This window comes from Kocuria arenosa (assembly GCF_042879215.1).
GTDB lineage: Bacteria > Actinomycetota > Actinomycetes > Actinomycetales > Micrococcaceae > Kocuria > Kocuria arenosa.
This window is the reverse complement of record NZ_JBHZTA010000012.1, coordinates 1-56230: the sequence shown is the minus strand read 5'-3', so window position 1 is coordinate 56230 and position 56230 is coordinate 1. Positions and strand designations below refer to the sequence as shown.

Sequence of the window (56230 nt, the reverse complement as noted above, 5' to 3'; positions counted from 1 at the left end):
CCGGGCCTCCGTCCGCGCCGGGCAGATGATCGTCCTGCTCGCCGCGGCGGTGATCGTCGTCTACGCCCTCATCCGGCTCAAGCTCCTCGTCATCCCGCTGATGATCGCCCTCATCCTGGCGGCGGCGCTCCACCCGGTCGTCCGGCACCTGCAGCGGCACGGCGTGCGCGGTTCGCTGGCCACCTGGATCACCTTCCTCGCGGCGGTGCTCGTGCTCGGCGGTGTGGTCACCGGCATCGTCTTCGCCGTCCGCAGCGAGTGGGACGAGCTGGTGACGGCAGGGGTGGCCGGGCTGGAACGGCTGCGGGCCTTCCTGGTGTCGGGGCCGGTCCCGCTCGGCCAGCAGGCCCTCGACGACGGCATCACCTCCATGGTGGCGTTCGCCTCCGGCAGCCAGTTCCGCGTCGGGGCGCTGCTGGGGATCTCGGCCGCCGCAGAGGTCTTCGCGGGGGTCCTGCTCGTGGCGGTCGTCCTCTTCTACTTCCTCAAGGACGGCGGGAGGATGTGGGAGTTCTTCCTGCGCCCCTTCCGGGGGGAGCACCGGGAGAAGTTGGTGCGCTCGGGGACCACCACGCTGCAGGTCCTCGGCAACTACGTCCGCGGGACCGCGGTGGTCGCCCTCCTCGAAGCGGTCGTCATCGGGGTGACGCTGCTGATCCTGCGGGTGCCGCTGGCCCTGCCGCTGGCGGTCCTCATCTTCCTGGGCGGGTTCGTGCCGATCGTGGGCGCCGCGCTGATCGGCGTGCTGGCGGCCCTGGTGGCACTGGTCGCCAACGGACCCGTGGTGGCGCTGGTCGTGGTCGCGGTCGTGGTGGCCATCAACCAGCTCGACGGCAGGGTGCTCCAGCCGATCGTGATGGGCAAGGCCCTGAGCCTGCACCCGCTGGTGGTGCTCCTGGCCCTCGCCGGCGGGGGCATTCTTGCCGGGATCGTCGGAGCCGTCCTGGCGGTGCCGCTGACGGCCGTTGCGTGGTCCGTCCTGCTGATCTGGTACGAGCGGCCCGCCGAGCCCGCCCTGCCCGCTCCGGGCGACGTCCCGTCGCAGCAGGTCGCCCCGCCGGACCCCGCAGGTCACGGGCCCGGTGTTACGAATGAGTAACCGATACCCACGGTTTCTGTTTTCTCTGGCGTGTCCGGTCGCGAGGCACGTCCGGACAACATACGTTTCATCCTGGGTGCGGCGGACGGTGATCTCCGTCACGTCGGGCCCGGAGCCTCGTGCTCCACGACGTGCGAGCCCCGTGCTCGCCCCGGCGCGGCCCCGTCCCCCACGGACTGCAGACCCAGCACTCCTGGCGGGCCCGTATCGACCCATGGAGGAAACGATGAGAACGAAGCGGATCGCGGGCACGTCAGTGGTGCTCACCGGAGCGTTGCTGCTCACCGCGTGCGGCGGGGGCGGCGGAGAAGGCGGCGGAGACGCCACGGCCGACGGCGGCGGCACCTTCAGCGTGTACATCGGCGAGCCCGAGAACCCGCTGCTCCCCGGCAACACCGGCGAGACCGAGGGCGGCCAGGTCGTCGACGCGCTGTGGACCGGCCTGGTCGAGTACGACCGGGAGTCCAACGAGGCCGTCTACACCGGCGTCGCGGAGTCGATCGAGTCCGACGACCAGACGACGTGGACGGTCAACCTCAAGGACGGCTGGACCTTCCACGACGGGTCCCCGGTGACCGCGCAGAGCTACGTGGACTCGTGGAACTACGTGGCCAACAGCGAGAACGCGCAGGGCAACTCCTACTTCTTCTCCAACGTCGAGGGCTACGACGACCTCCAGGGCAAGGACGGTGCGAGCCCCACCGCCACGGAGATGTCCGGTCTGCGCGTCGTCGACGAGCAGACCTTCGAGGTCACCCTGAGCGAGCCCTACGCGCAGTGGCCGACCACCGTCGGCTACACCGCGTTCTTCCCGATGCCGGAGGCGTTCTTCGAGGACCCCGAGGGCTTCGGCCAGCAGCCGGTCGGCAACGGCCCGTTCAAGGCGGACGAGGCCTTCCAGGAGGGCCAGGGCATCACGCTCACCCGCTACGAGGAGTTCGGCGGCGACGAGCCGGCCAAGGCCGCGGGCGTGGAGTTCCGGGTCTACACCGAGATCAACACCGCCTACAACGACCTCCAGGCCGGTTCGCTCGACGTGGTCGACCAGATCCCGCCGGACGCCATCGGCTCCGCCGAGGACCAGTTCGGCGAGCGGTTCAAGACCACCCCGCGCGGCGACATCACCGCGCTCGGCTTCCCGACCTACGACGAGCGCTTCGCCGACCCGGAGGTCCGGCGGGCCTTCTCCATGGCGATCGACCGGCAGGCCATCACCGACGCGATCTTCCAGGGCGCCCGCACCCCGGCCGCGTCCTTCGTCTCGCCCGTGATCGACGGCCACCGCGAGGACGCCTGTGACGTGTGCGAGCCGAACGTGGAAGAGGCCGAGCGGATGCTCGACGAAGCCGGCTTCGACAAGTCCGAGCCCGTGGACCTGTGGTTCAACGCCGGCGCCGGCCACGAGGAGTGGATGCAGGCCGTCGGCAACCAGCTCCGCGAGAACCTGGGCGTCGAGTACCAGCTGCGCGGCGACCTCCAGTTCGCCGAGTACCTGCCCCTGCAGGACGAGAAGGGCATGACCGGACCGTTCCGCTCCGGCTGGATCATGGACTACCCCGTCATGGAGAACATGCTCGGCCCGACCTACTCCACGGCGGCCCTGCCGCCGGCCGGGTCGAACGTGACGTTCTACTCGAACGAGGAGTTCGACGCCAAGCTGAAGGAGGGCAACGCCGCCGACTCGATCGACGCCGCGATCCAGGCCTACCAGGAGGCCGAGGACATCCTCGTGGCCGACATGCCGGCCGCGCCGCTGTTCTTCGGGCTGGTGCAGTACGCCCACTCGGAGAAGGTGGACGAGGTCTACGTCAACAGCTTCGGCCGCGTCGAGGTCGAGGACGTCGTGGTCACCTCGGAGTGACCCGACCCTGACCCGGGGCGCCCCGCACGGGGCGCCCCGGGTGCCACTGTCCGCGCAACACCTCCGCACACACAAGGAGTCCCATGGGGCGGTACGTCCTCCGCCGTCTGCTGCTGACCGTTCCGGTGCTGCTGGGCGCGTCCCTGCTCATCTTCTCGATGGTCTACGCGCTGCCCGGCGATCCCATCCGGGCGCTGGCCGGTGACCGGCCGCTGTCCGAGGCCGTGCAGGCGCAGCTGCGCGCCGAGTACAACCTCGACGACCCGCTGCTGATCCAGTACGCCAAGTACCTCGGCGGCCTGGTGCAGGGCGACTTCGGCACCGACTTCTCGGGCCGTCCCGTCCTCGACACGATCGTGGACCGGCTGCCGGTGACGGCCCGGCTGGCCCTGGTGGCCGTGGGCTTCGAGATCCTCATCGGCATCCTCGCCGGCGTGCTGGCGGGCCTGCGGCGCGGCTCCTTCTTCGACAACTTCGTGCTGGTCTCGACCACGGTGGTCGTGTCCATCCCGGTGTTCGTGCTCGGCTTCCTCGCCCAGTACGTCTTCGGCGTGCGGCTCGGCTGGTTCCCCATCGCCGGGATCTCGGACGGCTGGTACAGCTACGTCCTCCCCGGCTTCGTGCTCGCGGCGCTCTCGCTCGCCTACGTGGCGCGGCTGACCCGCACGAGCCTCGCGGAGAACCTGCAGAGCGACTACGTGCGGACGGCGCGCGCCAAGGGCCTCAGCGAGGTGTCCGTGGTCGGCAAGCACACCCTGCGCAACAGCCTCATCCCCGTGGTCACCTTCATCGGCGCCGACCTCGGCGCGCTCATGGGCGGGGCCATCGTGACCGAGTCGGTGTTCAACGTCCCCGGCCTGGGCCGGGCGGTCTACGACGCGGTGCTGCGGCAGGAGGGCGCCGTCGTCGTCGGGATCGTCACCCTGTTCGTCTTCTTCTACATCTTCTTCAACCTGGTGGTCGACGTTCTCTACGCCGCCCTCGACCCGAGGATCCGCTATGAATGAGCCGCGTCCGGACACCGTCCGCGAGGAGCGGGGCGTCCACCACGAGTCCTTCTCCGACCGCGTGGACGACCGCGCCGACGAGATCGCCTCCGCGGCGGCCGCCGGGGACATCGAGCAGGTCAGCCTGTGGCGGGACGCCGGGCGTGGCCTGCTCCGCAACCCCTTCTTCCTGGCGGGGGCCCTGCTCTTCGTCGTGTTCGCGGTGATGGCCCTCGCCCCGCAGGTGTTCACCTCGGTGGACCCGCGGGCCTGCAGCCTTGACCGCTCCGGCAACGGTCCGCAGGCCGGGGCGCCCTTCGGCTACGACGTCCAGGGCTGCGACTACTACTCGAACGTGGTGCACGGCGCCCGCATCTCCCTGGCCATCGGCTTCCTCGCCGTCCTGGGCACCCTGGCCATCGGCGTGGTGGTGGGCGCGCTCGCCGGCTACTACGGCGGCTGGCTCGACTCGCTGCTCGCCCGGGTCACCGACATCTTCTACGGCCTGCCGCTCATCCTGGGCGCCATCATCCTGCTCTCCGTGCTGCCCGAGCGCGGAGTGCTCGAGGTCTCCCTCGCGCTGATCGCGTTCGGCTGGATGACGGCCATGCGCCTGGTCCGCTCCAACGTGATCGGGGTCAAGGAGGCCGACTACGTCCAGGCGGCGCGGGCGCTGGGCGCCCGGACCGGCCGGATCCTCACCAGGCACATCCTGCCCAACGCGGTGGCGCCCGTCCTGGTCTACTCCACCATCGCGGTGGGCACGATCATCGCCTCCGAGGCGACGCTCACCTTCCTGGGCGTGGGCCTCCAGCTGCCCGAGATCTCCTGGGGCCTGCAGATCAACGCGGCGCAGAACAGGCTGCGCGACGCCCCGCACCTGATCCTCTTCCCGTCGCTGTTCCTGTCCCTGACCGTGCTCTCGTTCATCCTCATGGGCGACGCGCTGCGCGACGCCCTCGACCCGAAGTTGCGCCGATGACCCCCTCCTCCGTCCCCGCTCCCACCCCCGTGCCCGCGCCGCCGGACAGCGCGGCGGCGCCCGTGCTCGAGGTCGACGACCTCGCGGTCGAGTTCCGCTCCCGCCGGCGCACCGTCCGGGCCGTCAACGGGATCAGCTACTCCGTCCGGGCCGGCGAGACCCTCGCGATCGTCGGGGAGTCGGGCTCCGGCAAGAGCGTCAGCGCCCAGGCCGTCATGGGCATCCTCGACACCCCGCCCGCCCGCATCACGCAGGGAGAGATCCGCTTCCACGGCCGGGACCTGCTGGGCATGAGCCGCAGGGACCAGCGGGCGGTGCGGGGACCGGGCATCGCCATGGTCTTCCAGGACGCCCTCTCCGCGCTGAACCCGGTCTTCACCGTGGGGGACCAGATCGGCGAGCCGTTCCGCGCCCACCGGGGCGCCTCCCGGCAGGAGGCGAGGGCCCGGGCGATCGAGCTCATGGAGCGCGTGGGGATCCCCGCGGCCCGGGAGCGCGTGGGCGACTTCCCGCACCAGTTCTCCGGCGGGATGCGCCAGCGCGTGATGATCGCGATGGCCATCGCCCTGGACCCGGACATCCTCATCGCGGACGAGCCGACCACCGCGCTCGACGTCACCGTCCAGGCCCAGATCATGGACCTGCTCACCGAGCTCCGCACGGAGACCGGGATGGGCGTCATCCTCATCACCCACGACCTGGGGGTGGTCAACGAGGTGGCCGACCGGGTCGCGGTGATGTACGCGGGGAGCATCGTCGAGAACGGCACGGTCGACGAGGTGCTCGCGGAGCCCCTGCACCCCTACACCCGGGGGCTGATGTCCTCGATGCCCAGCCTCGAGTCCCAGGGCGAGCGGCTCCTGCCCATCGCCGGGACGCCGCCGGACCTCTCCGCCATCCCCGGCGGCTGCGCCTTCCACCCGCGCTGCCCGATGGCGCGGTTCGGGCGGACGGCGGCGCCGGGCAAGGACTGCGCGGCGGACGTCCCGGTGCTGCGCGAGGTCGTGCCGGGCCGGACGGCCGCGTGCCACTACAGCGAGGAGCTCGAGCATGAGTGACCCCCAGCCGACGACGACGGACGCGCCCCTCCTGGAGCTGCGCGAGCTCACCAAGCACTTCCCGCTCACCCAGGGGGTCGTGCTGCGGCGGACCGTGGGCCAGGTCCAGGCGGTGGACGGCGTGAGCATGACCCTCGGCCCGGGGGAGACCCTGGGGCTCGTGGGGGAGTCCGGCTCCGGCAAGTCCACCGTGGCGAAGCTCATCATGGCGCTGCAGCAGCCCACGGCCGGCCAGGTCCTGTACAAGGGCCGGGACGTGGCCGCGATGTCCTCGCGGCAGCTGCGGGAGTACCGCCGCAACGTGCAGATCATCTTCCAGGACCCGTACTCGTCCCTCAACCCGCGCATGACGGTGGGGGACATCGTGGCCGAGGCCTGGGAGGTGCACCCCAACACGGTGGCGCGGCAGGACCGTGCGGCCACGGTCCGGGAGCTGCTGGAGCGCGTGGGGCTGCGGGCCGACTACGCCAACCGCTACCCGCACCAGTTCTCCGGGGGCCAGCGGCAGCGCATCGGGATCGCGCGGGCCCTGGCGCTGCGCCCGGAGGTGATCGTCTGCGACGAGCCGGTCTCGGCCCTGGACGTCTCCGTCCAGGCGCAGGTCATCAATCTGCTGCAGGACCTGCAGGACGAGTTCGGCCTGTCCTTCCTCTTCATCGCCCACGACCTCTCGGTGGTGCGCCACCTCAGCGACCGGGTCGCGGTGATGTACCTCGGCAAGGTGGTGGAGACGGGCGACCGGGACGCGATCTACCACCGGGCCGCCCACCCCTACACGCAGGCCCTGCTCTCCGCGGTGCCGGTGCACGAGCCCGCCCTGCGCGGGGGGCGCGAGCGGATCATGCTCAGCGGCGACCTGCCCAGTCCCGCGAACCCGCCCTCCGGGTGCCGGTTCCGCACGCGCTGCTGGAAGGCGCAGGACGTGTGCGCCGAGAAGGTGCCGGAGCTCGTCGACCGAGGCCAGGGGCACCCCTCGGCCTGCCACTTCGCCGAGAGCCGGGACCTCGTGCCCGGTCCGGCGTAGCCGCCGGCCTGCGGGGTCGGCCGCGGGGCCGCTCAGGGCTCACTGTGCTCCGGGGCCTCCACCGGTGAGCGGCCCGGCCGAGTCCGGGAACGCCGCGCGGGCCCACAGTCGCATCACGGCGTAGCTGCGCCACGGGCTCCAGGCCGACGCCATGGCGGCCGCGACGGACGTCCCGGCCGCCCCGAGCGCGCGGCGCAGGACCAGGTCCTGGGGCAGGAAGACGTCGGGGTCGCCCAGGACGCGCATCGAGATGGACCCCGCCGTCCACGGGCCGATGCCCGGCAGGGCGAGCAGGCGCTCGCGCAGCAGCGCGGCGCCCTCCCCGGCCGGCGCGCCGTCCCGTCCCGGCGGGGCGTCGAGGACGAGGCCGTCCCGGACCGCCACGGCGAGCGCGTGGACGGTCGCGGCCCTGCGGGTGGTGACGCCCACGTCCCGCTGCAGCCGGGCGGGGTCCGTCCCGGCGATCCGGTGGGCCGACGGAAACGCGGTGGCGCCTCCGGCCACGGGGGTGCCGTGGTGGCGGACCAGGCGCCCGGCGAAGGTTCGGGCCGCGGCGAGGGAGACCTGCTGCCCGAGCACGGTCAGGACCGCCGTCTCGAAGCCGTCCGGTGCACCGGGCAGCCGGATCAGGGGCCAGGCGCGCACGTCGGGGGCGAGCGAGGGGTCGGCCGCCAGGGCGCGGTCCGCCGCGGAGGATTCCGTGCCCTCACCGAGCCAGCGGCGCACCCGATCCAGCACGGGTGCCAGGGCGTCCGCCGCCCCGGGCCCCACGTGCACCGGGAGACCGGCGGGCGTGAGGCCGTTCCAGTCGACGGTCACGGTGCGCGCCGCTCCGTCCACGACCACGGGGCGCCGGTGGGCGCCGCCCGCGAGGTCGTCGCACCCGGGCACGGCCTGGGACGCCAGGAAGTCCCGGAGGAACCCGGGGGACGCCGGCGGCGGGAGCAGGACGTCCACGGCACCTGCGGGTCCGTCGTCGTGCATGCGGGGCTCCCGGTGGTCGAGGGGCGGACGTGCCGGCCCCAGCCTGTCCCCGGGGGCGGCCGCCTGTCCAGGCAGGAAGTCCGGCAGGTGCCCTGGGCAGATCGTTCAACATTCATTCGACCGGCACGACAGTGACCGCGGCCACGTCCTGGGTGGCCGGTGCCGTGCTCCGGTGCAGGTCGCACCCGTCCCGCAGAGGCCGCATGTCCAGCTCTGCCCCGTTCCGCCCGTCCCGGAGGCCCGCGGCTCCGTCAGCAGCCCCGCGGCCTTGCGGGCCGTGAACCGCTCCGCTCTGCTGGGCGCCCTCTTCCTGATGGCCACCAGCGCCATCGGCCCCGGGTTCATCACCCAGACCGCGAACTTCACGGTGCAACTGGGCGCAGCCGTCGCGTTCGCCATCGTGATCCCGATCGTCGTCGACATCGCGGTGCAGCTGAACGCGTGGCGGATCATCGGCGTCTCCGGGCTCAAGGCGCACGAGCTCGGCAACCGCGTGCTGCCGGGCCTCGGGTGGTTCATCGCCGCGCTCGTGGCCACCGGCGGGCTCGTCCTCAACATCGGCAACACCGCCGGCGGCGGGCTCGGCCTGGACGCGCTGCTGGCTCTCGACCCCACGTGGGGTGGCATCATCACGACCCTCGTCGGCGGGACCGTGGGCGGGTACATCACCTACGCGGGCGCCCACCGCATCGTCGACGCCGGGATCACCGGCGTGGAGAGCGTCAAGCAGATCTCCCGCAGCTCCGTGATGAGCATCGTGCTCACCGGGGTCATGCGCTTCCTGCTGTTCCTGGCGATCCTCGGCGTGGTCGCCGGCGGCGCCCGGCGCACGGGTGAGAACCTCGCCGCCCAGGCGTTCCGCTCCGCCGCCGGGGAGGTCGGCCTGCGCCTGTTCGGGGTCATCCTGTGGGCCGCGTCCATCTCCTCGGTCATCGGCTCCGCCTACACCTCGGTGTCCTTCCTGACGACCTCCTGGACGAAGCCCCGCACCCGGAACCTGAGGACCGTCGCGTTCATCCTGGTCCCGGCCACCGTGTTCGCCCTCCTGGGGCAGGCGCCGTCCACGCTGCTCGTCGTGGCGGGAGCCGTGAACGGGCTCATCCTCCCGCTGGGCTTCGCGGTGCTGCTGTGGGTGGCCTGGCGCCGGAGGGACCTGCTGGGCGGCTGCGAGCACCCGACGTGGCTCGCGCTGATCGGCACCGTGGTGTGGCTGCTCACCATCTTCCTGGGCTACCAATCCCTCAGCGGCATCGCCGCGCTGTGGGCGTGAGCGCGGTGGGAGCGGTGGACGCGCCGTCCCGGCAGGACCGGGCCGCCCTGGCCCCGGGCGCCGCCCGGGCGATGTTCCGCAGCGGCCTGGTCACGCCCGCGTCGGGCTGGTGCGACGGCTTCGCGCAGGCCAACCTGATCGTCGTCCCGAAGGACTGGGCCTTCGACGTCCTGCTCTTCGCCCAGCGCAACCCCGAGCCGTGCCCGGTGCTGGGCGTGCTCGAGGCCGGCGAGGTGACCGGGCCGCTGGTCGTGTCCATGCGGCCGATCCCCGCGTCCCGGGTGGCCGACGCGGTGCGCATCACCTCCCGCTGTCCCGCGGTGCACGGCGCCCCGGTGCACGTGGGGGCGCCCGGGGAGCTGGGCATCCGGGACCTTGCGGCCCCCCACTACGGGGACGCGGTGCAGATCCCGGACGGCCACGTCCCCGTGTTCAGGGCCTGCGGGGTGACGCCGCAGGCCGCGGTGCTCGAGTCCGGGGTGCCGTTCGCCCTCGGGCACGCCCCGGGCCGCACGCTGGTCACGGACCTGCCCAACTGCCAGTACCAGGTGCCCTGACCGCGGCCGGCGCCGGGCCCTCCAGGACGTCGAGCAGCTGCCGCCGGGAGGCCTCCAGGTAGTTGTGCATCTGCACGGCGGCCTCCTCGCGCCGGCCCTCCTCGAAGAGCTCGAGGATCCGGGCGTTGCGCTCGATCCAGGGCGCGTGGAAGGACGGGTCCTGCCGCATGGAGTAGAACACGAGCCGCATCTCCGCGAGCGTCCGGGACATCAGCTCGTCCTGGCGGGCCGAGCCGGCCAGCTCCACGACGCCGCGGTGGAACCGCTGGTTCGCATCGGCCATGCCGGGGACGTCCTGGTGGCGGTGGGCGGCGCGGCCGTCCTCGACGGCGGCGTGCAGGCCCGGCTGCGGGGTCGGCTCCGACCAGCGCAGCGCCGAGGTCTCCAGCGCGAGCCGCACCCGGTGGATCTCCCGCACGTCGTCCGCGCCGGGCCGGGCCACCGAGACGCCGCGGTTGGGCACCCGGACCAGCAGGTTCTCCCCGACCAGGACGGTGAACGCCTCGCGCAGCGTGTTGCGGGAGACCCGTAGCGCCTCGCTGACCCGGGTCTCCGAGAGCCGGGTCCCGGGCGGCAGCCGGCCGGCGACGACGCCCTGGCGCAGCACGTCCACGGCCCACGGGATGGCCTCGCCCTGCGGGGCGGGCCCGGCCTGCGCGACGGCCGTCATCAGGAACTCGTTCTCCACGGTGTTCATCGATCCCCATCCTGGCATCCCGGCGTCCCCGGATCGTGCGGCGGCACCCTGGTGGCGGGCCCGGGCCGTCCTCTAGGCTTTCAGGACTTCCGTCCCACTCCCTGGAGGCTTCGATGCGCAAGACCGGTGCAGCACTCGCCACGGCGGCCGTCCTGACAGTGACCGCGTGCGGGGGAGGTGAGTCCGGCGGCGGAGCGGCCGGAGACGGCGAGCTGACCACGGTCCGCGTGGGCGTCATCGCGAGCACCGACGTGGCACCCCTCTACCTGGGGATCGAGCAGGGCTTCTTCGAGGAGGAGGGCCTGGAGCTCGACATCACCCAGGCCCAGGGCGGGGCGGCCATCGTCCCGTCCGTGGTCAGCGGGGAGATGGATTTCGGCTTCAGCAACGTGACGTCGCTGATCGTCGCCCGCTCCCAGGGGCTGCCGCTGCAGATCATCGCCAACGCCAACAACTCCACCGGCGTCCAGGGCGAGGACTTCGCCGACGTCCTGGTGCGCGCGGACAGCGACATCCAGGACGCCGCGGACCTGGAGGGCAGGACCGTGGGGGTGAACACCCTGAACAACATCAGCGACACCACCATCCGCGCCGCCATCGAGGCCCAGGGCGGGGACCCCGGCGACGTCGACTTCGTCGAGATCCCGCTGCCCGACATGCCGGCGGCCCTGGACCGGGGCGAGGTGGACGCGATCGGCTCGATCGAACCGTTCCGGACCATCGCCATGCAGGACGGGGCGCGCTCGGCGGTCTCCAACTACGCGTTCCCGATCGAGAACCTGACGGTGGCCGTGTACTTCACCACCGAGGACGTGGTCGCCCAGGAGCCCGAGACCGTCGAGGCGTTCCAGGCCGCCATCGAGAGGTCGCTGCAGTTCGCCCAGGACAACCCCGACGAGGTCCGCGCCGTCCTGCCCAGCTACACGCAGCTCGACGAGGAGCTGATCGACCAGCTCGTCCTGCCCGCCTACCCCACTGAGGTGAACCGGCAGTCCGTGCAGGAGCTCGCGGACCTCGCCGTCCAGCACGGACTCATCGAGGAGGCCCCGCCCCTGGACGAGCTGCTCCCCGAGTGACCGGAGGGCCCGTGGTGGAGCCCGTTCAGGAGAGGCGGGCGAGCACCTGGTCTGCGGCCACCGCGCCCCCCGGCTGCACCGCGAGCTCCCGGACCGTTCCGGCCCGCGGCGCGGACACCCGGGTCTCGGTCTTCATGGCCTCCAGCACGGCGACGTCCTGGCCCGCCTCCACGGTGTCCTGCTCGGACACCAGCCACGAGACGAGCGTGCCCGGGAAGGGCGCGGTGACGGCGCCGTCGTCGGCGGGCTCCGCGGCGGCGGGGGAGGCCTCCCCCGCGGAGCCCAGGGCTGCGGCGAGGGCGTCGGGGATCCCGATGCTCACGCGCCGCCCGTCCACGTCCACGGTGAAGCGGGTGCGGCCCGGCTCGTCCGCGCGGGCGTAGCCGGTGTCCGGGGCGAGCCGGTCGGCGAACTCGTCCTCGATCCACGTGGTCCACACCCCGAGTCCCTCGTCCCCGGCGAAGGCGGGGGCGTCCAGCACGGCGCGGTGGAACGGGATCGTGGTGGCCACCCCGTGCACCCGCAGCTCGCGCAGGGCGGTGCGGGCCCGCACGAGCGCCTGCTCGCGGGTGGGCGCGCTGACGACGAGCTTGAGCAGCAGCGAGTCGAAGGACGTGGCCACCCGGGTGCCGCGGTGCACCCCCGAGTCCACGCGCACGCCCGGACCGGTCGGGGTGTCGACGGCCTCGACCGTGCCCCCGGAGGGCAGGAAGCCGCGGCCGGGGTCCTCGGCGTTGATCCGGAACTCGAACGCGTGCCCGCGCGGGGCCGGGGTCTCGGGCACCGGCAGCGGGTCCCCGGCGGCCACGGCCAGCTGGGCGCGGACCAGGTCCACGCCGTAGACCTCCTCGGTGATCGGGTGCTCCACCTGCAGCCGGGTGTTGACCTCCAGGAAGGAGATCAGCCCGTCCCGGGCCACGAGGAACTCTGCGGTGCCCACCCCCACGTACCCGGCCTCCCGGAAGATGCCCTCGGCGGCGGCGGCGATCCGCTCGCGCTGCGCGTCCGTGAGGAACGGCGCGGGGGCCTCCTCGACGAGCTTCTGGTGGCGGCGCTGCAGGGAGCAGTCCCGGGTCCCGAGCACGACGACGTGGCCGTGGGCGTCGGCCACGACCTGCGCCTCCACGTGCCGCGGGCGGTCCAGGAAGCGCTCCACGAAGCACTCGCCGCGGCCGAACGCGCTCTGCGCCTCGCGGGCGGCCGAGAGGAAGGCGTCCTCGACCTGGTCGAGCGCCCGGACCACGCGCATGCCGCGGCCGCCGCCGCCGTGGGCGGCCTTCACGATCACCGGCAGGCCGTGCTCCTGCGCGAAGGCGCGGGCGTCCTCCGGCGACTCGACCGGGCCGTCGCTGCCGGGCACCAGCGGGGCGCCGGCGCGCCGGGCGACCTCCCGGGCGGCGACCTTGTCCCCCAGCAGCAGGATCGTCTCCGGGGAGGGGCCGATCCAGGTGAGGCCGGCCTCGATCACCGCCCGGGCGAAGCCGGCGTTCTCGGAGAGGAACCCGTAGCCCGGGTGCACGGCGTCGGCGCCGCACCGGCGCGCGATCGCGAGGACCTCGTCCCCGTCCAGGTAGGTCTCGGCGGCCGAGGTGCCCTCCAGGGCGTACGCCTCGTCGGCCAGCAGGACGTGCGGGGCGTCGGCGTCGGGGTCGGCGTAGACGGCCACGGACTCGAGGCCGGCCTCGGCGCAGGCGTGGACGACGCGGACGGCGATCTCCCCGCGGTTGGCGATCAGGATCTTGCGCACGGTGCTACTCCTGGGAGGTGTCGGTGGAGGTCTCGGTAGAAGTTCCTGTGGAGGTCTCCGTAGGGGTCTCCTCTAAGGTCTCCGTGGAGGACTCGGTGGCGGTGCTGACGGGGTCCGGGCGATCCGTGCTGCCGGCGGCGGTGTCGCCCGGGATCGGCGCGCCGAGGCCGGGCGCCGGCACCTGCGAGAAGCGCAGGCGCCCGCCGGGGCGCAACTGGGCGAGTACGGCGAGGTCCTCCGGGTGGACCACGCCGAGCACGGGGTAGCCGCCGGTGGTGGGCCCGTCCTGCAGCAGGACGACCGGCAGACCCGAGGGCGGGACCTGGACGCAGCCGGGCACGGTGCCCTCGCTGGGCAGCTCGTCCGTGCGCACCCGCACCACCGGCTCGCCGGACAGCCGGGCGCCCACGCGGTCGGAGGAGGTGGCGAGCTCCCAGTCCTGCGCGAAGAAGGACGCCACGGCGGCGGGGGCGAACCAGTCGTCGCGGGGGCCCGGGACCACACGGACCGTGGACACCGCGGGCGGGGCGGGCACCGGCTCGGGGGGCCGGACGGCCGTGCCCGGGTTCGGTCCGACCGGCAGGGCGTCGCCGGCGGTCAGCGGGTCCGGGCCCAGTCCCGAGAGAGTGTCCGCGGAGCGGCTGCCCAGCACCGGCGGGACCGCGACGCCGCCCCGGACGCCCACGTAGATCCGCGCCCCGGCCGTCACGGTGCCGACCGCCAGCCGTTCGCCGTCGCGCAGGGCGAAGGGGGTGCCGAGCGGGGGCCGCCACGGGGCCGGGCCCGTGACCGTCAGCGCCGCCCGCGCGCCGGTGACCGCCAGGACGTGCTCCCCGTGGGCGGTCAGCTCGAGCCCGCCGAGCAGGTGCTCCAGCACCGCGGCCCCCGGGCCGTTGCCCACGAGGCGGTTGGCCGATCCGGCGGCGGCGGCGTCGAGCGCGCCCGAGGGGGAGACGCCCAGCGCGGCGGTGCCCGCCCGGCCCCGGTCCTGGACGAGGGTCAGCAGGCCGGGGGCCCCGACCCTCAGGTGGGGTCCCCGCACCGGCGCGGGCTCGGCGGCGGCCGGGGTGATCTCCACGAGGTCGCGCACCGGTCGGTAGCGCACCCGGTCCCCGGGGCGCAGCAGGGCGGGGTCGTCGCGGTCGAGGTCGAACATCCGGGCCGCGGACCGCCCGATGAGCTGCCAGCCGCCGGGGGAGCTGCGGGGGTAGACGGCGGAGAACCGGCCGGCCAGGGCCACCGACCCGGCGGGGACGGCGGTGCGCGGCGTGTCCCGGCGCGGGACGTCGAGGCTGTTCTCGCCTGCGCAGTAGAAGAAGCCGGGGGCGAAGCCGGCGAAGGCGGCGGTCCAGGACTGCTCGGAGTGGGCCCGGACCACCCCGTCCGCGCCGAGGCCGGTGAGCTCGCCGACCGCCGCGAGGTCCTCGCCGTCGTAGACGACGTCGATGGTCACGGTGCGGGCCTCTCCCATCCCGGCGCTCCCGCGGGGGGCGCTGCGCGCCGTGCGGACGATGTCCCGCAGGGCCGCGGTGGTGCTCGCGCGCACGACCACGGTCTCCGCGCCGGCCACGCAGTCCACGAGCCCGGGCAGGTCCGCGGCGGCGAGCCGGGCGTGCACCGCCACGGCGTCGTGCAGGTCGGCGCACTCGACCAGGGCCGCGCGCGGGCCCAGGGGCCGGACCGGGCGGGGCCCGGCGGGGACCGGCCCGCTCACAGGAAGCTGCCGACGCGCAGGCCGGCCTCCTCGAGGGCGCGGCGCACACGCTCGGCGATGGCCAGCGCCCCTGGGGTGTCCCCGTGCACGCAGATGCTCTCGGCGTCCACCGCCACGAGGGAGCCGTCGACGGCCTCGACGACGCCCTCGACGACCATCCGCACCACGCGGGCGGCGATCTGCTCGGCGTCGTGCAGGACGGCGCCGGCCTCGGTGCGCGGCACGAGGGTGGCCTGCGGCGTGTAGCCGCGGTCGGCGAAGGCCTCACGGACCGTGCGCAGCCCGGCGGCCCGCGCCTGCCGCTCGATCTCGGAACCGGGCAGCACCAGCAGGGGCAGGGCGTCGTCGACGTCGCGCACGGCGTCGACGACGGCTCCCGCGTGCTCCTCGTGGTGGACGATCGCGTTGTAGAGGGCGCCGTGCGGCTTGACGTAGCTCACCGCGGTGCCCGAGGCGCGGGCCAGGGCCTGGAGGGCGCCGATCTGGTACACCAGCTGGTCGGTCAGCTCCGCCCGGGGCACGGCGATGAAGCGGCGGCCGAAGCCCTTGAGATCGTCATAGGAGACCTGGGCGCCCACGGCCACGCCCTGCTCGGCGGCCACGGTGCAGGTCCGGCGGGCGACCGTCGGGTCTCCCGCGTGGAAGCCGCAGGCCACGTTGGCGCTGGTGACCACGTGCAGGACGGCCTCGTCGCCGGCCATGGCCCAGGCGCTGAGCGACTCGCCGCAGTCCGCGTTGAGGTCGATGTCGGAGGGGGGCATGCTGTGCTCCTTGTCACGTCGGTCCCTTCAGCATGCCCTGTCCGGCAGGATTGTTCAACAATATTCGCCGTCGGGGTCGGATTCCGCCCGGCCTGGTGGACGCCCGGTCCCGGCCGCCGTATCTTGGCCCGCACGAGGGTGCAGCGGTGCCGCGGGCAGCACAGCGGGGCCGCGGCGCCCGCCCGCCACCACCGATGGGACAGCAGATGAGCGACAGGACCCCCCGCGCCGCGGACGACTCCCCGGGGCGCTCCGGCTCCGTCCTGGAACACCTCAGCGAGTCGACCGTGCTCCTGGACGTCCACGGGGCGGACCGGGACGGCGTCATCCGGCAGCTCGCCGAGCTCGGCGCGCACACCGGGCGGGCGTACGACGCCGACAGCACCGTCGCGGCGGCCCTGGCCCGGGAGGAGGAGGGCTCCACCGGGGTGGGCAACGGTGTGGCCCTGCCGCACGCCAAGTCCGCCGGTGCCGAGCGGCCGATGGTCGCGTTCGCCCGCAGCCGGGAGGGCGTGGAGTGGAACGCGCTGGACGGCGAGCCCGTCCACCTGGTCTTCCTGATCTCCCTCCCCGAGGAGCGGTCCGGGGAGGAGCACCTGGAGCTGCTGGCCGAGCTCTCCGAGGCCCTGGCCGAGGAGTCCTGCCGTCAGGGCCTCCTCGACGCCGGGAGCGCGTCCGAGGTGCTGGCCGTGCTGGAGGACGCGCTGGGCTGAGCGGCTAGTGCCGGAAGCGCCACTCGGTGCGGGAGCGGTAGGTCTCGCCCGGGCGCAGGACGGGGTCGGAGAGCTCCGGCCGGTTGGGAGAGTCCGGGTGCCGCTGGGGCTCGAGGGCCACGCCGTCGCCCTGGCGGTACCGGCGCCCCGAGCTGCCGGAGCCGTCCAGAGAGTTGCCCGTGTAGACCTGCAGGGCGGGCTGGTCCGTGAACAGCTCCACCGACCGACCGCTCGCCGGGTGCTCCAGGAGCGCGGCCCGGCGCAGGCCCGCCCCCCGCAGGTGGAAGGAGTGGTCGATCCCGCGCACGGCCGCCGTCTGCGGGTGCTCCGCCCGCACCCGGTCCCCGATCCGGGCGGGGGCGGTGAGGTCGAACGGCGTCCCGGTCACGTCCGCCAGCCCGCCCAGCGGCAGGGAGTCCGGCCCCACGGGGAGGTACCGGTCGGCCTCGACGGTGAGCCGGTGGTCGTCGATCGTCCCCGCTCCCTCGCCGGCGAGGTTGAGGTAGAGGTGGCTGGCGGGCCCGACCACGGTGGGCGCGTCGGTGCGGGCCTCCAGGTCCAGGGTCACGACGTCGTCCGCGACGGCGTACCGGGCCCGGAGGACCACTTCGCCGGGAAAGCCCTGGTCCCCGTCCGGGCTGACCAGCTCCAGCACCAGCCGGTCCGGACCGGCTTCCACCACCTGCCAGGTGCGGCGGTGGAAGCCGTCGGGGCCTCCGTGCAGGGTGTTGCCGGCCTCGTTGGCCGCCAGGGTCACGGTGCGCCCGTCGAGGTCGAAGCGGGCGCCGGCGATCCGGTTGGCGTACCGGCCGACCACCGCCCCGAGGAAGGCCTCCGGGGGCGCCGCGCAGGCGGCGGCGTCCGGGTGGCCCAGGGCCACGTTCGTCGTGCCTCCGGACCCGTCGGGCAGGTGCAGGGCCTGCACCGTGGCGCCGAGGTCGAGCACGCGCAGGCGCAGCCCGCCCGGGGCGGTCAGGGTGTGGACGGTGACCTCCCGGCCGTCGGGCAGCGCGCCGAAGGACCGCGGGGCGGTCTCACCGCCCACGGGGGGCTCCGGCCGGGGACGGGGACCAGTCGGCGGTCCGGTCGCGCAGCGTGCGGTAGGCCTCCACGACCTCGGGCGTCGGCTCCGCCTCGTACTGCTGGGCGCCGGCGAGCGCCCAGGCCGGGGGCTCCTCATCGCCCGAGAGGGCCCAGGCGGCCTGCCGGGCGGCGCCGAGGGCCACGTACTCGGCGGGGGCGGGCACGAGCACGGGCCGGCCGAGCACGGCCGGGGCGAGCCGGCGCACGGCCTCGGACTGCGCGCCGCCGCCGATCAGGAGGATCCGCTGTGCGGCGGTGCCGGTGGCCCGCTCGAGCGCGGCCACGCCGTCGGCGAGGGAGCAGAGCAGGCCCTCCACGCAGGCCCGGGCGATGTCCTCCCGGCCGGTGCGCGACGACATCCCGTGGAGGGTGGCGCGGGCGTCGGGCCGGTTGGGCGTGCGCTCCCCGTCGAGGTACGGGAGCAGCGTGACGCCGCCCGCCCCGGGGCGTCCCGCGAGGGCCAGGTCGGCGAGGCCGGCGTGGTCGACGCCCAGCACCCGGGCCCCGAACTCCAGGATCCGCGCGGCGTTGAGGGTCGTGGCCATGGGCAGGTACCGGCCGGTGGCGTCGGCGAAACCGGTCACCAGCCCGCTGGGGTCCGCGGTGCGGGTCTCCGAGACCATGGCGGCGACCCCGGAGGTGCCGATCGACAGGGACACGTCCCCGGGGCCGAGCGTGACGCCCAGCGCGGCGGCCATGTTGTCGCCGGTGCCGGCCGCGAGAACCGCCCCCGCGGCCGTGCGGCCCATGACCTCGTGCGGGGCGGCGGCCACCTGCGGGAGCTCCAGGTCGTGGCCGAGCGCCTGCTCGACGAGGTCGTGGTTCCACGCGCCGGTGCGCGTGGAGAAGTAGCCGGTGCCCGAGGCGTCGCCGCGGTCGGTGAAGAAGCACGCCCTGTCGGCGTCGAGGTGCCACGACAGGTAGTCGTGGGGCAGCAGCACCCGATGGGTGCGGGCGGCGTGCTCCGGCTCGTGCTGCGCCATCCAGCGCAGCTTGGTGGACGTCATGGACGCGACCAGCACGCCGCCGAGCTCCTCGGCGCAGGCGGCCGGGCCGCCCATCTCCTCGACGAGCTGCCGGGCCTGCGGCGCCGAGCGGGTGTCGTTCCACAGCAGGGCGTCGCGCACCACGGCGTCGTGCTCGTCGAGGGCGACCATCCCGTGCTGCTGGCTTCCGACGGACACGGCGGCGGCCTCCGCCATGAAGGGGCCGGCGGCGTCGTCGAGCGCGGCGAGCCAGGCCCGCGGGTCCACCTCGGTCCCCTCGGGGTGGGGGGCGCGGCGCTGCGCGAGCACCTCGCCGGTGCCGGCGTCGACGAGGAGCGCCTTGGTGGACTGGGTGGAGGAGTCGATGCCCAGGACGGTCGTGCGTGCCATGAAGGAACCTCGGTGCAGGGTCGGGACGGGGCGGCGGGGGCGCCGCGAGGAGGGTGGGGCGGGAGGCCCGGCCCGGCGCAGGGGGGACGTGCGCCGGACCGGGCCGGGACGGGGCCGGCGCCCGGGATCGGGGGTGGGCGCCGGCCCCGAGTGCCTCAGCCCCGGGCGCCCATGAGGTGCTCGACGGCGAGCTGGTGAAGGCGCACGAAGCCGTAGTTGCGCTCCGAGGGCGCCGTCAGGTCGAGGTCCTCGTAGGAGCTGCGGTCGGCGAGGAAGGCCTCCAGGTCCTCGCCCTCCGCGAGGGTCGGCTCGCCGAGCTCGAGGACGCCGGACTGCTCCATGGCCTCCTGGACGTCGGGGTCCTGGCGGAAGGCCACGGCGCGCTGCTTCAGGAGCAGGTACATCTGCATGTTCGCCGCGGCCGAGTCCCAGACGCCGTCGAGGTGCTCGGTGCGGGAGGGCTTGTAGTCGAAGTGCCGGGCGCCCTGGTAGGCCCCCGGCATGGACGGGAACCCGTTCTCCAGCAGGTCGACCGTGAAGAAGGCGCTGATCAGGTTGCCGTGGCCGAACACCAGGTCCTGGTCGTACATCGGGCCGTTCTGGCCGTTGAGGTCGATGTGGAACAGCTTCTCGCACCACAGGGCCTCGGCGAGGCCGTGCGTGTAGTTGAGCGTGGCCATCTGCTCGTGCCCGGTCTCGGGGTTAACGCCCACGACGTCCCCGTTGTCGAGCCGGTCGATGAACGCGAGCGCGTGCCCGATGGTGGGCAGGAAGATGTTGCCGCGGGGCTCGTTGGGCTTCGGCTCGATGCCGATGCGCATGTCGTAGCCCTGGGACTTGATGTACCCGGCCACGGTGTCGATGCCCTCGGCGTAGCGGTCCAGGGCGGCGTAGAGGTCCTTGGAGGAGTCGTACTCGGTGCCCTCCCGCCCGCCCCACATCACGAAGGTCGTGGCGCCGAGCTCGGCGGCGAGGTCCACGTTGCGCAGCACCTTGCGCAGGCCGTAGCGCCGGACCCGCCGGTCGTTGGACGTGAATGCGCCGTCCTTGAAGATCGGCTCCGCGAAGGTGTCGGTGGTGACCATCTCGCAGACCATGCCGGTCTCGTCGATGGTCTGCTTGAGCTGCCCGATCAGCTTCTCGCGCTGCGCCTCGGTGGCGTCGAAGGGGATCAGGTCGTTGTCGTGGAAGGTGAAGCCCCAGGCGCCGAGCTCCTGGAGCCGGCGCACGGACTCGAGGGGGTCGAGGTCCGGCCGGGAGGCGGCGCCGAACTGGTCGCGGGCCGCCCAGCCCACGGTCCAGAGGCCGAAGGAGAACTTGTCCGCGGGGGACGGGGTGAGCGAGGAGGCGAGGGAGGTCGCGGGGGATGCGGTGGGCATCGGAGGTCCTTTCCCATTCGGTTAGTTACCGTTACTTACTATAGGAGCTGGAGTACCGTGGGGAAAGACCGGCGACGAACTTTTCGTTCCGCGGGTCGGCCGGGATCCGCGTGGGACCCGGTCCCACCGGGAGCAGAGGAGAGCCGTCCGTGCAGTCGAGCCACCTGCGGGAGCACAACCTCTCCACCGTGCTGCGCGCCGTCGCCGGAGCGGGGGCGCCGGTCTCACGGGCCGCGCTCGCCAAGCTCACGGGGCTCACGAAGCCCACCGTGTCCAAGCTGGTGCAGGAGCTGCTCGAGGCGGGACTGCTCGTCGAGGGGCAGCAGGCGGCCGCGCGAGTGTCCGGGCGGCCCATGATCCCGCTGACCGTGGCCCGGGGAACCGTCCTGGGCGTGGGGCTGGAGGTCGCCGCCGACCACCTCGCGTGCCTCGTCACGGATCTCGGGGGCCGCGTCCTGCACGAGGAGTCCCGGTTCGGGGCGTTCGCCGGGGCGCCCGTGGACGAGGTCGCCTCCGTGCTGGCCGGTCTGCTCGACGCCGCCCTGTCCCCCCGGCGGGACGTGCCCGTGGCCGGGATCTGCGTCTCGGTCCCCGGCCGGCTCTCCACGGACCGCGCCACCGTGCTCGCGGCCCCCAACCTCGCCTGGCAGGACGTCCCGCTGGTCGAGCGGCTCCAGGAGCTCCCGGCGTTCCGGGGGGCGGCGCTCACCGCCGGCAACGACAGCATGCTGGCCGCGCGCACAGAGGTCCTGCGCCGGCCCGGCGCGTCCTTCCTCTTCCTGCACGGCGAGACCGGGATCGGCGGTGCCGTGGTCCTGGAGGGGCGCATCCTCCGGGGCGAGCACGGCTGGGCGGGGGAGCTGGGCCACGTCACGATCACCCCCGGCGGGGAGCTGTGCCGGTGCGGGCGGCGCGGCTGCCTCGAGGCCTACGCCAGCTACCACGCGCTGCGGGGGAGGACCGGCCTGCCGGAGGACGTCCGGATCGAGGACCTGGTGGCGGCCACGGCCGAGCGGCTGCAGAGCCGGGAGGCGGTCATGGAGATGATCGGGCGGCCCCTGGGCGTGGTGCTCGCGAACTCGATGAACGTCCTGGACCTGTCCACGGTCGTGCTCTCCGGGTACTTCGCCCCCATCGCGGCGGAGCTGGAGCCCGTGCTGCGCGAGGTCCTCGAGGCGCACGCGCTCACGGCGGAGGTGGGGCCCGTCGGGATCCAGCGCTCGGCCGCGGACGCCCACCCGGCCCTGACCGGTGCGGCCGCGACGGCGCTGGAGCCGATCTACGCCTCTCCGGCCCGCTGGATCGACCGGCGCTGACCCGCACCCGCCAGGGGACGACGACGGGGTCCGCTCGTGCGAGCGGACCCCGTCGCGGGCCGGGCCGGGCGCTCAGCTCACCGGAACGCGGGGTGGTGCTTCCACTTCGCCTCGCCGCCCGGCTGCGATCGGACCAGGGTCTCCTGCAGGGCGTCGTAGGCCGGCTTGCGCTCGTAGTCGCCCTCCATGGTCAGGGCGTCCCCGTAGCCGGGGAAGGTGTTCGGCACCCAGGAGTGCTCGTCGAGCACGCCCCACACGGTGAAGGAGTTGCAGTCCTCCACGGCCAGGCACGCCTCGAGGGCCATGCGGTACCAGTCGGCCTGCTTCTGGCGCAGCTCGTCGCTCATCCGGTCGTCCCCGTCGACCGGCCCGCGGACGTCGATCTCGGTGACGGCCGTCTCCAGGCCGAGGTCGTCGAAGCGCTGGAGGTTCTGCTGCATGCGCCCGTCGAAGCCGTACTGGAGGCCGAGGTGGGTCTGCATCCCGAAGCCGTGGACCGGCACGTCCTGTGCGAGCAGGTCCTGGATCAGCGCGTAGTAGGCGTCGGACTTCGCGTTGATGCCCTCCACGTTGTAGTCGTTGAAGAACAGCTGGGCGTTCGGGTCGGCGTCGTGGGCCCAGCGGAAGATGTCGGCGATGATCTCCGGGCCCAGCTCGCGCAGCCAGATGTTGTCCTCCGTGCGCAGGTTCCCGTTGTCGTCGAAGATCTCGTTGGCGACCTCCCACTGCTGGATGCGGCCCTCGTAGTGGCCGACCACCGTGTAGATGTGGTCCTTGAGGATGGCGCGCAGCTCCTCCGGGGTGTGGTTGCCGTTCTCGAGCCAGTCGGGGTTCTGGCTGTGCCAGAACAGGGTGTGGCCGCGCACGACCTGCCCGTTGGCCTCGGCGAAGTCGACGATGTCGTCGGCGGGGCCGAAGTCGTACACGCCCTCCTCGGGGTGGATGAACTCCCACTTCATCTGGTTCTCGGGGGTCAGGGAGCTGAACTCCCGTGCCAGGACCGAGCGGTACTCGGGGTCGGAGGGGAAGGGCTCCGGGTAGTCGGCGGTGGTGTGGTGGCCTCCGCCGGCCACGGCGCTGCCGATGCGGAAGTCCTTGGGCGTGTTCCAGCGCAGGGTGTCCTGCTTGGCCAGGCCGGGAGGGCGGGTCTCGGGGGCGGCGGTCGCGGCCTGGGGGACCGCGGTGAGGCACAGGGCGGCGACGGCGGTGGCCGCTCCGGCGCGGAGGAAGGGGGCTCGTCTGCTCATGTCAGGGATTCCTTCGTGGGGGATGGGGGATGGGGACGGGGGACGGGGGACGGGGGACGGGGTGGACGGGGGACGGGGTGGACGGGGGACGGGGTGGACGGGGGACGGGGTGGACGGGGCGCGGGCCGCTGCGCGGCCCGCGCCCCGGGCTCAGGAGGCGTCGGCGGCGGTGAGCGCGCGGTCGGAGGCCTGGACCTCGACGGGGGTCGTGAGGACACGGTCGGTGTCCTCCACGTCCCGCACGGCGCCGGTGATCGTGAACCGGCCCTCGAGGGGCAGGTCCTCGCTGGAGGGGCCGGCGCGGAGCACGAACTCGCCCGGCTCCACGATCCGGCGCATGGCCCGGCCCGTGAACGAGGTGCGGTCGGCGTGGACGGAGAAGACCACGCGGGCGCTCTGCCCGGCCTCCAGGGCGATCTTGGCGAAGCCGACGAGCATCTTCAGCGGCCGGACGACCTGGGCGACGGGGTCGCTCAGGTACAGCTGGACGACCTCCTGGCCCGCCCGGTCGGAGGTGTTGGTCACGGTGACCGCGACCTCCACGGTGCCGTCGGTGCCGATGCCGGTCGCGGACAGCTCGAGCGCGTCGTAGGAGAAGCTCGAGTACCCGAGGCCGTGGCCGAACGGGTACAGCGGCCGGGGGTCGAGGTTGGAGACGCCCTCGGAGTACCCGCCCAGGGCGGGGGTCAGGTAGGTGCCGGGCTGCCCGCCCACGTGCCGGGGGATCCCCACGGGCAGCCGCCCGGAGGGGTTCACCCGCCCGGAGAGCACTCCGGCGACGGCGTGCCCGCCCTCCTCGCCCGGCATGAAGGCCTGGACGACGGCCGCGCAGCGGTCGTCGAACGCCCCGAGGCTGTAGGGGCGGCCCGTCACGAGCACGAGGACCACCGGGGTGCCCGTGGCGAGCACCGCCTCGACGAGGTCGGCCTGCCGGCCCGGCAGCGACAGGTCCACGACGTCGCAGCCCTCGCCGGAGGTGCCCGTGCCGAAGAGCCCGGCGAGGTCGCCCACCGTGACGACCGCGAGGTCGGCCTCCTCCGCGGCGGCCACGGCCTCGGCGATGCCGCTGGTGTCGGGATCGGTGAAGTCGACGCCGCGGGCGTGGCGGAAGGTCGTCTCCCCGTCCGCGAACTCCTCGGCGAGGGCGTCGACGATCGAGGTGATCTCGATGCCGGTGCCGGACTCGCCGAACCGGGACAGGACGTGGTTGGTGAAGCTGTAGCAGCCGAGGAACGAGCGGGGCTGGCCCGCGCTGGGGCCGATGACTGCGACCGTCCGGGCGGTGTCCCGGGCGAGCGGCAGGACGCCCTCGTTCTTGAGCAGGACGACGGACTCCTCGGCCATGCGGCGGGCGAGCCGCCGGTTCGCCGGGGAGTCGAGGTCGACGGCCCCGCCCGCGGTGCCGGGGTCGAAGCCCGGATCCAGCAGGCCCAGCTCGACCTTCTGCGTCAGCACCCGCCGCACCGCGCGGTCGAGCAGGGACTCGTCGAGCTCGCCGTCCCGCACGGCGGCGGCGAGGTCCGCGAAGCAGCTGGTCTCGGGCAGCTCCACGTCCATGCCGGCCGAGAGCGACTGCACGCCGGCGTCCCGGGGGTCCGCGGCGACGTGGTGCATGGACTCGAGGAAGCTCACGGCCCAGTAGTCGGACACGACCGTGCCCTCGAAGCCCCACGTCTCCCGCAGGAGCGTGGTGAGCAGCTCGGGGTCGGCGACGGGCGGGACGCCGTCGACGTCCGCGTAGGAGTTCATCACCGCGCCGGCCTCGCCGAGCTTGACGGCCATCTCGAAGGGCACGAGGACGACGTCGCGGAACTCGCGCGGTCCGATCGAGACGGGGGCGTGGTTGCGCCCGGCGCGGGAGGTGGAGTACCCCGCGAAGTGCTTCAGGGTGGCGACGACGCCGGCCTCCTGCAGCCCCCGGACGTACTCGGTGGTCAGGGTGCCCACGAGGTAGGGGTCCTCGCCGACGGTCTCCTCGACGCGGCCCCAGCGGTAGTCGCGGACGACGTCGAGCACGGGGGACAGGCCGAGGTGGACGCCCACGCCTTTCATGTCGGTGCCGATGTGCCGGGCCATGGTGCGGACCAGCTCGGGGTCGAAGGCGGCGCCCCAGGCGATCGCGGCCGGGTAGCAGGTGGCCCCGAGGGTTGTGAACCCGGTGAGGCACTCCTCGTGGGCGATGGCCGGGATGCCGAGCCGGGAGGTCTCCACGACCTGGCGCTGCAGGGTGCGCAGGTGCTCCACCCCGTCGGCCGCGGAGATCGGCGCGCTGCCGAAGGCCCGGGTGATGTGGCCGAGGCCGTGCGCGATCGCGGCCTCGAAGGTCGAGCGGTCGTTGGCGAAGGCGGACTCCATGGGGGCCGCGCCGCCCGTGGCCTCCTCCGGGTCGGGGCGCAGCCAGTAGCTGCCGAGCTGGCCGGCCTTCTCCTCGAGGCTCAGCTGCTGCAGCAGGGCGTCGACGCGTTCGGCGACGGGGCGGGCGGGGTCGTTCCAGGGTGCTGTCATTGGTGCTGTCATGGGGGTGTGCTTTCTGCTCGGTGGGCGGGTCACTTGCCGAAGCCGGCGGTGAGCCCGGCGACGAGGTGCCGGCGCCCGAAGATGTAGAGGACGAGGATGGGCATCGCCGAGAGGACGACGGCGGCCAGGACGGCCGGGATGTCGGCCTGGAACTCCCCCTGGTAGGTCCACAGGGACAGGGGCAGCGTGCGCTTCTCGGAGCTCTGGGTGAGGATCAGTGGGAACAGGAAGTTGTTCCAGCTGTTGAGGGCGTTGTAGACGCCCACGGTGGTGATGGCGGGCAGGCTCAGCGGCAGGACGAGCGTGCGGAAGACCTTCCAGTCGCCGGCGCCGTCGAGGGTCATGGACTCGTAGAGCTCGTTGGGGATGTCCCGCATGAAGTTCGTCAGGATCAGGACCGTGATCGGGATCCCGGACGCGATCCCGGGCAGGATCAGGGCGGCCAGGGTGTCGTAGAGGCCCAGCTGGACGATGATCAGGTAGATCGGGATGATCGTCGCCTGGATCGGGATGGCGATGCCCAGCAGGAACAGCCGGTTCGAGAACACGGCCAGCCCGGTCCGGCTCCGCACGATGACGTAGGACGCGAGCAGGGACAGGAACACGATCCCGGCGACCGTGAACACGACCACCACCACGCTGTTGAGGAAGTACTGCACGAACTGGTTCTCCAGGACCGTGGTGTACGGCGCGAACGTCGGCGCCGAGGGCAGCAGCGGGTTCGTGGAGTAGTAGTCGTCGCGGGGCTTCAGGCTCGTGATGGCGATGTAGTAGATCGGGATGATGATCGCGGCCAGCCACAGCCAGCCGCCGACGGCCGCCGGGATGTTCGGGACGCCCCGGCGCCGGCGGGCGGGACGGGTGCCCGCGGGTGGAGGGGTCGTGGGGCGGGTGCCCGTGCGGCTCGTGCTGTCGGGACGGGTGTCCACAGGACTCGTGCTCATGGGACTACGCACCTTCCGCCTGGCTCTCCATCTTTTCGGCCCCGGTGAGCCGTTGCAGGCCGAGGGCGAGGGTGAGCCCCACGGCGACGAGGATGACCGCCAGGACACTGGCCTCGCCCATCTGGTTGCTGCGGAATCCGGTCAGGTACATGTCCAGGGGCAGGATCCGGGTCGCGGTGCCGGGTCCGCCCCCGGTGAGGGCGAAGACGAGGTCGAAGTAGGTCAGGGAGCCGACCAGCATCAGCGTGGAGGACGTCACGATCGTGTACTTCAGCTGCGGCAGCGTGATGGAGAAGAACTGCCGCACCGTCCCCGCGCCGTCGATCGTGGCGGCCTCGTACATGCTCTGCGGGATCTGCCGGACCCCCGCCTGGTAGAGCAGCGAGTGGAAGGGGATGAAGGACCACGAGATGACGAAGACGACGACGTAGAACGCCAGGCTTCCGTTGCCCAGCCAGTCCTGCCGCAGCAGGGCCGCGTCGAACGCCCGCGACAGGCCGAAGTTCGGGTCGAGCAGGGCCTTGAAGGCGATGCCGATCGCCGCGGCCGAGAAGAGCATCGGCAGGAAGTACAGGACGGACAGGAACTCCCGGTACCGCTGGCGGCCGGCCATGAACACGCCGAGCAGCAGGCTCAGCGGGAACTGCACGACGTAGCTCAGCAGGGTCAGCTGGACGGTCAGCACCATCGCCTGGCGGGAGACCGGGTTCTCGAGCACGGACACCCAGTTCTCGCCCCCGGTCCACTGCGGGGTGCCCAGACCGTCCCACTGCATGAAGGACAGCACCAGCACGCCCAGCAGCGGCCCGATCGCGAAGACGCCGAAGAAGACCAGGGCGGGCGCCAGCAGCCAGTTGCTGGGGGCGGCGCCCACCCGTGACCTGCGCTTGGCGGGAGTTCGATCGAGCGTCACAGCGTTCCGTTCATCGCGGCCTGGAACTCCTCGGGGGTCATCTCGCCGGCGAAGACCTGGCTGAGGTTGGTCAGCAGGGCCTGTCCCTGGTCGGCCGGGAGCGCCTGGTCCCACGAGAGCTGGAAGTTGGGTGCGTCCTGGACCATCGAGTAGGCGAAGTCCAGGTACTCCGGGTGCTCGGTCTCGGCGATCCGGTCCTCCACCCCGTCCACGGCGGGGATCAGCCCGGCGTCGAAGAGCGTGCCGACCGCGGCGTCGTCGAGGTTCATGTCGTTCAGGTACTCGAGGGCCGTGGCCTGCTCCTCCTCGCTCGCGTCCGCGGACACGGCCCAGAAGTTCGCCGGGTTGCCCACGATGTTCTGCGGGTCGCCCTTCCCGCCCTCGATCTCGGGGAACGTGGTGTAGCCGAGGTTCCCCTCGGCGGTCCACTCGGGGGCGTCGGTGAGGAAGCTGGAGTAGACCCAGCTGCCGTGCAGCATCATGGCCGCCTGGTCGGTGTGCACGAGGGCCACGTCGGCGCCCGCGTCGGCCACCACCGACCCGTAGGTGTCGCCGAAGCCGCCGGCCTCGACGAGCTCCTGGATCTTCTCGAGGGCCTCCGTGATCGCGGGATCGGACCAGGCGTTCTCCTCGCCGTCCACGACGGCCTGGAACACCTCGGGCCCGCCGATCCGGTCGGTGAGGTACTGGATCCACATCAGGTACGGCCACTGGCTGGAGCCGGCCACGGAGATCGGCGTGACGCCCTCGGTCTGGAAGGCCTCCACCGCGTCCAGCATCTCGGCCCAGGTGGTGGGGACCTCCACCCCGGCCTGCTCGAACAGCTTCGTGTTGTAGTACAGGACGACGGGCTGCGTGTTGTTGTTCGGGACGGCGTAGAGCTTCCCGTCCACCTTGCCGGTCTCCAGCACGGAGTCGAGGGCCCGCTCCTCCATCTCGGGGATCTTCCCGGTCAGCTCCACCACGTTGCCGTTCTCGACGTAGCTCTCGAGGTTGTCGCCGCCCCAGTTGTAGATCAGGGTCGGCGCGTTGCCGGAGCCGACGCTGGTGCGGATCTTCTCCTTGAAGGCGTCGTTCGCGAAGTACTCCGCGGTGATGGGGGCGTCGTCGTTGGCGTCGTTCCACGCCTGGAACGAGCTGCGGAACGTCTCCTCGGCCCCGCCGGTGAGGGTCCAGGCGGAGACTCCGCCCGCGCCGCCGGGCTGGGCCCCGCCGCCGCACCCGGCCAGGGTCAGGGCCGCGGCGCCCACGAGCGCGATGCGGGACAGCGACCGGCGGGAGAAGGGGGCGCGGGGGGTGCCGGCGGGCGCGGGGTGGAGGGTGCGGGGGGTGGTCATGGCGTTCTCCTCATCGTTGAGCGATACGTTGCGCCTACGAAACTTTTCGTATAGCGTTTCGCTGGAAGAAGACTAAGTGGCCTGTTTCACACCCGTCAACCCCCTGGTGTGACGACTGCCACTGTGTCGGACGCTGCGAAACGTTTCGCCGCGCTCCGGCGTCCCGTTCGGCGTCCGAGGAGACCGTCCCGATGAAGCGAACCACATTGAGCCAGGTCGCAGCCCAGGCCGGCGTCTCCAAGGGCACGGTCTCCAAGGTGCTCAACGGCCGCCCCGACGTGGGGGAGGACACGCGGGAGAGGGTCCGGGCCGCGGTCGCCGCCCTCGGCTACACGGGTTCGGCCGCCCGCCGGCCCCGGACCGCCATCGTGCTCGTCTTCGACACCCTGGAGAGCAACTACTCCCTCCAGGTGATGGCGGGTGCCGTGGACGCCTGCGGCCGCGCCGACGCCGACCTGATGCTGAGCACGCTGCCGAGCCTGGAGCAGGGCGACGTCCCCCCGTTCTCCGAGGAGTGGTTCGCCCGCTGCGGCCGCACGGGCGAGACCGCGGTCATCGCGGTCACCACGCCGCTGACCACGGAGCAGGTGGCCGCCGCGGCCCACGCGCAGGTCCCGCTGGTGGTCATCGACCCCGTGAACAGCCTCCCGTCCACGGTGCCGAGCATCGGCTCCACCAACTGGGCCGGCGGGTACGAGGCCACCACCCACCTCCTGGAGCTCGGGCACCGCCGGATCGGCCACCTCAGCGGTGCCGGGCGGTCGGTCCCGGCGCGCGAGCGACTGGCCGGGTACCGCAGCGCCCTGGAGAGCGCCGGGGTCCCCCACGACCCCGAGCTCGTGACGGGCGGCGGCTTCAGCTACGAGGCGGGCTTCGCCGGCGCCCAGGAGCTGCTCGAGCTCGAGCACCCGCCCACGGCGCTGTTCGCGGCCTCCGACGAGGCGGCGCTCGGGGCCTTCGAGGCCGCCCGGCAGGCCTCGCTGCGGGTCCCCGAGGACCTCAGCGTGGTCGGCTTCGACGACACGCTGATCGCCCGCTGGGCCTCGCCCAAGCTGACCACGGTCCGCCAGCCCCTGCACGCCATGGGCGAGATGGCCGTCGAGCGCGCGGTCACGCTCCTGGCCGGCGGGTCGCGCCGGGTCCACCCGCTCCAGCTGCAGACCTCGCTCGTGGCGCGCTCCTCCACCGCTCCGCCCCGGAACGGCGCGGAGGAGGCGGTCACTCCCGGATGAAGCGGGCCCGGCCGGCCTGCCAGCCGAAGACCGCCGCGAGCGTGCCGACCACCGCGAACATGACGCCCGCGGCGGCGAAGCCCCCGGTCCAGTGCAGCAGCTGCCCCACCAGGAAGGTGCCCGAGGAGCCCACGCCGTAGCCGACGCCCTGCATCATGCCCGAGAGCCGCACCGCCATGTGGCTGCTGCGGGTGCGCAGCGCGATCATCGTCAGGGCCACGGCGGTGAGGCTGCCCTGGCCCAGACCCAGCAGCCCGGTCCAGACCCAGATCAGCTGGGTGGGCCCGAAGATGGAGAGCACGAAGCCGCCGCCGGCCATCAGGGCCACCGCGGCGTTGAGCACCCGCTGGTCGGCCAGCCGCGCGGCCAGCAGCGGGGCGAAGAGCGAGCCCGTCATCTGGAGCAGGATGGACACGGCCACGATCAGGCCGGCGGTGGCCCCGTCGATCCCGCGGTCCCGCAGGATGGGGGCGAGCCACGCGAAGACGCTGAAGGACATCATCGCCTGGAAGACCATGAACAGGGTGATCTGCCAGGCCACCGGGGAGCGCCACGGGCCGGGCCCGCCGGTGTCGGGCGGCGGGGGGCCGGGGGCCCGGTGGCGGAGCGCCACCGGGACGAGCAGGGCCACCACCACGGCCGCGGGCGCCGCCCACACCGCCAGGGAGCCCCGCCAGGAGTCCGTCGCCTGGAACACCGGGTAGGTGAGGCCCGCGCCGAGGGCGGCGGAGGCGCAGATCGCGGTGGTGTAGAGCCCGCTCATCAGGCCGATGCGGTGGGCGAAGTCCCGCTTCACGATGGACGGCAGCAGCACGTTGCCCAGGGCGATCGCGGCGCCGCACGCCACTGTCCCCGCGAGCAGCAGCGGCAGGGCGCTCGCCCCGGGCAGGGGGAGGCCGCGGACCACCAGGCCCAGGGTCAGGACCACCATGGCGCCCAGCATCACGTTCTCGGTCCCGAACCGGCGGGCCAGCCGCGGTGCGAACGGCGCGAAGACGCCGAGCAGCGTCACGGGGGCCGTGGTCAGCACGGTGACCGCCCACCCGGGCAGGCCGGCGGCCGCGGTGATCTCCGGGAGGATCGCGGAGAAGCTGGAGAAGACCGTGCGCAGGTTCAGGCCCACCAGGACCACGCACACGGCGAGGTAGACCAGCGCCCTGCGGGACGTCGGGGCGCGCGGCGGATCGGCGTGCGGGCTCGGCACGGGGAGGTCTCCTCAGGGCTCGGCTGCCGGCCGGCCCCGTGAGGGGCGGCCCGGACAGGGTCCACGGTACTGCGGGAGCTCTCCGGCACCCTGCAGCGCTGCCGCCGGGCAGGAGACGCACCCGGGCCCGCTCGTCCCGCACCCGGGCCTGCGCGTCCCGTGCCCGGGCCGCCCGCGGTCAGTGCAGGAGCAGGCCGGTGAGGAGGATGGCCGGGAAGGACAGGAACGAGCTCATCAGGATGATGTCGCGGGCGGCGTTGGCCGGCATCCGGAACTGGGAGGAGAACAGGAACACGTTCTGGGCCGTGGGCAGGGCCGCCATGACCACGACGCCCAGCAGTTCGGTCCCGCTCAGGCCGAACCCGAACCGGGCGATCGTCCACGCCAGCGCGGGCATCACGACCACCTTGACGAGCGTCCCGCCCAGCACGTCCGGCACGAGCGCGCGGTTCCGGAACGGGCGCTGACCGTGCAGGCCCATCCCGAACAGCAGGAGCAGCAGGGGGATGGACGCCTCGCCGAGCATCTCGAGGGGGATCCAGAGCACCTCGGGCACCTCCAGGCCGGTGGCGGAGAGCAGCACTCCGGCGGCGGTGCCGATCGTGACGGGGTTCGCCACCGACCGCACGATCGTGCGACCGGCCGAGGTGCTCGTCCGCCCGGGGGCCGCCGACCGGATCGCCGCTCCCGGACCGGTACGGCGCGACGGGCGGGTGGTCCAGGAGAACACGAGCAGATAGACCGGGGCGATCACCAGGAGCTGCGCCAGCAGCACGGAGACCACGGGGGTGGCGCTGCCCACCGCGTAGAGGGCGATGGGCAGCCCGATGTTCCCGGCGTTCACGTAGGAGGAGGCCATGGCGCCGACCGCCGTGCGGGCTGCTCCCCGGCGGAGCACCAGGCCGCTGTACAGGGCGAAGAGCGCCCCCGCCACCGCGGCGGTGGCGAGGGCGATCGGGGTGTAGACCCCGAGCACGGCCCCGAGGTCGGTGCCCGCGACGAGCACCACCATCAGCGCCGGGTTGGTGAGGTAGTAGATGACGGGGGTGAGACCCGCACGCATGGCGCGGGCCTCACCGGGCAGCAGCGCGGCGGTGGCGAAACCGATGGCCGTGAGCACGGCCACCACGCCGAAGCCCAGCAGCACCCCCGTCATCCGGTCCTGTCCCTGCCCTCAGCGGACCAGGCAGGGGCGCTTGGGGTCGAAGCTCCAGCCCTCGATCAGGTACTGCATGGCCGCGGCGTCGTCGCGGGCGCCGAGCCCGTGCTCGAGGTAGAGCTCGTGGGCCTCCGCCAGGCGCTCGCGGTCCAGCTCGACGCCGAGGCCCGGAGCGGCGGGCACCCGGATCTCGCCGTCCCGGATGCGCAGCGGCTCCCGGGTGAGGCCCTGGCCGTCCTGCCAGATCCAGTGCGTGTCCAGCGCGGTGATCTCGCCCGGGGCCGCCGCACCCACGTGGGTGAACATGGCCAGGGAGATGTCGAAGTGGTTGTTGGAGTGGGAGCCCCACGTCAGCCCGAACTCGTGGCACAGCTGGGCCACGCGCACGGACCCGGCCATCGTCCAGAAGTGCGGATCGGCGAGGGGGATGTCGACCGCGTTCGAGCGAACCGCGTGGGACATCTCGCGCCAGTCGGTGGCGATCATGTTCGTCGCGGTCGGCAGACCGGTGGCGCGTCGGAACTCCGCCATCACCTCGCGGCCCGAGAACCGGCCCTCCGCACCGCACGGGTCCTCGGCGTAGGCGACCACGCCCCGCATCCGCCGGCCCAGCCGGACCGCCTCCTCGAGCAGCCAGCCGCCGTTGGGGTCGAGGGTCACCCGCGCCTCGGGGAACCGCTCCTTGATCGCCGTGACGGCGTCGACCTCGAGATCGCCGGCCTGGACGCCACCCTTGAGCTTGAAGTCCTGGAAGCCGTAGCGCTCCTTCGAGGCCTCGGCCAGGCGCACGACGCCCTCGGGGGTCATCGCCTCCTCCCGGCGCACCCGCTCCCACGCGTCCGCGCCGTGGGGCTCGCGCAGGTACGGCAGGTCGGTGCTGTTCGGGTCGCCCACGAAGAACAGGTAGCCCAGCATGGGCACCGAGGCGCGCTGCTGGCCGTCGCCGAGCAGCTCGGCCACGGGCACGCCCAGGAACTGCCCGTGCAGGTCCAGCAGGGCGGACTCGATGCCGGTCACGGCGTGCACGGCGGTGCGCAGGTCGAAGGTCTGCAGACCGCGCCCACCGGCGTCCCGGTCCGCGAAGGCCGTGGCGATCCGGCGCAGCAGGGTGCGGAACAGCGCCACCGGCTGCCCGGCCAGCAGCGCGGCCGCCTCCTCGATCGTGGCCCGGATCGCCTCCCCGCCCGGGACCTCACCCAGGCCGGTCCGCCCGTCGGAGTCCGTCACGATCACCACGTTGCGGGTGAAGAACGGCCCGTGGGCACCGGAGAGGTTGAGCAGCATGGAGTCGTGCCCCGCGACGGGCACGACCTCGAGCCGTGCGACAGTGGGCCGGGTGCTCATGCGCGGTCTCCTTCCTGGGGGTCGGCCAGCTGGATGCGGCCGTCGACCCGGCGGTTGAGGTGCCACGGGTTGTCGTCCTGCACCGGCGCGGGCAGCAGGGCGCCGGGGATGTTCTGGTAGGCCACGGGGCGCAGGAACCGCTCGATCGCCAGCGTGCCCACGGAGGTCGTCCGCGAGTCGGACGTCGCCGGGAACGGGCCGCCGTGGACCATGGCTTCGCCCACGTCCACGCCGGTCGGCCAGCCGTTGGCGAGGATCCGGCCCACCTTGCGCTCCAGCACCGGCAGCAGCGGGGCCGCGGAGGAGATGTCCTCCTCGGACAGGAACAGGCTCGCGGTCAGCTGGCCCTCCATCCGGGCCGCCGCGGCCACCAGCTCCTCCGCGGAGCCGTAGCGGATCGCCAAGGACGAGGCGCCGAAGATCTCCTCCTGCAGCACGGGGTTGGACAGGAACGTGGGGACCTGGGCGCCGAACACCACGGGGGCGGGGGCGTTCTCGGTGGAGCCCTCCTTGCCGCGGGCCACGATCTCGACGTTCTCCTGGGAGCCCAGGGCGTCGATGCCGTCCCGGCAGGAGCGGGCGATGCCAGGGGTGAGCATGGTCGCGCCCTCGGCGTCGGCCAGCACGCGCCCGACGGCGGCCAGGAACGCGTCGCCGGCCTCCCCCTCGGGCACGAACAGCAGACCCGGGTTGGTGCACAGCTGCCCGGAGGAGCCCGTCAGGGAGGTGACGTAGGCGCGGGCGAACTCCTCGGCGTCACCCCGCAGGGCGGAGTCGAAGAGGAAGACGGGGTTGATGGAGCTCATCTCCGCGTAGACGGGGATCGGCTCCGGGCGGGCGGCGGCCGCGGCCATCAGCGCGGTGCCCGCGCCGCGGGAGCCGGTGAAGCCCACGGCCTTGATGGCAGGGTCCTTGGCCAGGGCCTGACCGATGCTCGCGCCCGGGCCGTAGACCAGCGAGAACACCCCGGGGTGCAGGCCGCACTCGGTCACGGCGTCGGTGAGTGCCCGGCCGACGATCTCGCCGGTGCTCGGGTGGGCGTTGTGGGCCTTGAAGACCACCGGGCAGCCGGCGGCCAGCGCGGAGGCGGTGTCGCCACCGGCGGTGGAGAAGGCGAAGGGGAAGTTGCTGGCCCCGAAGACGGCCACCGGGCCGAGGGGGACCTTGCGCTGGCGCAGGTCCGGGCGGGGCAGGGGGGTGCGCTCGGGCAGGGGCGGCTCGACGCGCACCCCCCGGTGGTCACCCTGGCGCACCACGCGGGCGAACAGCCGTAGCTGTCCGGTGGTGCGGGCCAGCTCGCCCTGCAGCCGCGGCTTCGGGAGCCCGGTCTCGGTCGAGGCTCGGTCGACGAGTTCGGGGCCCACGGCCTCGATGTTCGCGGCGACCTTCTCGAGGAAACCCGCATGGGTCTCGGGGTCGAGGCTGCTGAAGGACTCGAAGGCCTCCTCGGCGGCGGCCGTGGCCTCGGTGAGCTGGGTCTCGTCGATCAGGGTGTAGGCGGGTTCGAGCTCGGCATTGGTCGCCGGGTCGATGCCGCTGCTGGTGCCGGCGTTGCCGGGGGTCTCGCGGCCGGCGATGATCGAGTGGCCGGAGAGGGTGGTGGTCTGGGTGCTCATGATGGTGAACTCCTCGTGGTGAATCGGATGCGTCGGGCGGAGCGGGACGGAGCCTGCCCTTACGCCTTCTGCAGGACGGCCGACTGGATGAGGGCGGTGAGGTCGGCGAGGTCGGCCTCGGTGAGGTCCTGCAGCGGCGGGCGCACGGACCCGGCGTCGCGGCCGACTGCCTTGAGCCCGCCCTTGACGATGGAGACCCCGTAGCCCTTCACCCGGTCGCGGATCTCGATGTAGGGCAGCACGAACCGGTTGAGCTTGTCGGTGACGGCCACCCGGTCCTGGGCGCGGACGTCGCGGTAGAACTCCAGGGCGAACTCGGGCACGAAGTTGTACATCGCCGAGGAGTAGGTGCTCATCCCCAGCTGCAGCAGGGGCAGGGCAAAGGTCTCCGCGGTGGGCAGCCCGCCCAGGTAGAACAGGCGGTCCCCGTTGCGGGCGTAGACCTTGGTCAGGTGCTCGATGTCGCCGATGCCGTCCTTGAAGCCGATGAAGTTCTCATGACGCTCGGCGAGACGGGCGATGGTCTCGGCGGAGTAGATGGCGTTGGCCCGGTTGTAGGCGATCACCCCGAGGTCGGTGGCCGCGCACACCGCAGAGGCGTGGGCGAGCAGTCCGTCCTGGTCGCACTCGGTGAGGTACGGGGGCAGCAGCAGCAGGCCTTCCGCGCCGGCGGCGGCCGCGTCGTGGGCGTTGCGCACGGCCTGGGCGGTGTTGCCGGCCGCGGGGGCCAGCACCGGGACCCGGCCGCCGACCTCGTTCACGGCCGCCGCCACCACCGTGGCGGTCTCCTCGGGGGTGAGGGAGAAGCCCTCACCGGTACCGCCGGCGGCGAACAGGCCGGCCACGGGGTAGCTGGCCTGCCACGCCAGGTGCTCGCGGTAGGCGGTCTCGTCGAAGAGCAGGTCATGGTCGAACGCGGTGACGGGGAAGGACAGGAGACCGTCCTTGAGCTTGTCCGCCAGTTCCTGGGGCGTGTGTGTGGCCACGGTCGTCGTCCTTTGTATGGGTCGAGGGGAGGCGTTCTGCCTGTGAATCACGTCTCACCCTAGGGAGGACTTTTGATGCTGTCCAAGGCCGTTTTTGAATGGAGTCATGCCCTGAGGGCATCGATTGCTGAACTCAGTGCGGCTGGGTGCGCAGGAGGTCGAGCAGGTGGTGCAGGGCGGGGTTCTTGGAGGTGCGGTCCCACAGGGCGTGCAGCTCGACGGAGCCCGAGGAGCTGCTGGCCAGCCGGTGGTAGGACACGCCGTCGATGCCGAGGAGCCGGGCGGACTCCGGGACGAAGGCGATGCCTCTCCCTGCGGCCACGAGCGCCACCATGGTGAGAACCTGGCTGACGGTGTGGACGACATTGCGGTGCTCCACCTCCACGAGCCGCACCACGTGGTCGTAGAAGTACCGCGCCTTGGTGGGGGAGTGCATGATCAGCGGGGTGTCCTTGAGGTCGGTCGACGTGACGGGACGCCTGAGGGTGCTCAGCGGGTGGTCGGCCGGGACGGCTACGTACAGGTCCTCGGCGAGCAGCAGCTGCGACTCGAAGAGTTCCGTGTCGAAGGGCGGCCGGGCGAGCCCGAGGTCGAGGTCGCCGTTCTCGAGCGCCTGCAGCTGCTCGCCGGTCACCAGTTCCTGCAGGTCGACGTCGACGTCCGGCAGCACCTGCTCGATCTCACTGAGCAGCGGGCCCAGCAGGCTGAAGCCGGAGGCCGCCGTGAAGCCGATCCGCAGCACGCCTGAGCGTCCGGCCGCGATCCGGCGCGCCAGGAGGGGCGCCCGGTCGGCGGCGACCACCAGCTTGCGGGCCTCGACCAGGAACGCCCTTCCAGCGGCGGTGAGGGCCACCCGGCGGTTGTCCCGCTCCAGGAGCTCGACCCCCACCGTCTTCTCGAGCTTCTGGATCTGGCGGCTCAGGGGAGGCTGCGTCATGTTGAGCCGCACGGCGGCGCGGCCGAAGTGCAGCTCCTCGGCGACGGCGATGAAGCTCCGTGCCTGATCGAGTGTGAACATCATGTCCTCCGGGTATTACTCAATGCACGAATTGGCTTGGACAGGCATCATCATCTCTCTTTAGGCTCGGGAATCGATCCGCCTGTGATGCCACTCACAGACACGCGAGTCCTCTCGCCACCCGGTCGGGCGGTTCTGATCCCTCACACATTCAGGAGAACCCATGAAGAACACCTCGTTCCGCACGGCGCTCGTCGGCGTGACCGCAGCGACGTCGCTCCTCGCGCTCAGCGCCTGCGGTGGAAACGTCGGCGGGGGCGGGAGCGCGTCCGGGGAGGACTTCCCTGCGGATCCCATCACCCTGACCGTCGGCCAGGCCGCCGGCGGATCCACCGACCTCATCGCGCGCGCCGTGTCCGACGCCGCCTCGGAGGACCTCGGGGTCCCGATGCCGGTCGTGAACAAGCCCGGCGCCAACGGTGCCCTCGCCACGGAGGAGGTCGCCGGCGCGCCGGCCGACGGCCAGAACCTGGTGCTGCTCAACGCCTCGCTGATCACCATCACCCCGCTGGCCGTGGGCGAGGAGGAGGCCGTGTCCCTGGACGACGTCGAGGTTCTCAAGGGCCTGTCCCAGGACGACTACGTCATGGTCGCGAGCAAGGAATCCGGGTTCGAGAGCCTTGAGGACGTACAGGGCGCCTCGGGCTCGTTCAGCTACGGCACCACGGGCGTGGGCACCGGCTCCCAGCTGGCGCAGACCGTACTGTTCGCGCAGGCCGACATCAGCGGCACCGAGGTGCCCTTCGACTCCGGTTCTCCGGCGCTGACCGCCGTGCTGGGCGATCAGGTGCAGGTCGCCACCGTCCAGCTGGGCGAGGCCAAGTCGCAGATCGACGCCGGCGAGGTGATGCCCATCGTGGTGTTCTCCGAGGACCGCAACGAGTTCCTGCCCGACGTGCCCACCGCCGTCGAGTCCGGCTACGACGTCCCGGTCTCCCAGTACCGGGCGGTGGCTGCCCCCGAGGGTCTCCCGGACGACGTCAAGGCGCGGCTGGTCGAGGCCTTCGACGCCGCCGTGCAGTCGGAGACCTACCAACAGTTCAACGAGCAGAACCTGCTCACCCCGTGGGAGGTCTCGGGCGAGGAGGTCGAGGCGGAGTGGACCGAGCTCGCCGAGCGCTACGAGCAGCTCGTCAGGGAGCACGACATCTCCCTCGCCGAGTAGGGACCGGCGCCGCCATGACGACCACCACAGCCAGGAGCGACTCCATGAAGCAACCCCGCCCGGACGACACGGCTTCCGTCGCCGACGTCCTCCACGACGAGGAGACGGCGGTCGAGGACCTCACCCCGGAGCAGCTCGCCGCCCAGTGGGAGGCCGAGGGCCCGCCACCCGGCGGCCGCGTGGCGGCGCTTGGTTCGACCCTGGCGGTCACGGTGCTGGCCGCTGCGGCGGCCCTGCTGTCCCTGCGGATGGGACTGGGCACGCCGCAGCAGCCGGCCCCCGGCATGTGGCCCTTCGTGGTGAGCATCGTGGCCGTCGTGATCGGCCTGGCCCACATGGTGCTGGGCCGGCGCGGAGGAGAGGGGGAGAAGTTCACCCGGGAGTCGCTGCTGGCCGCCTACGGGCTCGTGACCCTCCTGGGACTGGTGCTGCTCATGCCCGTGATCGGGTTCGAGATCCCCGCACTGCTCCTGTCGTTCATCTGGATGAAGTTCCTCGGCGGCGAGACGTGGCGGGCCGCGGCACTGTACTCCGCGCTCGTCGTCGTCGCCTTCTACCTGATCTTCATCACTGCCCTCGGCACGTCGATCCCGCACCTGTTCTGACGGCCGCCGCCACGGCGGCCACCAACCAAAGGCTCCCGCATGGACTTCCTGCAACCCGCCCTGGACGGCTTCGGCGTCGTCCTCCAACCGACCAACCTCCTGTACTGCCTGCTGGGCGTGACCATCGGCATGCTGATCGGCGTGCTGCCCGGCCTGGGCCCCGCCGCGACCATCGCCATCCTGCTGCCGCTGACCTACGGCATCGAGCCGGTGACAGCGATCATCATGCTGGCCGGCATCTTCTACGGCGCCCAGTACGGCGGGACCATCACCTCCGTGCTGCTCCGGCTGCCCGGTGAGGCCAGCTCCGTCGTCACCGTCTTCGACGGCTACATGCTGGCCAAGCAGGGGCGCGCCGGCACCGCGCTGGGCATCGCCGCGATCGGCTCCTTCATCGGGGGCACCGTCGCGATCGTCGGTCTCACCTTCCTGGCACCGCTGGTCGCCGGCTTCGCCCTCGACTTCGGTCCGCCCGAGTACACCGCCCTCGCCCTGCTCGGCATCCTGCTCGTCGCCACCATCAGCAACGGCAACAAGTCCAAGGCGCTGATCGCCGCGTGCTTCGGGCTGCTGCTGGCCACGGTCGGCCGGGACATCTTCACCGGCGCCGAGCGGCTCACGTTCGGCAACGTCAACCTCGCCGACGGCATCGACTTCGTGCCCGTCGCCATGGGACTGTTCGGCCTCGGCGAGATCCTGCACAACCTGGAGGAGCGCCACCGGGCGGCCAAGGCGCCTGACAAGGTCTCCAACGTCTGGCCCTCCCGGGCGGATCTCAAGCAGTCCTCCGGGGCCATCGGCCGCGGCTCGGTCCTGGGCTTCTTCCTGGGCATCCTCCCCGGCGGCGGCGCCACGATCTCCTCGATGGCCGCCTACGCCATGGAGAAGAAGCGGGCGAAGCAGCCCGAGCGCTTCGGCAGGGGCGCGATCGAGGGCGTCGCCGGGCCGGAGACCGCCAACAACGCTGCGGCCACCAGCTCCTTCATCCCCCTGCTCACCCTGGGGATCCCGGCCAACGCCACGATGGCCCTGATGTTCGGCGCCCTGCTCATCCAGGGCGTCACCCCGGGGCCGCAGCTGGTCCAGCAGAACCCCGAGCTGTTCTGGGGCGTGGTCAACTCGATGTACATCGGCAACATCCTGCTGCTGATCATGTCGATCCCCCTCATCGGGGTCTTTGTGCGCATCCTCCGGGTGCGGGGCGCCATCCTCGCCCCCATCACCGTGCTGATCACGATGCTGGGCGCCTACACGATCAACAACTCGATGTTCGACGTCATGCTCGTCGTGGTCTTCGGCGCCGTCGGCTACCTCATGAAGAAGTTCGGCTTCGAGCCCGGCCCACTGGTGCTGGCCTTCGTCCTCGGCTCCTTGCTGGAGTCCAACCTGCGCCGCTCCCTCCTGGTCTTCGAGGGAGACGTCACCGGGTTCTTCACCCGTCCCATCTCGGCGACCCTGCTGCTGCTGTTCGTGCTGGTCGCCGTGCTGCCCGTCATCCAGTCCACCCTCCGCCGTCGCAGGACCTCCCGGCCGTCCCCCGTGGGGCCGGCCGACGAGGTCTCCGACCGCACCCCTGTCAAGGAGAACGCATGAGCATCCTCGTCGGTTACGTCCCCACTCCCGTCGGCGAGGCGGCCGTCCAGGCCGCCATCGAGGAGGCCCGGCTGCGGGGGGAGCGGCTGCTGATCGTGAACTCCGTGCGCGAGGGCGCCCTGGCGGACAGGTCGGTCGCTTCCGACGACGACCTGCGCCGCGTCACCTCGGCCGCCGAGTCCGCCGGCGTCCCGCACACGGTGCTGCAGCCGTCCCACCGGGACGACCTCGCCCAGGAGATCCTCGACCTCGCCCGCGAGCACGACGTGTCCCGGATCGTCATCGGCCTGCGCCAGCGCTCCCAGGTGGGGAAGTTCATCATGGGCTCGCACGCCCAGCGGATCCTCCTGCAGTCGGACCGGCCGGTCCTGGCGGTGAAGGCCGGGGAGGCGCACCTCTGAGCCGCCGACCGGCAGGCACAGGGCGCCGCCGCCGGACTCCTGTCCGGACGCGGCGCCTTGTGCGTGCCCGGGCTCAGGCGCTCTCGCGCCGCACGATCTCGCCCACCACGTGCTCGATCCGGGCCTCGTCGTGGCTCAGGGCGATGTCCGCGGCGGTCTCCCCGATCTGCTCCAGGGGGAAGCGCACGGTGGTCAGGCCGGGGGAGAAGTCCCGCAGGTTGGGGATGTCGTCGAAGCCGGCCACCCACAGGTCGTCCGGCACGGCCAGCCCGGCGTGCCGGAAGCCCGCGATCGCGCCCAGCGCCATGACGTCGTTGCCGACGACGACCGTGAGCCCGCGGACGGCCTCGGGGCCGAGCCGGTCCACCAGGCGCCTGGCGGCCTCGTAGCCGCCCTGGCTGTTGAAGTCCTCCGTGACCTCGGCCTCCACCGCCAGCCCGGCCCGCTCGAGGACCGAGCGGAAGCCCGCCCGGCGCTCGGACGCGCTGGCCAGCTCCTCGGGTCCGCCCAGGAAGGCGAAGCGGGTCCGGCCGGCCCCGATCAGCATGTCCGTCAGGTCGGAACCGGCACCGCGGTTGTCGATGGTCACGGACCCGGCGCCCTCGAGCCAGGCCTGGCCGATGGTCACCACCCGCCCCCCGTTCTTCTGGTAGCGGGTGAGCTCGGCGAGCAGCCGGGGGTCGATCTCCCGGCGGCGCGAACCGGCCATGATGATCGCGTCGGTGCGGTGGGCCGCGAAGGCCGCGACGGCGTCGAGCTGGTCGGTGCCGTCGGTGGCGGCCAGCAGCAGCTGGTGCCGGTCCGTGCGGGCCCGGCGCTGCACGCCCTTGGCGATCGAGGAGAAGTAGGGGTCGGCGATGTCGTGGACCACGAGCCCGACCAGCCCGGTGGTGGACCGCGCCAGCGCCTGCGCCTGGGCGTTGGCCACGTAGCCGAGGGTCTCCGCGGCGTCCCGGACGCGCTCGGCGATGTGCTCGGCCGGCCGGCGGTCCGAACCGTTGAGCACCCGGGACGCCGTGGCCAGGGACACCCCGGCTTCCCTGGCCACCTGGGAGAGGGTCACTGCGCTCATGGTCCGGTCCTGCTTCCTTCCCACCGCATCCGGTGGGCGTCTCGTCCCTGCGGGCCGGGGGAGTCCGGTGGCGGAAACGTGTTGACAGTCACACTGAGCCAACCCTAGAGTGGAAAGCGCTTTCCTACAAATTTCCTAGATCCTCTGGAGTTGATGATGTCCGAACCCCGAGTTCTCCGCATCGCCATGAACGGCATCACCGGCCGCATGGGCTACCGACAGCACCTGCTGCGCTCGATCCTGCCCATCCGGGACCAGGGAGGAGTGACCCTGCCGGACGGCACCCGCGTGACCGTGGAGCCGATCCTCGTGGGTCGCAACGAGGCCAAGGTCGCCGAGCTGGCGCGCCGGCACGGCGTGGAGCACTGGACCACCGATCTCGACGCGGTCATCGAGGACCCCACCGTGGACATCGTCTTCGACGCCTCCATGACCAGCCTCCGGGCGGAGACGCTGAAGAAGGCCATGCGCGCCGGCAAGCACGTCTACACCGAGAAGCCGACCGCCGAGACCCTGGAGGAGGCCGTCGAGCTCGCGCAGCTCGCCCAGGAGCGCGGCGTCACCGCCGGCGTGGTCCACGACAAGCTCTACCTCCCCGGTCTCGTGAAGCTGCGGCGGCTCGTGGACGAGGGCTTCTTCGGCCGGATCCTGTCCCTGCGCGGCGAGTTCGGGTACTGGGTCTTCGAGGGCGAGCACCAGGAGGCCCAGCGCCCGTCCTGGAACTACCGGCGCGAGGACGGCGGCTCCATGACCGTCGACATGTACTGCCACTGGAACTACGTCCTCGAGGGCATCGTGGGGCCGGTCCGGTCCGTGACCTCGACCGCCGTGACGCACATCCCCGCGCGGTGGGACGAGCAGGGCCTCGAGTACCCCGCCACCGCCGACGACGCCGCCTACGGCGTCTTCGAGCTCGAGACCCCCGAGGGCGATCCCGTGGTCGCCCAGATCAACTCCTCCTGGGCCGTGCGTGTCTACCGCGACGAGCTCGTGGAGTTCCAGGTGGACGGCACCCACGGCTCGGCGGTCGCCGGGCTGAACAAGTGCGTGGCCCAGCAGCGGGCCCACACGCCCAAGCCGGTCTGGAACCCGGACCTGCCCGTCACCGAGTCCTTCCGCGACCAGTGGCTGGAGGTGCCGGCCAACGCGGAGCTGGACAACGGGTTCAAGGCGCAGTGGGAGGAGTTCCTGGCCGACGTCGTCGCGGGCCGCGAGCACCGGTTCGGCCTGCTCTCCGCCGCACGCGGGGTGCAGCTGGCCGAGCTGGGCCTGCAGTCCTCGGCCGAGCGCCGCACCATCGACATCCCGGCCATCGAGCTGTCCCCCGCCGAGCGGCGCACCGCCGGAGCCGTCCGGTGAGCGCCGTGCTCCTGCCCGGCGCCGGAGGGTCCCTGACCGAGCACGTGCTCGCCGGACCGGGGAGCTGGACCCGGCCGCAGGCGCCCCTCACCGCGCGCAAGGCCTACGCCGCCGCGCACGTGGTGCCGCTGGCGCTCGGGGACAACACCCCCGGGGCGCCGGCGCAGCTCGACTGGGACGCGACCCTGGGCTTCCGCCACGACATCTGGTCCTACGGGCTGGGCGTCGCCGACGCCATGGACACCGCCCAGCGCGGGATGGGCCTGGACTGGCCGGCCACCCAGCAGCTGATCCGGCGCTCGACCGCCGAGGCCTCGGCGGCGCTGGCCACCGGGAACCCTGCCCTGGAGGGCAGGACCGTCCGCGACCTCATCGCCTGTGGGGCGGGCACGGACCAGCTCGACCCGGCGGGCGTCGCGGCCGGTGAGACCGGGCTGCGCGCCGTGGTCGAGGCCTACCGGGAGCAGGTCGAGGTGGTCGAGGGCGCCGGGGCGAAGGTCGTCCTGATGGCCTCCCGCGCCCTCGTGCGGGCCGCCCGGGACGCCGACGACTACCTGCGGGTCTACTCCCAGCTGCTGGACGAGGCCCGGCACCCGGTGGTCCTGCACTGGCTCGGGACGATGTTCGACCCGGCGCTGACCGGCTACTGGGGCAGCGACGCGGTGGGCACGGCCACGGAGACCTTCCTCGAGCTCATCCGGTCCCACCCGGGCAAGGTCGACGGCGTGAAGGTGTCCCTCCTGGACGCCGCGCACGAGACCCGGCTGCGGGCGGCGCTGCCGGAGGGGGTCCGCCTCTACACCGGCGACGACTTCAACTACCCCGAGCTCATCGACGGCGACGGCACCCGGCACTCCGACGCGCTGCTGGGCATCTTCGCGGGCATCTACCCGGCGGCGTCCACCGCGCTGCAGGCCTACGACGCCGGGGAGCCCGGCCGGGCGCGGGCGATCCTCGACGCCACGGAGGAGCTGGGGCGCCACGTCTTCAGCGCCCCGACCTTCTACTACAAGTGCGGCATCGCGTTCCTGTCGTGGCTCAACGGCAGCCAGCCCGGCTTCCAGATGGTCGGCGGGCTGCACTCGGGCCGTTCCGTGCCGCACCTGGTCGAGGTGTTCCGGCTGGCCGACCGCGCCGGGCTGCTGCTCGACCCCGAGCTCGCCGCGCGGCGGATGACCACCTTCCTGGACGGGGCGGGCCTCGGCGCGCCGGTCCTCGCGTCGGCCGGCAGCACCGGAGGTGCGGCATGAGCGCGGAGTTCCAGCTGTCGCTGAACACGGGCACCACCCGCGGCCTGACCCTGCAGCAGGCCGTGGACGCCACCGCCCGGGCCGGGCTGGGGCACATCGGCGTGTGGCGCGACCGCGTGGCCGAGGCCGGGCTCGAGAACGCGGCCCGGATCATCTCCCAGGCGGGCCTGCAGGTCTCCAGCCTGTGCCGCGGTGGCTTCCTCACGGCGGCCGACGAAGCCGGGCAGCGGGCCGCGCTCGAGAGCAACCGGGACGCGATCCGGGAGGCCCAGGTCCTGGGCACGAGCGAGCTGATCATGGTCGTCGGCGGCCTGCCCGCCGCGGCCCACGTCCTGGGCGGCGAGGGCGACCGGGCCGACAAGGACCTCGTGGCGGCCCGCGAGCGCGTGGCCGAACGGCTCGCGGAGCTCGTCCCCTTCGCCCGGGAGCACGGCGTGCGCCTCGTGCTCGAGGCGCTCCACCCCATGTACGCGGCCGACCGGGCTGTGCTCTCCACGCTCGGGCAGGCCCTGGACTTCGCGGCCCCGCACCCGGTGGACGCCGTGGGCGTGGTGGTGGACACCTTCCACGTCTGGTGGGACCCCGGGCTGGAGGCCCAGATCGCCCGGGCCGGGGCGGAGGGGCGGCTGGCGTCCTACCAGGTCTGCGACTTCAACCTGCCGATCGCCTCCGACGCCCTGCTCTCCCGCGGGATGATGGGGGACGGGGTGATCGACTTCGGCACGATCGGTCGCTGGGTCGCCGCCGCCGGCTACACGGGCCCGGTCGAGGTCGAGATCTTCAACCAGGAGATCTTCGACCAGGACCCGGACGTCGTGCTCGCCGTGATGAAGGAGCGCTGGGAGTCCATCGTGCTGCCGTCCCTGACCGGCGCACCCGCTGCCGCGACCGCCTGACGTGGGGCCGCACGAGCTCGGCGACCGCCCCCGGGTGGTCGTGGCCCCCGACAAGTTCAAGGGGTCGTTGACGGCGGCCGAGGCCGCCGCCGTGCTCGCCGCCGGGGTGCGCCGGCACCGGCCCGGGGCTCGGATTCGCTGCGTACCCCTGGCCGACGGGGGCGAGGGCACGGTCGACGCCGCGGTGGCGGCCGGGGCGCGGCTGCGCCGCACTCTCGTCCGGGGCGCCGTGGAGGGCCGGGTGCGGGCGCGCTGGGCGGTGCTCACGGCGCCCTCCGGCGCCACCGCCGCGGTGATCGAGTCCGCCCAGGCGAGCGGTCTGGACCAGGTGCGCCCGAGTCCCGCAACGGCCCGCGCGGCGCACAGCTACGGCTGCGGCCAGCTGATCCGGGCGGCGCTGGACGCCGGGGCGACCGACGTCGTCGTCGGCCTCGGCGGCTCCGCGATGACGGACGGGGGCTCGGGCGCCCTGCGGGCGCTCGGCCTGGAGGTCCTCGACGACGACGGCGCCCCCGTTCCCCTGGGCGGGGAGGGGCTGCTGTCCGCCGCCCGCCTGGACGCCTCCGCCCTGGACCCGAGGCTGCGCGCGGTGCGGCTGCGGCTGGCCGTGGACGTGCAGAACCCGCTGCACGGCCCCGACGGGGCCGCGCACGTCTTCGCCGCGCAGAAGGGCGCCGACCGTGCCGCCCGGCGCGAGCTGGACGCCGCGCTCCGGCGCTGGGCCGGGCTGCTGGCCGGTCTCGAGGGCGCCCGTCCGTTCCTGCTCCCGGGGGCCGGCGCCGCCGGCGGCTTCCCGGCCGGCTTCCTGGCCCTGACCCCGGCGACGCTCGAGCGCGGCTTCGACCTCGTGTCCTCCCTCGTGGGGCTCGAGGAGCAGCTCGAGGACGCGGACCTGCTCGTCGTCGGCGAGGGGTCGCTGGACCTCCAGTCGCTGCAGGGCAAGGCGCCGCTCGCCGCGGCCGCCCTCGCCGCGGCCCGGGGCGTGCCCGTCGTGGCCGTGGCCGGGAAGCTGGCCCTGTCCGCGGAGCAGCTGCGTGGCGCGGGGGTCCTGGCGGCGGCCTCGCTCGTGGGCGTCGCACCCTCCGTCCGGGCGGCCCAGGACGAGGCGGAGCGCTACGGCCCGCCGGCGACGGTGGAGGCGCTGCGCCTCCTGGCCGGGGCGTCGTCCGCCGTCCGGGGGCGCGCCGTCCCCGCAACCGGGGCCTGAACCGCCGTAGATTTGTGGTTGACGTCACACCGGACGGCCACTAGCCTGGACGCAACGCAGCTCTGGAAAACGCTTTCCCACTCGTTCCGAGGAGATACCGATGACATCGAGTCACATCCACGCTGGACCGCACCGGGGGCCCCGTGCGCGGACGGTCCGGGAGGTGGTCCCGGCATGAGCGTCGTGGAGGAGATCACCCGCAAGGGCCTGCCCGAGGGGCAGAGCCCGGCGAAGAAGTCCCGGGGCAGGACCCGGGCCGAGCGGCGGGACAACAGGGCGGCGGCGGTCTTCCTGGCGCCCTGGATCGTGGGACTGGTGGTCATCACCCTGGGCCCCATGCTGATGTCCCTCTACCTCTCGTTCACCGACTACAACCTCATGCGGGCGCCCGACTGGATCGGGACGGAGAACTTCTCCCGGATGCTGGCGGACGAGCGGCTGCACAACTCGCTGCAGGTCACCTTCACGTACGTGTTCGTCGGGGTGCCGCTGCAGCTCATCCTGGCCCTGGCGATCGCCATGGTCCTCGACCGGGGCCTGCGCGGCCTCGCGTTCTACCGCTCCGTCTTCTACCTGCCGTCCCTGCTCGGCTCCTCGGTGGCCATCGCCATCCTCTGGAAGCAGCTCTTCGGCACCTCCGGACTGGTCAACCAGGTCCTGGCGCTCGTGGGCATCGAGGGCATCGGCTGGATCGCGGATCCCCGGACCGCGCTCGGCAGCATCATCCTGCTGCACGTGTGGACCTTCGGGGCCCCGATGATCATCTTCCTCGCGGGCCTGCGCCAGATCCCCACCATGTACTACGAGGCGGCCTCCATCGACGGCGCCGGCAGGATCACGCAGTTCTTCCGGATCACGCTGCCGCTGCTGAGCCCCATCATCTTCTTCAACCTGGTGCTGCAGATCATCCAGGCGTTCCAGTCCTTCACGCAGGCGTTCATCGTCTCCGGCGGCCGAGGAGGCCCGTCCGACTCGACGATGTTCTTCACGCTCTACCTGTACCAGACGGGCTTCGGCCGCTTCGACATGGGCTACGCCGCGGCCATGGCCTGGCTGCTGCTCGTCATCATCGGGGCGTTCACCGCCCTCAACTTCATCGCGTCTAAGTATTGGGTGTTCTACGATGACTAACTCGACAATCGCCTACGACCCCGCCCCGACGCTCGAGCAGGGCTCCGACCCGGCGCCGTCCGGGACCTCGGAGCACGCCACGAAGCGGGGGCCCGGCACGCGGGCGCGGATCCGCTCCCTGCTCAAGCACCTGGCGCTGATCCTCACCGGCGGCGTGATGATCTACCCGCTGCTGTGGATGGTGGCCAGCTCCCTGCGCCCCGACGACATCATCTTCCGCGAACCCGGGATCCTGCTCCAGACGCTCGAGACCGCGAACTACTCGGACGGGTGGGGCGCCCTGTCCAGCCCGTTCAGCGTGTACCTGTTCAACTCCGCGGTGGTGGTGCTCGGGTGCATCGTCGGGAACCTGGTCTCCTGCTCCATGGCGGCCTACGCGTTCGCCCGGCTGGAGTTCCGCTTCAAGAAGCCGGCCTTCGCCCTCATGCTCCTCACGATCATGCTGCCGTTCCACGTGGTGATCGTGCCGCAGTACATCATGTTCTCCCAGATCGGGTGGGTGAACACCTTCTGGCCCCTCATCGTGCCGAAGCTGCTCGCCACCGACGCGTTCTTCGTGTTCCTCATGGTCCAGTTCATCCGCGGCATCCCCAAGGACATGGACGAGGCGGCGCGGATCGACGGCGCCGGGCACGCACGGATCTTCGGGCAGATCATCCTGCCGATGATGGTCCCGGCCCTGGCCACCACCACGATCTTCACGTTCATCTGGACCTGGAACGACTTCTTCAGCGCCCTGATCTACCTGACCGACCCGAACATGTTCACCGTCCCCGTGGCGCTGCGGGCCTTCGTGGACGCCTCCGGGGAGTCCTCGTGGGGCTCTCTGTTCGCGATGTCGATCGTGTCCCTGCTGCCCGTGTTCATCGCCTTCCTCGTGGGACAGAAGTTCCTCGTCAAGGGCATCGCCACCACGGGCATCAAGTAACGGCCGGTGGTCCCGGTGTCCCCGGCCCGCCCGGGCCGGGGACACCGGGACCGCTCCACCCACCGCACACCCACCCCCAGAACCAGGAGCCATCGATGGACAGCGCAGAGCACAGCGGCACGGACGGCACGGCCCGGCAGGGGAGGCGGACCCGGTACGTCCTGGTCGGCGCCGGCAACCGGTGCGAGATGTACCTCCGCTCCCTGCTGGACGACCACGCCGACGTCGCCGAGCTGGTGGCGGTGGGCGACACCAACCCCGGGCGGGCCGAGCACTACCGCCGGCTGGCCGAGGAGACGTCGGGCGTCCGGATCGGCGTCCTGGACCCCGCGGAGCTCACCCGGGCGATCCGGGAGCAGGGGATCGACCGCGTCATCATCACCACCCCGGACGCCACCCACGCCGACTACATCTGCGAGACGCTGCGCGCCGGGGCCGACGCCGTCGTCGAGAAGCCCCTGACCGTGGACGCGGCGGGATGCCGCCGCATCAGCGCGGCCGTCGAGGAGACCGGCCGCCACGTGGTGGTGACCTTCAACTACCGGTACTCCCCGCGCAACACCGCGCTCAAGGACGTGGTCGCGTCCGGCCGGATCGGCACCGTCACCTCCGTGGACTTCAGCTGGATGCTCGACACCGTGCACGGCGCCGACTACTTCCGCCGCTGGCACCGGCAGAAGGAGAACTCCGGCGGGCTGCTGGTGCACAAGTCCTCCCACCACTTCGACCTGGTCAACTGGTGGCTGGCCGACACCCCCGAGCGGGTCTTCGCCTCGGGCGGGCTGCGGTTCTACGGCCGGGAGAACGCCGAGGCCCGGGCGCTCGCCGGCACCGCGGGACGGGACGTCGAGGGGGGCGACCCCTTCGCCCTGGACCTGCGCACCGACGAGCGACTGAGCCGGCTCTACCTCGACCACCAGCACCACGACGGGTACCGCCGGGACCAGGACGTGTTCTCGGACGGGATCAGCATCGAGGACAACCTGGCGCTCGTGGTGGACTACGCCCGCGGCGCCACCCTCTCCTACTCCCTCAACGCGCACTCCCCGTGGGAGGGGTACCGGGTGGCCGTCAACGGCACCGAGGGCCGGGCCGAGCTGGAGGTCGTGGAACGGGCGGCCGTGCTCCCCGCGAGCGGCGGCTCCCCGGTGGACCCCTCGGTCACGGTGGGCCCGCACCGGGGCGGGGTCCGCCGCCGCGGCGAGCGCCTGACCGTCCAGCGCCACTGGGGCGCCGCGGAGGAGGTCGCCATCAGCAACGGGGCGGGCAGCCACGGGGGCGGGGACCGCCTGCTGCTGGCGGACGTCTTCCGGGGCCCCGGCGAGGACCCGTACGGCCGGCCCTCCGGCTACCGCGACGGCGTGGCGGCGGTGGCCGTGGGCATCGCCGGCAACCGGTCCCTCGAGACCGGGCTGCCCGTGCGGATCGCCGAGCTGGACCTGGGCGCGGCGGCCGGGGCGCACCGGAGCGAGGTCCCGGCATGAGCCGCGTCCTCGTCACCGGCGGCGCGGGCCGGCTCGGCCGCAGCGTGGTCGCCGGGCTGGCGGAGGCCGGCTACGACGTCGTCAGCGTCGACCGGGCCCTGCCCGCCGACCCCCACGCCGCCGACCAGCGACTCACCGACCAGCACCCCGCCGTGGAGCACCACGGCGCCGACCTCACCGATCCGGACGCCACGCACGCGCTGATGCGCAGCACCCGCCCGGACGCCGTGATCAACCTGGCGGCCATCGCCGTCCCGTTCAGCGCCCCCGAGCACGTCATCCTGCGGACCAACGCGGTGATCGCGCACAACGTGGCCGGCGCGGCGACCGAGGCCGGGGTGCGGCGGATCGTCATGGCCAGCAGCCCCACCGTGCTGGGCTACGGCTCCCCGGCGGGCTGGCTGCCGCCCGCGCTCCCGCTGACCGAGGAGACCCCGCCCCGGCCGTGGCACGCCTACGGGCTGTCCAAGCACGTGGCGGAGCAGGTGGCGCAGATGTTCGCCGCGGCCCGGGGCGAGACCGTGCGCTACGCGTCCTTCCGTCCCTGCTACGTGATCGCCCCCGAGGAGTGGGAGGGCGCCCCGACCCAGCAGGGCCACACCGTGCGGGAGCGGCTCGACGACCCCGCGCTCGCGGCGCCGGCGCTGTTCAACTACGTGGACGCGCGCGACGTCACGTCCTTCCTGGAGGCGCTGCTCGAGCGGATGGGCGCGATCCGCAACGGCGACACCTTCCTCGTGGGCGCCGCCGACGCCCTGGCCCGGCGCCCGCTCGCCGAGCTGGTCCCCGAGTTCGTCCCCGGGAGCGAGGAGCTCGCGGCGGGACTGACCGGGACGGCCCCCGCCTTCAGCATCGACAAGGCCCGCCGGGTCCTGGGCTGGGAGCCGGCGCGCAGCTGGCGCACCGAGCTCCGGGAGGACCCCGTGGCCGCCGCCTCCGGGGAGCCCGTGGGCGCCGGACGGCACGGGAAGGACACCGCGTGAGCATCGCAGCCCTGCACACGGAGCTCATCACGGCCCGGCTGCTGCGCGGCTGGGGGCCGGAGGCGCCGCAGAACCACCTCGTCGCCGTCACGGTCGTGGCCGACGACGGCGCCATCGGCACCGGCTTCTCCTGGACCCCCACCATCGGGTCGACGGCCGTGAAGGCCCTCCTCGACGACGACCTCGCGGGCTTCGTGCGCGGACGCTCCGAGAGCCCCGAGGCCCTCTGGGACGACGCCTGGAAGCACCTGCACGAGGGAGGCGCCGGCCTGACCGGCGTCGCGCTCGCGGGCGTGGACCTGGCGCTGTGGGACCTCCGGGCGCGCCGGGCCGGGGTCTCGATCACCGCGCTGCTGGGCCGGCGGCAGGAGAGCGTGGCCGTCTACGGCTCCGGCGTGAACCTGCACTACTCCCTGGACGAGCTGCAGGACCAGGTGCGCCGGTGGGTCGCCGCCGGCCTCGGCGCGGTCAAGATCAAGGTGGGCAGGGCCGACCTGCGCGAGGACGTGGAGCGGGTGGCCGCCGTCCGGGAGCTGCTCGGGCCGGACCGCGGGCTCATGATCGACGCCAATCAGCGGTGGGACCTGCCGACGGCGCGCCGGGCCCTGGACGCCCTGGCCGAGTTCGGGCCGTCGTGGCTCGAGGAGCCGCTGCGCGCGGACGACCTCGAGGGCTACCGGCAGCTGCGCCGGTTCAGCCGGGTCCCCATCGCGCTGGGGGAGAACCTGCACAACATCTACCGCTTCCGGGACTTCATCACGGCCGGCGCGGTGGACGTCGTCCAGCCGAACATCGTCCGGGTGGGCGGCATCACGCCGTTCCGGCGGATCGTGGAGCTCGCGCGCGCACACAGCGTGGGGATCGCCCCGCACCTGCTGCCGGACCTCTCCGGGCAGCTGGCCCTGACCCTCGCCGAGCCCACCATGGTGGAGGTCGTGGAGGACGCGGGTTTCGCGGACCTCGGCATCCTGACCGGGCCGTCCCCGGTCGTGGTGACGGGCTCGCGGCTGGACACCCGGGACCTGCCCGGGCTCGGCCTGGTCCTGCAGCAGCAGGCGCTGCCCGCCCTGGACGGTGCGCGTCCCTGAGCGCCGGCACCGGAACCCGGACAGCCGGAAGGCCCGCACCCCCGGGGGTGCGGGCCTTCCGGCTGTCCGGGCGGGCGGCGCTCAGCGCTCCAGCACGGCCGGGCGGTCCCGGCCCCGGACCCGGACCACAGGCCAGCCCGGGTCCACGGACAGGGGCCTGATCCCGTCGGGGCCCAGCAGCACCGTGTCCTCGATCTTCGTGCCCGGCGCGGACGGGTTCCACGTGAAGGCCTGGTGCTCGTGCACGAGGTCCGGCACCCCCGGGGCGAGCCGGGGATCCCGCCCGGCGTAGCCGGCGGGCCCGCCCTGGTGGTGCCGGGTCCACTCCTCGGCGTCGAAGCCGTGGCGCGGATAGGCGTGCCGGAGCACCGGCAGCAGGTCCGCGAGGGGCAGCCCGGGGCGCAGCGCGTCGAGGACGTCCGCCTCGACCTCCGCGATCCTCGCCTCCGCGTCCGCCTCGGCGGGGTCCGCCGGGCCGAAGCGCACCCAGCGGGTCACGTTGGCGATCAGTCCCCCGCGGCGGGCGCAGACGACCGCCATCGCCCGCCGGCCCAGGGGCCCGGCGGTCGGGAGGGGGTGGCGGTGGGGCAGGCGGTCCGCGCCGCCGCACAGCACCACGAGGGGGTCCGCGCCCGCGCGCACCAGCTCGGCGGTCAGCCCGGCGGCGAGCTCCCGCTCGGTGGTGCGCGGGGTCGCCCGGGCCAGGGCACCGGTCAGCACCGCCGCGGCGTCCCGGCACAGCCGTTCGTAGCGCTGCGCCTCACCCGGGAGCAGAGCGGCTCGCGCCGCCCGCAGCGGCGCGGCGACGCAGTCCTCGGAGGCGACGGCCATCGAGCGCGCCGCGGGGAACCAGTCCTCCGGCGCCGTGAGGGAGCCGTGCCAGGGCACCTCGTGCAGCCGGACGTCCGCGGGCAGCTCCTCGGCCAGCAGGCGGGCGGCCTCGTTGCCGGAGGTCACGACCTCGTCGCCGTCCCGGTGCACCAGGACGGCGGCCACCGGCGGGCCGGCGAGCGAGACGTGCACCCGCGCCCCGTCGAGGTACCAGGACACGGCGGAGTGGCTCTGCAGCAGCACGGCGTCGACACCGCGGGTGTCGAGCACGCGCAGGACCCGCCGGCGCTTCTCCGCCCGCTCCGGGGCGCTCACGCGTCCCGGCCCCGGGCCGCGTCCCCGAGCAGGGCCTCCGCCCGGGCGGCGTCGAGACGGCCGTCGACGACGAGCACGCGCACCTCCCGCTCGACCGGCCGCCCCGTCGTCGTCGTGACGGCCGTGTCCCAGGCCAGGGCGAGGCCCACCCCCGGGTACCCGGCGTGCCGGACGAACCAGGGGTCGGCCGAGTCGTCGCCGCGCCGGAGGACGAGGGTCGCGGGGCGCCCCGCGAAGTCGGCGGAGAAGGCCAGCCACGGGGACGTGCTGCCGTGCACGGCCTCCTCGCCCGCCGCGTCCGCGGTGAAGACGTCCGCGTCCGTGCAGGCGGGGAGCCGCCAGAAGAACCCGCCGTAGCCGCCGCCGGCCCGGCCGTTGGAGCCGGGGCTGCCGAGCCGCACCGGGCGCTCGCCGGCGGGGGACAGGCGGAAGCGCAGGCCGAGCTCCCACGCGTGCTCGTGCACGGGGCGGAACGTCCAGCGCCGCTCCTCGGTGAGCACCGCGGCGCCGTCCGGGCCCGTCCAGGAGAGCTCCTCGTCCAGGCGGTCGCCGGCGTGGTGGGCCGCGACGCGGACCACGCGGCCGTGGTCGTCCCGCCACACGTAGCGCTGCGCCTCCCGGGTGTAGGTGCGCCCGCCCCAGAAGTTGAGGCCGTCCACGTCCTGGAGCGCCGTGGAGACCCCCAGGTGCCAGACGTGGTCCAGGGGCTGCTGGTCCGTGACGGTGGTGCCGCCGAGGGTCCGGACGGGGTGCAGGAACGGACGGGGGGACGCGGTCGGGGCGACGTCCTCGCCCGTGCGGACCTGCGCGACCTCGCGGTCTCCGACGGCGACGCTGCTGTTGGTGGCGGCAGGGCTCGCCCAGGGGGCGCCCAGGCCGGTGAAGTCCGACTGGGCCCTGACCGCCCGCGCCGCCCAGTCCTCGACCCCGTCGAGGACGGCACGCGGTGCCGTGCCGCCGTCCTGCACCCAGCGCACGTGCTCGGGGCCGATCGGGACGGGGTCCGGGGCGGTGCGGACGGCGTCCAGCACCCGCATGAAGGCCCCCGTGGAGACCAGCGGGCACAGCAGCGCGGTGCCTCCGAGCCGGGCGTCGAGCAGGTTCTCGAGCAGGTTCGTGCGCCCCGACTCGACGACGCGCGTCCCCCCGGGCCCCGTGACGGTCAGCCGGTCCTGGGTGTAGTGCAGGACGGCCTGCCCCTCCGTGCCGTCGACGGTGATGAACGGGTCCTGCTGCTCGGCGGCGCACAGGGTCAGGGCGCACGTGACCGGGACGCCGGCCGTCGTGCGCACCCGGACCACCGAGGTGTCGTCGGAGTCGATGGCGTTGGCCCGGTAGAGCTCGGTGCGCAGCTCGGCGACGTCCTCGCGGGTGCGGGCGCCGGCGAGGTGCAGGGCGGTCATCACCGCGTGGGCCAGCGGATTGGTGACCACGCCGTCCACCACGTCCACGCCGTCGATGCGGCGCCGTCCCGCCCACGGGGACCGGGTGAAGTAGTCCGTGTCCCGGGACCACAGCCCCGTGGCGCCGACCGCGCGGAGCCGCCCGATCTCCCCGCTCGCGAGCAGATGCTCGACGACCGCCAAGGAGTGGGAGCCCAGGCTCTGGAAGCCCACCTGGACGAGCCGGTCCGCCGCCTCGGCGGCCTCGAGGAGGCGGTCGAACTGGTCGAGATTGGCCACGGGGGGCTTCTCGAGCAGGACGTCGGCACCCATCCGCAGGGCGGACCGGGCGAGCTCGAAGTGGGTGTCGATGGGCGTGGAGATCACCACCACGTCCACGTCCAGGCGCGCGGCCCCGAGCTGCTCCAGGTCGCCGAACATGGGCACGCCCGGTCCGAGCACCCCGTCGTCGTCGACCCGCCGGTCGACGGCCGCCACCAGGCTGACGCGGCCCTCGTCCTCGAGCCGGCGGATGTTCGCGAGGTGGCGTCCGCCGAAGCCGCCGATCCCCACCAGGCAGACCCGCACGGGTCCCTCCGGCGCGGTGCGGGCGGCGGGGGCGGACACGGTCTGGGGCTGCACAGGTTCTCCTGGGGATCGGGATCGGGATCGGGGTCGGGGTCGGCGGTCGGGGTCAGGGTCGGCGGTCGGGGACGGAGGCGGGGACAGGCGCGGGGACGGGCGCGGCGGTGGGGTCAGGCGGAAGCGGCCGCGGAGGCCGCCGAGCCCGCGCCCGGCGAGGTCCGGTCCCCGAGGCGCTGCCCGCCCCTGGCGTCGAACAGGTGCACGTGCCCCAGTTTGGGGCGCACGTAGGTCGTGGTGCCCGCCCTCGGGGGCGTGCGCCCGTCCACGCGGCCGGTGATCAGGTGCTGCTCGCCGTGGACGGTGGTGTGCCCGTAGACGTAGGCGTCGGCGCCGAGCTCCTCGACCACGTCGATCTCCACGGCGAGGCCCTCACCGGCGGGGGCCTGCTCGAGGTCCTCGGGGCGCACGCCCAGGACCACGGTCTTCTCCCGGGTGGCGCCGAGCACGTCGCGCGGGACCGGGTGGACGGTGCCGCCGAACAGCACGCCGTCCTCGGTCAGGGGCAGCTCGAGCAGGTTCATGGCGGGGGAGCCGATGAACCCGGCCACGAAGACGTTGTCCGGCCGGTCGTAGAGGTTGCGCGGGGTGTCGACCTGCTGCAGCAGCCCGTCCTTGAGCACGGCGACCCGGTCGCCCATGGTCATCGCCTCGACCTGGTCGTGGGTCACGTACACGGTGGTGACCCCCAGCCGGCG

At 73.2% G+C, this 56230-nt stretch carries 48 protein-coding genes (1 of these 48 cut by a window edge); 25 read left to right on the top strand and 23 right to left on the bottom strand.

What is annotated here, in order from left to right; translation table 11 throughout:
- The 6 genes from ACFYE3_RS16700 to ACFYE3_RS16675 all read left to right on the top strand — a co-directional run.
- Positions 1-1099, top strand: partial view of an AI-2E family transporter gene (locus ACFYE3_RS16700; RefSeq protein WP_387610963.1) — the 3' portion only. 62 nt of this gene lie to the left of the window's left edge; the window shows 1099 of its 1161 coding nt (coding positions 63-1161); the start codon falls outside the window, past its left edge; the stop codon is at positions 1097-1099.
- 226 nt (positions 1100-1325) lie between these two features.
- Positions 1326-2960, top strand: coding sequence for a peptide ABC transporter substrate-binding protein (locus ACFYE3_RS16695; protein ID WP_387610961.1), 1635 nt, complete (start codon positions 1326-1328; stop codon positions 2958-2960).
- Between the two features lie 83 nt (positions 2961-3043).
- Positions 3044-3967, top strand: coding sequence for an ABC transporter permease (locus ACFYE3_RS16690; RefSeq protein ID WP_368822596.1), 924 nt, complete (start codon positions 3044-3046; stop codon positions 3965-3967).
- A complete protein-coding gene (locus ACFYE3_RS16685; protein ID WP_387610959.1) occupies positions 3960-4928 on the top strand; it encodes an ABC transporter permease in 969 nt (322 codons plus the stop codon). The genes ACFYE3_RS16690 and ACFYE3_RS16685 overlap by 8 nt, the downstream gene beginning before the upstream one ends.
- Positions 4925-5986 carry an ABC transporter ATP-binding protein gene (locus ACFYE3_RS16680; protein ID WP_387610957.1) on the top strand — a complete coding sequence of 354 codons (1062 nt, stop codon included), beginning with the start codon at positions 4925-4927 and terminating at the stop codon, positions 5984-5986. The genes ACFYE3_RS16685 and ACFYE3_RS16680 overlap by 4 nt, the downstream gene beginning before the upstream one ends.
- On the top strand, positions 5979-7010 hold the full coding sequence (locus tag ACFYE3_RS16675; RefSeq protein WP_387610955.1) for an ABC transporter ATP-binding protein: 1032 nt from the start codon (positions 5979-5981) through the stop codon (positions 7008-7010). Before ACFYE3_RS16680 ends, ACFYE3_RS16675 begins: the two co-directional genes overlap by 8 nt.
- 39 nt (positions 7011-7049) lie before the next feature.
- Here ACFYE3_RS16675 and ACFYE3_RS16670 read toward each other — a convergent pair whose 3' ends face one another.
- On the bottom strand, positions 7050-7994 hold the full coding sequence (locus ACFYE3_RS16670) for a DNA-3-methyladenine glycosylase family protein (protein ID WP_387610953.1): 945 nt from the start codon (positions 7992-7994) through the stop codon (positions 7050-7052).
- A gap of 277 nt (positions 7995-8271) precedes the next feature.
- On the opposite strand from ACFYE3_RS16670, the gene ACFYE3_RS16665 reads away from it, so the two are divergent.
- Both ACFYE3_RS16665 and ACFYE3_RS16660 read left to right on the top strand, forming a co-directional pair.
- Positions 8272-9264 carry an NRAMP family divalent metal transporter gene (locus ACFYE3_RS16665; RefSeq protein WP_449274659.1) on the top strand — a complete coding sequence of 331 codons (993 nt, stop codon included), beginning with the start codon at positions 8272-8274 and terminating at the stop codon, positions 9262-9264.
- A gap of 71 nt (positions 9265-9335) precedes the next feature.
- Positions 9336-9821, top strand: a complete 486-nt coding sequence (locus ACFYE3_RS16660; RefSeq protein ID WP_387611009.1) for a D-glutamate cyclase family protein — start codon at positions 9336-9338, stop codon at positions 9819-9821.
- Here ACFYE3_RS16660 and ACFYE3_RS16655 read toward each other — a convergent pair.
- On the bottom strand, positions 9784-10518 hold the full coding sequence (locus ACFYE3_RS16655) for a GntR family transcriptional regulator (protein WP_387610951.1): 735 nt from the start codon (positions 10516-10518) through the stop codon (positions 9784-9786). The genes ACFYE3_RS16660 and ACFYE3_RS16655 overlap by 38 nt on opposite strands.
- A 113-nt stretch (positions 10519-10631) precedes the next feature.
- Here ACFYE3_RS16655 and ACFYE3_RS16650 point away from each other — a divergent pair, with 113 nt between their 5' ends.
- Entirely contained in the window at positions 10632-11594 is a 963-nt protein-coding gene (locus tag ACFYE3_RS16650) for an ABC transporter substrate-binding protein (protein ID WP_387610949.1), read from the top strand.
- A 25-nt stretch (positions 11595-11619) separates the two neighbouring features.
- On the opposite strand, the gene ACFYE3_RS16645 is transcribed toward ACFYE3_RS16650, so the two are convergent.
- The 3 genes from ACFYE3_RS16645 to ACFYE3_RS16635 are packed head-to-tail and all read right to left on the bottom strand — an operon-like array spanning position 11620 to position 15816.
- Entirely contained in the window at positions 11620-13341 is a 1722-nt protein-coding gene (locus tag ACFYE3_RS16645; RefSeq protein WP_387610947.1) for an acetyl/propionyl/methylcrotonyl-CoA carboxylase subunit alpha, read from the bottom strand.
- Positions 13342-13345: 4 nt separating this feature from the next.
- Entirely contained in the window at positions 13346-15055 is a 1710-nt protein-coding gene (locus ACFYE3_RS16640) for a 5-oxoprolinase subunit B/C family protein (protein WP_387610945.1), read from the bottom strand.
- Positions 15052-15816: a LamB/YcsF family protein gene (locus ACFYE3_RS16635; RefSeq protein ID WP_387610943.1), complete on the bottom strand. Its 765-nt coding sequence runs from the start codon at positions 15814-15816 to the stop codon at positions 15052-15054. Before ACFYE3_RS16635 ends, ACFYE3_RS16640 begins: the two co-directional genes overlap by 4 nt.
- Before the next feature lie 206 nt (positions 15817-16022).
- Between ACFYE3_RS16635 and ACFYE3_RS16630 the strand changes: the two genes are divergently transcribed.
- Positions 16023-16529: a PTS sugar transporter subunit IIA gene (locus ACFYE3_RS16630; protein ID WP_387610941.1), complete on the top strand. Its 507-nt coding sequence runs from the start codon at positions 16023-16025 to the stop codon at positions 16527-16529.
- A 4-nt stretch (positions 16530-16533) separates the two neighbouring features.
- Here the strand turns inward: ACFYE3_RS16630 and ACFYE3_RS16625 are convergent, their stop codons facing one another.
- The 3 genes from ACFYE3_RS16625 to xylA all read right to left on the bottom strand — a co-directional run bounded on the left by ACFYE3_RS16625 (position 16534) and on the right by xylA (position 20367).
- A complete protein-coding gene (locus ACFYE3_RS16625; protein ID WP_387610939.1) occupies positions 16534-17574 on the bottom strand; it encodes an aldose epimerase family protein in 1041 nt (346 codons plus the stop codon).
- On the bottom strand, positions 17564-18988 hold the full coding sequence (gene xylB / locus ACFYE3_RS16620; RefSeq protein WP_387610937.1) for a xylulokinase: 1425 nt from the start codon (positions 18986-18988) through the stop codon (positions 17564-17566). The genes ACFYE3_RS16625 and xylB overlap by 11 nt, the downstream gene beginning before the upstream one ends.
- Positions 18989-19143: 155 nt before the next feature.
- Positions 19144-20367: a xylose isomerase gene (gene xylA, locus ACFYE3_RS16615; protein ID WP_387610935.1), complete on the bottom strand. Its 1224-nt coding sequence runs from the start codon at positions 20365-20367 to the stop codon at positions 19144-19146.
- 149 nt (positions 20368-20516) lie between these two features.
- Between xylA and ACFYE3_RS16610 the strand changes: the two genes are divergently transcribed.
- Positions 20517-21683, top strand: a complete 1167-nt coding sequence (locus ACFYE3_RS16610; protein ID WP_387610934.1) for an ROK family transcriptional regulator — start codon at positions 20517-20519, stop codon at positions 21681-21683.
- A gap of 77 nt (positions 21684-21760) precedes the next feature.
- Here the strand turns inward: ACFYE3_RS16610 and ACFYE3_RS16605 are convergent, their stop codons facing one another.
- From ACFYE3_RS16605 to ACFYE3_RS16585, 5 genes are all read right to left on the bottom strand, one after another.
- Entirely contained in the window at positions 21761-22930 is a 1170-nt protein-coding gene (locus tag ACFYE3_RS16605) for an endo-1,4-beta-xylanase (RefSeq protein ID WP_387610932.1), read from the bottom strand.
- Between the two features lie 150 nt (positions 22931-23080).
- On the bottom strand, positions 23081-25435 hold the full coding sequence (locus ACFYE3_RS16600) for a glycoside hydrolase family 3 N-terminal domain-containing protein (RefSeq protein WP_387610930.1): 2355 nt from the start codon (positions 25433-25435) through the stop codon (positions 23081-23083).
- Positions 25436-25476: 41 nt separating this feature from the next.
- Positions 25477-26391 carry a carbohydrate ABC transporter permease gene (locus ACFYE3_RS16595; protein WP_387610928.1) on the bottom strand — a complete coding sequence of 305 codons (915 nt, stop codon included), beginning with the start codon at positions 26389-26391 and terminating at the stop codon, positions 25477-25479.
- A gap of 4 nt (positions 26392-26395) precedes the next feature.
- A complete protein-coding gene (locus tag ACFYE3_RS16590) occupies positions 26396-27304 on the bottom strand; it encodes a carbohydrate ABC transporter permease (RefSeq protein ID WP_387610926.1) in 909 nt (302 codons plus the stop codon).
- Positions 27301-28641: an extracellular solute-binding protein gene (locus ACFYE3_RS16585; protein ID WP_387610924.1), complete on the bottom strand. Its 1341-nt coding sequence runs from the start codon at positions 28639-28641 to the stop codon at positions 27301-27303. The genes ACFYE3_RS16590 and ACFYE3_RS16585 overlap by 4 nt, the downstream gene beginning before the upstream one ends.
- A gap of 191 nt (positions 28642-28832) precedes the next feature.
- On the opposite strand from ACFYE3_RS16585, the gene ACFYE3_RS16580 reads away from it, so the two are divergent.
- Positions 28833-29873, top strand: coding sequence for a LacI family DNA-binding transcriptional regulator (locus ACFYE3_RS16580; RefSeq protein ID WP_387610922.1), 1041 nt, complete (start codon positions 28833-28835; stop codon positions 29871-29873).
- On the opposite strand, the gene ACFYE3_RS16575 is transcribed toward ACFYE3_RS16580, so the two are convergent.
- The 6 genes from ACFYE3_RS16575 to ACFYE3_RS16550 all read right to left on the bottom strand — a co-directional run bounded on the left by ACFYE3_RS16575 (position 29860) and on the right by ACFYE3_RS16550 (position 37200).
- Positions 29860-31077, bottom strand: coding sequence for an MFS transporter (locus tag ACFYE3_RS16575; protein WP_387610920.1), 1218 nt, complete (start codon positions 31075-31077; stop codon positions 29860-29862). The genes ACFYE3_RS16580 and ACFYE3_RS16575 overlap by 14 nt on opposite strands.
- A gap of 178 nt (positions 31078-31255) precedes the next feature.
- Entirely contained in the window at positions 31256-32233 is a 978-nt protein-coding gene (locus ACFYE3_RS16570; RefSeq protein WP_387610918.1) for an AEC family transporter, read from the bottom strand.
- An 18-nt stretch (positions 32234-32251) separates the two neighbouring features.
- Complete coding sequence (locus ACFYE3_RS16565; RefSeq protein WP_387610916.1) at positions 32252-33580, bottom strand: enolase C-terminal domain-like protein; 1329 nt, start codon at positions 33578-33580, stop codon at positions 32252-32254.
- Complete coding sequence (locus ACFYE3_RS16560) at positions 33577-35196, bottom strand: aldehyde dehydrogenase (NADP(+)) (RefSeq protein WP_387610914.1); 1620 nt, start codon at positions 35194-35196, stop codon at positions 33577-33579. Before ACFYE3_RS16560 ends, ACFYE3_RS16565 begins: the two co-directional genes overlap by 4 nt.
- Positions 35197-35255: 59 nt before the next feature.
- Positions 35256-36182 (bottom strand): 5-dehydro-4-deoxyglucarate dehydratase, encoded by a 927-nt coding sequence (gene kdgD / locus ACFYE3_RS16555; RefSeq protein WP_387610912.1) that lies wholly within the window; start codon positions 36180-36182, stop codon positions 35256-35258.
- Positions 36183-36315: 133 nt separating this feature from the next.
- Positions 36316-37200, bottom strand: coding sequence for a LysR family transcriptional regulator (locus tag ACFYE3_RS16550; protein WP_387611007.1), 885 nt, complete (start codon positions 37198-37200; stop codon positions 36316-36318).
- A 163-nt stretch (positions 37201-37363) separates the two neighbouring features.
- Between ACFYE3_RS16550 and ACFYE3_RS16545 the strand changes: the two genes are divergently transcribed.
- The 4 genes from ACFYE3_RS16545 to ACFYE3_RS16530 are packed head-to-tail and all read left to right on the top strand — an operon-like array spanning position 37364 to position 40964.
- A complete protein-coding gene (locus tag ACFYE3_RS16545; RefSeq protein ID WP_387610911.1) occupies positions 37364-38365 on the top strand; it encodes a Bug family tripartite tricarboxylate transporter substrate binding protein in 1002 nt (333 codons plus the stop codon).
- A 44-nt stretch (positions 38366-38409) separates the two neighbouring features.
- A complete protein-coding gene (locus tag ACFYE3_RS16540) occupies positions 38410-38970 on the top strand; it encodes a tripartite tricarboxylate transporter TctB family protein (protein ID WP_387610909.1) in 561 nt (186 codons plus the stop codon).
- A gap of 39 nt (positions 38971-39009) precedes the next feature.
- Entirely contained in the window at positions 39010-40563 is a 1554-nt protein-coding gene (locus ACFYE3_RS16535) for a tripartite tricarboxylate transporter permease (protein WP_387610907.1), read from the top strand.
- Positions 40560-40964, top strand: coding sequence for a universal stress protein (locus ACFYE3_RS16530; RefSeq protein ID WP_368823282.1), 405 nt, complete (start codon positions 40560-40562; stop codon positions 40962-40964). Before ACFYE3_RS16535 ends, ACFYE3_RS16530 begins: the two co-directional genes overlap by 4 nt.
- Positions 40965-41037: 73 nt before the next feature.
- Here the strand turns inward: ACFYE3_RS16530 and ACFYE3_RS16525 are convergent, their stop codons facing one another.
- Positions 41038-42036 carry a LacI family DNA-binding transcriptional regulator gene (locus ACFYE3_RS16525; RefSeq protein WP_387610906.1) on the bottom strand — a complete coding sequence of 333 codons (999 nt, stop codon included), beginning with the start codon at positions 42034-42036 and terminating at the stop codon, positions 41038-41040.
- A gap of 156 nt (positions 42037-42192) precedes the next feature.
- Here ACFYE3_RS16525 and ACFYE3_RS16520 point away from each other — a divergent pair, with 156 nt between their 5' ends.
- The 9 genes from ACFYE3_RS16520 to ACFYE3_RS16480 all read left to right on the top strand — a co-directional run bounded on the left by ACFYE3_RS16520 (position 42193) and on the right by ACFYE3_RS16480 (position 52362).
- Positions 42193-43395: a Gfo/Idh/MocA family protein gene (locus ACFYE3_RS16520; RefSeq protein ID WP_387611006.1), complete on the top strand. Its 1203-nt coding sequence runs from the start codon at positions 42193-42195 to the stop codon at positions 43393-43395.
- Positions 43392-44645, top strand: a complete 1254-nt coding sequence (locus tag ACFYE3_RS16515; RefSeq protein WP_387610904.1) for a dihydrodipicolinate synthase family protein — start codon at positions 43392-43394, stop codon at positions 44643-44645. Before ACFYE3_RS16520 ends, ACFYE3_RS16515 begins: the two co-directional genes overlap by 4 nt.
- Positions 44642-45541, top strand: coding sequence for a sugar phosphate isomerase/epimerase family protein (locus ACFYE3_RS16510; protein WP_387610902.1), 900 nt, complete (start codon positions 44642-44644; stop codon positions 45539-45541). Before ACFYE3_RS16515 ends, ACFYE3_RS16510 begins: the two co-directional genes overlap by 4 nt.
- 1 nt (position 45542) lies before the next feature.
- On the top strand, positions 45543-46748 hold the full coding sequence (locus ACFYE3_RS16505; RefSeq protein WP_387610900.1) for a glycerate kinase: 1206 nt from the start codon (positions 45543-45545) through the stop codon (positions 46746-46748).
- A gap of 174 nt (positions 46749-46922) precedes the next feature.
- On the top strand, positions 46923-47879 hold the full coding sequence (locus tag ACFYE3_RS16500; RefSeq protein ID WP_387610898.1) for a carbohydrate ABC transporter permease: 957 nt from the start codon (positions 46923-46925) through the stop codon (positions 47877-47879).
- On the top strand, positions 47872-48807 hold the full coding sequence (locus ACFYE3_RS16495) for a carbohydrate ABC transporter permease (protein WP_387610896.1): 936 nt from the start codon (positions 47872-47874) through the stop codon (positions 48805-48807). The genes ACFYE3_RS16500 and ACFYE3_RS16495 overlap by 8 nt, the downstream gene beginning before the upstream one ends.
- Positions 48808-48902: 95 nt before the next feature.
- On the top strand, positions 48903-50291 hold the full coding sequence (locus ACFYE3_RS16490) for a Gfo/Idh/MocA family oxidoreductase (RefSeq protein ID WP_387610894.1): 1389 nt from the start codon (positions 48903-48905) through the stop codon (positions 50289-50291).
- Positions 50288-51274 (top strand): NAD-dependent epimerase/dehydratase family protein, encoded by a 987-nt coding sequence (locus tag ACFYE3_RS16485; protein WP_387610892.1) that lies wholly within the window; start codon positions 50288-50290, stop codon positions 51272-51274. Before ACFYE3_RS16490 ends, ACFYE3_RS16485 begins: the two co-directional genes overlap by 4 nt.
- On the top strand, positions 51271-52362 hold the full coding sequence (locus ACFYE3_RS16480; RefSeq protein ID WP_387610891.1) for a mandelate racemase/muconate lactonizing enzyme family protein: 1092 nt from the start codon (positions 51271-51273) through the stop codon (positions 52360-52362). The genes ACFYE3_RS16485 and ACFYE3_RS16480 overlap by 4 nt, the downstream gene beginning before the upstream one ends.
- A gap of 81 nt (positions 52363-52443) precedes the next feature.
- Here ACFYE3_RS16480 and ACFYE3_RS16475 read toward each other — a convergent pair whose 3' ends face one another.
- The 3 genes from ACFYE3_RS16475 to ACFYE3_RS16465 form a co-directional block, all read right to left on the bottom strand.
- The gene (locus ACFYE3_RS16475; protein ID WP_387610889.1) at positions 52444-53508 is read right to left on the bottom strand and encodes a M24 family metallopeptidase; all 1065 of its coding nucleotides are present in this window, start codon (positions 53506-53508) and stop codon (positions 52444-52446) included.
- Positions 53505-55532, bottom strand: coding sequence for a DUF6807 family protein (locus tag ACFYE3_RS16470; protein ID WP_387610887.1), 2028 nt, complete (start codon positions 55530-55532; stop codon positions 53505-53507). The genes ACFYE3_RS16475 and ACFYE3_RS16470 overlap by 4 nt, the downstream gene beginning before the upstream one ends.
- A 113-nt stretch (positions 55533-55645) precedes the next feature.
- On the bottom strand, positions 55646-56230 hold a 585-nt coding region (locus ACFYE3_RS16465; RefSeq protein WP_387610885.1), incomplete at its 5' end, for an ABC transporter ATP-binding protein.

What these genes read in the sequence shown, in the direction of transcription:
- ACFYE3_RS16530 (WP_368823282.1), top strand. Translation starts at nt 40,560, where the DNA reads ATGAGCATCCTCGTCGGTTACGTCCCCACTCCCGTCGGCGAGGCGGCC.
- ACFYE3_RS16535 (WP_387610907.1), top strand. Translation starts at nt 39,010, where the DNA reads ATGGACTTCCTGCAACCCGCCCTGGACGGCTTCGGCGTCGTCCTCCAA.
- ACFYE3_RS16540 (WP_387610909.1), top strand. Translation starts at nt 38,410, where the DNA reads ATGAAGCAACCCCGCCCGGACGACACGGCTTCCGTCGCCGACGTCCTC.
- ACFYE3_RS16600 (WP_387610930.1), bottom strand. Translation starts at nt 25,435, where the DNA reads ATGACAGCACCCTGGAACGACCCCGCCCGCCCCGTCGCCGAACGCGTC.
- ACFYE3_RS16570 (WP_387610918.1), bottom strand. Translation starts at nt 32,233, where the DNA reads ATGACGGGGGTGCTGCTGGGCTTCGGCGTGGTGGCCGTGCTCACGGCC.
- ACFYE3_RS16695 (WP_387610961.1), top strand. Translation starts at nt 1,326, where the DNA reads ATGAGAACGAAGCGGATCGCGGGCACGTCAGTGGTGCTCACCGGAGCG.
- ACFYE3_RS16485 (WP_387610892.1), top strand. Translation starts at nt 50,288, where the DNA reads ATGAGCCGCGTCCTCGTCACCGGCGGCGCGGGCCGGCTCGGCCGCAGC.
- ACFYE3_RS16605 (WP_387610932.1), bottom strand. Translation starts at nt 22,930, where the DNA reads ATGAGCAGACGAGCCCCCTTCCTCCGCGCCGGAGCGGCCACCGCCGTC.
- ACFYE3_RS16595 (WP_387610928.1), bottom strand. Translation starts at nt 26,391, where the DNA reads ATGAGCACGAGTCCTGTGGACACCCGTCCCGACAGCACGAGCCGCACG.
- ACFYE3_RS16635 (WP_387610943.1), bottom strand. Translation starts at nt 15,816, where the DNA reads ATGCCCCCCTCCGACATCGACCTCAACGCGGACTGCGGCGAGTCGCTC.
- ACFYE3_RS16520 (WP_387611006.1), top strand. Translation starts at nt 42,193, where the DNA reads ATGTCCGAACCCCGAGTTCTCCGCATCGCCATGAACGGCATCACCGGC.
- ACFYE3_RS16670 (WP_387610953.1), bottom strand. Translation starts at nt 7,994, where the DNA reads ATGCACGACGACGGACCCGCAGGTGCCGTGGACGTCCTGCTCCCGCCG.
- ACFYE3_RS16680 (WP_387610957.1), top strand. Translation starts at nt 4,925, where the DNA reads ATGACCCCCTCCTCCGTCCCCGCTCCCACCCCCGTGCCCGCGCCGCCG.
- ACFYE3_RS16565 (WP_387610916.1), bottom strand. Translation starts at nt 33,580, where the DNA reads ATGAGCACCCGGCCCACTGTCGCACGGCTCGAGGTCGTGCCCGTCGCG.
- xylB (WP_387610937.1), bottom strand. Translation starts at nt 18,988, where the DNA reads ATGGCACGCACGACCGTCCTGGGCATCGACTCCTCCACCCAGTCCACC.
- ACFYE3_RS16500 (WP_387610898.1), top strand. Translation starts at nt 46,923, where the DNA reads ATGAGCGTCGTGGAGGAGATCACCCGCAAGGGCCTGCCCGAGGGGCAG.
- ACFYE3_RS16585 (WP_387610924.1), bottom strand. Translation starts at nt 28,641, where the DNA reads ATGACCACCCCCCGCACCCTCCACCCCGCGCCCGCCGGCACCCCCCGC.
- ACFYE3_RS16545 (WP_387610911.1), top strand. Translation starts at nt 37,364, where the DNA reads ATGAAGAACACCTCGTTCCGCACGGCGCTCGTCGGCGTGACCGCAGCG.
- ACFYE3_RS16495 (WP_387610896.1), top strand. Translation starts at nt 47,872, where the DNA reads ATGACTAACTCGACAATCGCCTACGACCCCGCCCCGACGCTCGAGCAG.
- ACFYE3_RS16510 (WP_387610902.1), top strand. Translation starts at nt 44,642, where the DNA reads ATGAGCGCGGAGTTCCAGCTGTCGCTGAACACGGGCACCACCCGCGGC.
- ACFYE3_RS16655 (WP_387610951.1), bottom strand. Translation starts at nt 10,518, where the DNA reads ATGAACACCGTGGAGAACGAGTTCCTGATGACGGCCGTCGCGCAGGCC.
- ACFYE3_RS16690 (WP_368822596.1), top strand. Translation starts at nt 3,044, where the DNA reads ATGGGGCGGTACGTCCTCCGCCGTCTGCTGCTGACCGTTCCGGTGCTG.
- ACFYE3_RS16525 (WP_387610906.1), bottom strand. Translation starts at nt 42,036, where the DNA reads ATGAGCGCAGTGACCCTCTCCCAGGTGGCCAGGGAAGCCGGGGTGTCC.
- ACFYE3_RS16630 (WP_387610941.1), top strand. Translation starts at nt 16,023, where the DNA reads ATGAGCGACAGGACCCCCCGCGCCGCGGACGACTCCCCGGGGCGCTCC.
- ACFYE3_RS16685 (WP_387610959.1), top strand. Translation starts at nt 3,960, where the DNA reads ATGAATGAGCCGCGTCCGGACACCGTCCGCGAGGAGCGGGGCGTCCAC.
- ACFYE3_RS16660 (WP_387611009.1), top strand. Translation starts at nt 9,336, where the DNA reads ATGTTCCGCAGCGGCCTGGTCACGCCCGCGTCGGGCTGGTGCGACGGC.
- ACFYE3_RS16650 (WP_387610949.1), top strand. Translation starts at nt 10,632, where the DNA reads ATGCGCAAGACCGGTGCAGCACTCGCCACGGCGGCCGTCCTGACAGTG.
- ACFYE3_RS16675 (WP_387610955.1), top strand. Translation starts at nt 5,979, where the DNA reads ATGAGTGACCCCCAGCCGACGACGACGGACGCGCCCCTCCTGGAGCTG.
- xylA (WP_387610935.1), bottom strand. Translation starts at nt 20,367, where the DNA reads ATGCCCACCGCATCCCCCGCGACCTCCCTCGCCTCCTCGCTCACCCCG.
- ACFYE3_RS16560 (WP_387610914.1), bottom strand. Translation starts at nt 35,196, where the DNA reads ATGAGCACCCAGACCACCACCCTCTCCGGCCACTCGATCATCGCCGGC.
- ACFYE3_RS16550 (WP_387611007.1), bottom strand. Translation starts at nt 37,200, where the DNA reads ATGTTCACACTCGATCAGGCACGGAGCTTCATCGCCGTCGCCGAGGAG.
- ACFYE3_RS16580 (WP_387610922.1), top strand. Translation starts at nt 28,833, where the DNA reads ATGAAGCGAACCACATTGAGCCAGGTCGCAGCCCAGGCCGGCGTCTCC.
- ACFYE3_RS16490 (WP_387610894.1), top strand. Translation starts at nt 48,903, where the DNA reads ATGGACAGCGCAGAGCACAGCGGCACGGACGGCACGGCCCGGCAGGGG.